Raw genomic sequence first — 57,671 nt, forward strand, 5'->3', positions numbered from 1 at the left:
AAAAAGGCTATTACGCAGGGTGGCGCCTTGGGAGTGATGTCCTCGTACAACGACTACGACGGAATTCCGGTCCAAGCGAGCAAGCTCTTCCTACAGGATATTTTAAGAGATGAATGGGGCTTCGAGGGCTATGTGGTCTCGGACAGCGGAGCGGTAGAGTTCCTCTATGAAAAGCACAGAGTGGCGGCCACTCCGAAGGAAGCGATACGTCTTTCGGTCGAAGCTGGATTGAACATCCGCACTCACTTCACGCAACCGGAAGAGTATGCGGAGCCATTGGCTGAGCTGGTGGAAGAAGGTCGCCTCTCTATGGATACGATCGATTCGCGAGTGTCCGATATTCTTCGGGTGAAGTTCCGATTGGGATTGTTTGACGATCCATATGAAACCAAGTCGATCGATACCGACTTGGTGGTGCGTTCTGAGGAGAATCTAGCGATTTCCCATCAGGCTTCCCGTGAATCGATTATTCTTTTGAAGAACGAGGGCGAGCTGCTGCCGCTGGAAGGTGACTATCAGAAGATTCTCGTTACTGGTCCGATGGCGGACGATCAGCGGGCGTGGTGGAGCCGCTACGGCGCTCAGCGTCTCGACTACGTCACTCCATTGGAGGGCATTCGCTCCGCGTTGGATGGCAAAGTGGAGATCGTATATGTCAAAGGCGTAGAAGCGGCGGATGAGAATTGGCCCCTGAGCGATATCTATAAAGAGGCTGCCTCCGCTGAGGTACAAGCCGGCATCGACGCTGCCGTGGCAGCTGCAAAGGATGTGGACGTGATCATCGCTTGCGTTGGGGAAACGGATGCTCAATGCCGCGAGTCGCAAAGCCGCATCAGCCTTGATTTGCCGGGTTACCAGAACGAGCTCTTGCAGGCCCTGAAGGCAGCAGGCAAGCCGATCGTTCTCGTTTTTTCCAATGGTCGTCCTCTCAGCGCTCAATACGCTATCCGTAACTTCCCATCTATCGTTGAAATGTGGTTCCCAGGGGAAGATGGGGGAGAGGCCCTGGCTGACGTATTGTTTGGCAACTACAATCCGGCGGGACGTTTACCAGTCACTGTCGCTCAATCCGTGGGGCAGCTGCCGTTGAATTTTCCGAGCAAACCCGGTTCTCAAGATGTGGACTACGGGCAGGTCAACGGATCGCTGTTCTCTTTTGGACATGGCCTGAGCTACACGAAGTTCAAATACGAAGGTTTGTCTTTAAGCGATGATGAGATCACCGCTGGCGATGAAGTCACCGTCGAACTAAGCGTCAAGAACGTTGGCGATCGCGATGGAGACGAGGTTGTGCAGCTGTATTTGAGAGACGATTACAGCAGCGCTACAACCTATGACCAACGTCTCGTCGGCTTTAAGCGAGTACATATCCGAAAGGGCGAAACGGCTAAGGTCGAGTTTACCCTCTCGAAGGAGCACATGGAATTTTACAAGACCGGAGAGGGCTGGCTGATCGAGCCAGGTGGGTTCACGGTTTGGGTGGGCGCTTCGTCGTCCGATCTGCGACTTCGCAGTCATTTTTCTGTGACCGACGAAAATGGAGAGGTGCCCGAGGAGCATGAGATCCAGGAGGAATGGGTCGATCCTATCTAATTTGGGTTATATTAGTGTGTTAATCACTACTTGATGCCAGCGGTGGGGTAGCCGCTGGCATCTCACATTTAGGAAGCTGGTTAGGAGTGTTGAAGATGATGGTTAGAAAAGGGGCGAGTACGAACGAGTGCGGGGTTGAATTAGCGTTGATTGGCAAAACCAGACCGATTTTAGGGAGGGGCTGGGTTGTTCTTCTTTTTGCAGTATTCTGTTCATGTTTGGTATCTGCGAATCAACGCCAAGTTTTGAATTTCAATTCCAATTGGCTTCTAGGGGTTGGAGATTTTGAAGGGGCGCAGGAAGAAGGTTTCGACGATTCCAACTTCGAGGCAGTGACTCTGCCGCACGCTTGGAATGAAGACGATGCCTTCCGATTGGATATCCATAATCATCGTACTGGAATTGCATGGTATAGGAAACAGTTCGTGCTCCCGGAGCAATCCGAGGAAGGGAAGGTATACATCGAGTTTGAAGGAGCGCGCCAGTTGGCTGAGGTCTGGATCAACGGAAACCGAGTCGGGGGCCATGAGAACGGAGTCATGGCGTTTGGTTTCGATATCACACGTTTCGTCCGGTCCTATCCGGAGACAAATGTGATCTCAGTTCGCACCGATAACGCTTGGGATACCAAGGAGTTCGTTTCTGGGCAGGGGTTTCAGTGGTCGGATCAGAATTTCAATGCTAACTATGGCGGACTTCCTAAGAACGTTAAGCTTCACCTGACTGGAATTCTGCATCAGACATTACCTCTGTATTCGAGTCTAGGGTACACTGGTGTCTATGTTTACCCGAGCGACATCAAATTGGAGCAGGGGACTGCGGTTATAAATGTCGAGTCGGAGGTCGTTTTCGAACCAAGGCGCAATCAAGCGTTTGAGTTCGAGGTGGAAATCTTTGACCGCGATGGCAAGTCGGTTTCAGTCTTTTCAGGGGGAGAATTTGTTGCCCCGCAGCGTGGTCGAGTTGTAGCTAAGGCCTCGTCTCGCGTAGATGGGCTGAACTTTTGGAGTTGGGGCTATGGATATCTTTATAATGTCGTGACTCGGCTCAAAGTCGATGGTGAAGTAGTTGACGAAGTCAGGACTAAAACCGGATTCCGGAAAATGGAGTTTCGCGACGGAATGGTCCTCTTGAACGAACGGCCGATCCATGTGAAAGGTTACGCTCAGCGAAGCTCGAATGAGTGGCCAGCGCTTGGCTTGTCTGTTCCCCCTTGGCTTAGCGATTACTCCAATGGTCTGATGGTTGAGAGCGGAGCAAACATGGTTCGCTGGATGCACGTCACGCCGTGGAAGCAAGATGTGGAATCCTGTGACCGCGTTGGCTTGATGCAGATGTTGCCTGCTGGAGATTCGGAGCGTGATGCGGTAGGTAGAAAGTGGTTACAACGTCTCGAGCTGATGCGTGACGCGATCGTCTATAATCGCAATAACCCGAGCGTTGCGGTTTACGAAGGTGGAAACAACGATATCAGCGAAGAGCATATGCGTGAGCTTCGTCTCATAAAGGACCAGTTCGATCCGCATGGAGGTAGAGCGATCGGTAGTCGAAACATGTTAGGTTCCGAAGAGGCCGAATATGGGGGGGAGATGCTCTATATCAACAAGAGTGCCGGCATTCCGTATTGGCAAACCGAGTACTCGCGAGATGAAGGGCTGCGCAAATATTGGGATGAACTTTCGCCTCCGTACCACAAAGATGGAGACGGACCTCTGTACAAGGGAAGTTCTACTGCTTCATACAACAGGAATCAGGATTCGCACGCTATTGAAAACGTCGTCCGTTGGTACGACTACTGGAAAGAGCGTCCGGGAACAGGGAATCGTGTCAATGGCGGTGGCCTCAATATCGTCTTCTCCGACACCAATACCCACTATCGAGGCGCGGAGAATTATCGCAGAAGCGGCGAGGTCGATCCTATGCGGATCCCGAAGGATGGCTTTTATGCCCACCAAGTCATGTGGAATGGTTGGGTCGATCCCGCCACTCCGAAGGCTCACATCATTGGGCACTGGAATTACGAAAAGGGAACCGTTAAGGATGTTTATGTGGTTTCCAACTCCGACCAGGTCGAGCTTATGGTAAATGGTAAGTCGCTCGGAGAGGGAGAACAAAGTAGCAGGTTTTTGTTTACCTTTAAGGATGTCGCATGGGAAAGCGGAACGATCGAAGCCCTGGGGAAGGATTCTCAAGGAGCGGTTGTTTGCCGAGCAAAACACGAAACCGCAGGAAAGCCGTACGCCTTGCGTCTGTCTCAAATTGGTCCCGCTGAGCTGAAGGCGGACGGTGCGGATGTGTTGCTTGCCGAGGTAGAGGTAGTTGATAAGCAAGGACGTCGAAACCCGATTGCCTTGAACGAAGTCGATTTTTCTCTCGATGGACCGGCTGAGTGGAAGGGTGGCATCGCTCAAGGGCCGGATAATTATATCCTTTCTAAGAAATTGCCGGTCGAGTGCGGTGTGAATCGGGTGCTTGTTCGAACTTTGACCGAAGCTGGCGAGATCAAGCTTACCGCGAAGTCTAAGGGGCTGAAGTCAGCGTCGATCACTGTGGATTCCTTACCATTCGAAAGCGCTAATGGATACAGCGATCGTTTTCCTGACGAGAACCTTAAAGGTAGTCTCGCTCACGGCCCAACTCCAAGTGGAGCTTCGATCACCATGACTCGGGTTCCTGCAGAAGTGGTGAAATCCAGCTCTGATTCCGAATCTGATTCTGCCTTCGCTCATGACGACAACGAAGCGACGGCCTGGATAGGAAACGACGCCATCGAGTTTACCTTTGGCCGCGAGGTAACCTTGACTGAGCTTACTATGAAGGTCGGTGGTTTCCGCGCTCGTAGCTATCCTATTAGGATTATGGTCGATGAGACGGAGGTCTTTTTCGGAGCGACCGAACGAAGCCTCGGTTACATAACTCTGGATTTAAAGCCCATTAAGGGTTGGACTTTGAAGATCGTTCCTCTCGCGGGTGGGGAAGCTCGAGATGCTTTCGGAGACATCACGGAGCTCGTCGACCAGGGAAATGCGACTACGGGTGAAGAGAACGTAGGCGATCGGGAGCTTTCGATCATCGAAATCGAGTTTTACGAATCAATGCCCAATGAGCAGGCGTTTGACCTCTACCTCCTGATGGGGCAATCCAATATGGCGGGGCGGGACCTGACAGGCTTGCCCAACCAGACCACAAGTGGGCAAGTTCTAGCCTATGGATATGACGGAGAGTGGCTTGTCGCCAAGGATCCAATACATAAGCAGACAGGCAGGATTAAGCCTGGAGTAGGTCCCGGAATCGCTTTCGCTCAAGCGATGCAGGCAGCCCATGCGGATACGACGATAGGTGTCGTGCCTTGTGCTGTAGGTGGATCTCCCTTGAGGCGTTGGGTAAAAGGTGGCGATCTTTACGAGGAAACCCTGTTGCGTGCTCGGGAAGCGATGGCCTATGGCAATCTCAAGGGTGTGATTTGGCACCAAGGAGAGTCGGATTCTGATTCTCAGAAGGAAGCGGAAACTTATGAAACGCGGCTAAGGCAAATGATCGCAGACTTGCGAGAGGATCTTCAGGCTCCGGATTTGCCGGTAGTGGTCGGTCAACTTGGTGGCTTCTTGTTACCTGAGAAGCAACCATTCTCCGGAGCCGTTAATCAAGCGATACGCAATATCGACCTAAGTGTATCGCATGTTGGATACGCCTCATCGGTCGGACTGAGCCACAAAGGGGACGATTTGCATTTTGATGCGGCTTCTTCCCGAAAGCTCGGGGAGCGGTTCGCGGTCGCCATGCAAGAGCTTCAAGCTCAAGCCGACGACCCTGATGTTTCGGTCCGTCAGGTTGATGCGGACCGCGTCGTTCCTCTCTGGCCAGAAGGGCAGATGCCGGGCGTTTCGCCCGAAGGCGATGAAGAGGATTTACCTTGGCGAGGCGATCGGGTGCAACGGATTACCAATACAGGTGTTCCAGCTATTTCGCTCTATTTGGCTTCTTCCGGAGATTCAACTGCACCTACTTTTATCGTATGCCCAGGAGGTGGGTACAGTTACCTTGCTTACAACAAGGAAGGAGTAGAAACTGCCGCCTGGTTGAACAGTTTGGGCTTAAATGCTGCGATCTTGAAATATCGCACTCCAAATAATCGGGAAGGGGCCTTTCAAGATGTGCAGCGGGCGGTGAGGCTTCTGCGATCAAATGCAGATGCTTTGGGACTTGATGAAGCGAGTATTGGCGTAATTGGATTTTCCGCAGGAGGTCATTTGAGCGCGCGAGCTAGCGCTCTTCATGGAAGGAATTCCTATGAGGCGATAGATGAGGTAGACGAGTTTAGTTCTCGCCCGGATTTTACTATCCTAGTGTATCCGGCATATTTAGACAATCGGGACGGAGCGATTTCGGAAGACTTTACTCAGCTGGATGACGTCCCGCCAACTTTGATTGTTCATTCTGAGGACGATGAGAGCTTTGTTTTGGGTTCAAAGCTCTATGATGCTGAACTCACAAAAGCTGGGTCGGCGCACGAATATATTCTGTATCAAACGGGTGGACACGGGTTCGGGCTTCGCAGCGATCGACAAGCCAAGGTATGGCCTCAAGACGCTGAGGATTGGATGCGCAAAATTGGAATTCTGCAGAATTCCGAGACCGAATAGAATTTGTATGAAGTTAATAACGATCAAGAAAAAGCACGTCTTGGCATTGTTGGCGTTTGGCGTTTTGGGAACTCTTACGCGCAGCGATGATCTTTACTCTGCGGAGGCAGAGGTTGAATGGCTGGAAGGGGTGCCCGAGGAAGGCATCTCTGGTGGTACTTGGGGAGTGCCGTGGCCAATTGGAACGCTTTCATCCGCCAGTGCTTTGGGAGTCTTAGACGAGAAGGGTAACTCGGTATCTAGCCAGACCTGGCCACTCGCTTATTGGCCAGATGGCTCGTTGAAGTGGACCGCCCATGCCATTGCGGCAAGTGATAACGTGGCTCAGTCTTACAAGGTTGTATCGGGGAAGGCCCACGCTCCTGAAAAGGTAGTCTTGGTGCGCGAAGATAGTGAAACGGTTTCCGTCGAAACCGAATTAGCCAAGTTCACTTTTAATCGAACCGGCGAGTCTCTGATTCGTAGCATTGAACGTTCAGGAAAAGTGGTTGCCCATAATGGGCGTTTGATCGCCCTTAGCCGTGATTCTGCGGAGATGCGCGGGACGTGGGCGGAAACTAGCTACGCTTCCAAAATTGAGGCAGTTGTTGTCGAACAGTCTGGACCGATTCGAGCTGTCATCAAAGTCGAAGGCAGCCATGCAAATGACGCTCGAGAATGGCTGCCTTTTGTTGTCCGGTTCTATGTCTATGCTGGATCCGATACGATGCGTATTATGCATAGTTTTATCTATGATGGGGATGAATACGCCGACTTTGTTAGTGGAATGGGGCTACGATTCGAAGTCCCCATGGGCGATCCCCTGTATGATCGCCATGTTCGTTTCGTTGGCGAGGGTGATGGACTGTTTGCTGAAGCGATCAAGGGGATCACTGGCCTGAGGCGGGATCCTGGCGATGCTGCACGTGAAGCTCAGATAGCAGGTCGCTCGACTCCACCATTGGAAACTTGGGACCAGCGGGTTGTGAACGGCTTGCCGTACGTACCAGCTTGGGGCGACTATTCCCTGAGCCAACTGTCCTCGGAAGGATTCCGTATCCAGAAAAGAACACAGGAAGGGCACGCTTGGATTGATTCCGCGACCGGACATCGTTCCGGCGGCGTTGGTTACGTTGGCGGAGCTTTACAAGGCGGGGTTTCCTTCGGTATGCGGGACTTTTGGCAGAGCCATCCAAGCCAGATGGATGTGCGAAATGCTGAGAGCGATACGGCTGAGGTGACACTTTGGATATGGTCGCCAGTAGCTCAGCCGATGGACTTTCGATTTTTCCACGACGGAATGGGGATGGATACCTACCCAAAGCAAATCGATGGATTGAACATCACCTATGAGGATTACGAGGATGGATACGCGACTCCTTACGGGATCGCTCGAACTTCAGAATTTTATCTGAAAGCGGAGGACGTCACTCCAAGTCGAGAGTCTTTAGTTAGCTTTGCCGACCAGGTGCGTCTTCCAGCGCAATTGACCGTAGGTCCGGAACACATTTTGGCGAGCGGTGTTTTTGGCGCTCAGTGGAGTTTGCCAAAGCGAGACACCAAAATCACGCAATGGTTGGAAGATCGTTTGGAGTTCAAGCTCGATGCTTATGTGGCTGAAGTTGACAAGCGAGATTGGTATGGGTTCTGGCATTACGGAGATGTTATGCACACCTACGATACCGACCGCCATGTCTGGCGTTATGACGTAGGTGGCTTCGGTTGGGATAATGCTGAACTGTCTCCTCCTATTTGGCTTTGGCTGAGCTATTTTCGTACTGGAAGAGCGGATGTCTTCCGATTTGCCGAAGCCATGTGTCGTCATAATTGCGACGTGGATACTTATCACCTAGGGAGATTTAGGGGGCTAGGCACGCGTCATGGAGTCCAGCATTGGGGAGATAGTTCCAAGCAGACACGGATTAGTACCGCTAGCTATTTCCGGCACTACTATTATCTGACGGCGGACGAGCGTACGGGAGATCTCCTTAGAGATTCTCTCTTTGGAATCGAAGCGGAGAAGAAAATTAACGTGGGCCGGAAGGTCGGAGGGAAGACGGAGTTGCAGCCGCTACCACCAATCGAAGCTCCGGAGCCCGGTGGCGAAGTCGTCATCAGCGGCTTGGGAATCGGAAACTTCATGGCTTCATGGATAACTGAAGCTGAACGCACGAATGATCCAGTATGGCATGATCGAATCTTGAAGGTTATGAAGGGTCTTTCGGAGCATCCATACGGATTTTTTGGTACCAGTGTTCTCAATATTGATACTGGAGAGATCTCTCCGCTCGAGGGTGGTAAGCCTGTGCAGAGTCATCTGCGCTCTTGCTTTGGGCTCCCCGAGATCAGTCTGGAGCTAATCCGAACTTATGGAGAAAAGGTTCCAGAATACGCCGATAGATGGGCGGAATATGGCCGACTCTATAATGGTACTGCAGAAGAGCAGAAGGAAGTTCTCGGTATTTCGTTCCGCAATGCGAACTTGCGTGATTCCCATAGTCGACATACGGCTTATGCCGCTTTGCACCTTAAGGATCCGAGTCTCGCGAAAAGGGCATGGAAAGAGCTCTTGAAACGTTATGATGAGGAATCTCAAGCAGTGCCTGACGCTCTAAGCCTGAAAGGTCCTGAGGTCTTGAATCCAATCGATGAATACGTATTAGGAACAAATGGCTCGCAATGGGAAATTGCGGCTCTGGAGTGTCTCGCTTTTCTGCGTGAATGGACGCCGGAAAATTGGGACGATGTAAAGTAGTTCTCAAAGGTTGGAAGCAAGCTGAGCTCTTCCTCAGCAAAATACGGGCCCCGCATCAAGCGGGGCCTCTTTTTTTGCTCTAAGTATGTAGGTTGAACGGGCTGAAGCCAGCGAGCCGTTTGATTGGCTTCCATAAGTGCTCGAAGATTAATTTCCGCTCTCGTTTTCCCGCTCCACTATATCCTTGAAGCGGATTCTATCGCCTAACCGTGATGTAATTTGGAGTGCCGCTTCATGCCATGCGGTTAGAAACCACTCGTTTGTAGGCTGATCTTGGGGATCGCTCTGTCGAGATCTTTGGACTGCGCTACCCGTTTTAAAAAACTGAGCCTCCATCTTTCGATGGAGGCTGTTTTTGAGTTAATCTATTCGGCGAATTCTTAGAACTCGAAAGTGGTGGTGAAGAAGAATTCTCTTGAGTCTACTATTCGATAAGCGCTGGCAGACCCGTCTGGGTTGACGCCAACTGCTTGGAGGCCGCCATCTTCGAATAGGTCTCGAACATTGAACTGGAATTTGACGTCCACTTTATCGCTGAATGCTTTCATGCGATAGGATGCCCAAAAATCCACATGGTATTGGGAGTCGTCATACACCGGGCTGTCAGCATCTAGCTGACGTACTATCCCATCGCTGTCTGGCTCACCTCCGAGGTATCCGATTGCCGCTTCATCTTCCCAGCGGAGGCTGCCACCGATACCGAAGTTCTTAAGTGGACCATCTTCGAAGGCGTAGTTGGTTATCACGTTCCAGCGCCATTCGCGTTGCGATGGCGACACTTTACCTTCTAGTTTCTTTTGCAGTGCCATATTCGCATCTACGTTGATATTAAACCACAGTTCTGGAGTACGGGTAGATGCTCCGCCAATTCCTGCGATACGGCGGATCTGGTCTGGCGCGGTGAGGTTGTCGTAAGTCCAGAAGTCTTGGTAGCCTTCTGGCATGGCGTCTGAGTGTGCAGCCATCCAGATAGGCAGGCGGACGGCCTTCCAGCGATCGTATTGTTCTGCTATGTTGTCATAGACGGTTTCCTGCTGGGCGACGTTGAACTTGATATTCCAGTTGTTGCGGGGGTTGTAGGCTAGGTTTAGCTCCATCCCTTTGGCTTTGACGTCTGAAGTTCCCACTACATTGGAGCGGTAGTCGTTAAAGTTGTCTGGTAGCTGAGTTATTTCTTTAACGCGGGCGTCTGCTGCGGCTCCGGTTAGGCCTTCGTAGCGAGCTGCCAACACGGCCCAATCGTAGAAGGCGTCGTTGTCGTAGTAACCCATGCGCCAGATGAATGTGCCAGTCGGACCTGCGCGTGAGTCGCGCTGGGTCGTCTCAAACCAATTCAGGCGGGCGTAGAGTTTGCCATCTGGAGATTCGAAAGATACTCCGTAGTCTTTGCCTTCACCGGTTGGCAGTGGAAGAAAGCTTCCGTCGTTGATATCGTATGCGACACCGGCTGGCTGGAAATTGTCTGACTTGTTATAGTGGAGAAACATCCAATCGAGGGGTTTGGCGACTATCCCTACGGAGCTGGTGTTACCCGATACTTCTTGCCAATCTCCCCATGAGGTACCGAGGTCGCTTGGGTTTGCTCTGCCTGTGGCGGGATCGACGCTTAAGCCAGAGGTTGACCGACCTCTGTTCGTGTCCTTACGCCATCCAAGGGTTGTTATTATCTTATCCTCTAGGAGATAGTTTTGCATGACAATGGCTTCCGAATCTATCTCACGTTGTCCGATAGAGGAAACGAAATGAAGCTCTCGTGTCGTATCCACCGGTTCGTTACTCCAAGTCCAATCGGTGTACGGGCTTTCGTCTGTCGCTCCGCTGGCCGCGACTCCGCGGTAAAGAGGGTATGAGAGACTCCCATTGCGGACTACACCTGGGTCGTACTGGATGGTGGATCCGCTATCGCTAAGGTAGAAACGACGGTAGATTGCTCCTCCCGTGCCTTGGGATAGGTTGGAGTCGTTGACCCACTCGTTGTCTGAGGTGACCATGCTGCGCCAGCGGTAGTAGCCATCTTCCACCTTTCGACTGGATGCGAGTCCGAGGAGGCGGTGGTGGCCCAGCCACTTCAACTTGTCGTCTCGATGGGTGAAATCGAGCTCGTAGGCAAGGGTCGCTCTGAGGTTCTCGTTTGTTTCCCACTGGTCCATGTCGTCCGGTTCACGTATTTCGATGAATGTCCGTCCAAAGTAGGGGTTGATTGATCCATCAAGACGATGGGTGTTCGGATCCACTTGTATAGTGGCCCCGGTTTGCTGGGATATGTACTTTGAGTTGTCGGAGGTGAAATCTTCGAAGTAGTATCCGGCATTAAAGTACAGATTTGGGAGGATTGTTTGGTCAAACTCTATGCCATAGGTGTCTGCAGCATCTTCGCCGACGTTTCCTGATATGACATTGATCGATTCCCAATCGTAGATGGAATTGTCGGTTATCCCTGGCGCGACCCAGAGTGGCCCCTCTTGGTCGAAACCGCTTACTAGCGTCCGGTACGGGGTTGATCCTCCGTCAACGCGGCTCGGATCCGTCGTAAGCCTACGCATGGTGAAGGCTTCAAGGTTTCCTTGGTTGTAGAGATAGATGGGACCGTTTGCATATTCGTCCCAAAGAACGGAGGGGAGACCCTCGTTTGTGTCGTATGGACCAGAAGTTGTACCGTCGACCGTAACTGTTCTTTCTACAGGATTCCAAGCTGGAGATCCTGCCTCTAGCCATGGTGTTACCAAATCTCTTGGGGTTACGTTATTGGGCCTTCGGTTTTCGTTTTCGTAGCGTTCGTAGAAGGCTTTGATGTTAGTCTTTTCTAAAGGGCGATAACTGAGGTTTAAATAGTATCGATCAGTACGGTCGTAGGAAGGTTTGCGTTCGAAACCCTTCTCGTCGTGTACGCCTGCTATGAATACAGCGAGCTTGTTGTCGACCAGATTACGATTTGCGTTGAAGCTAGCTCGGATGGCTCCGTGATTTCCGACTCTGATTTGAGCTTGGTTTGAATTCCCTCCAATGTTTGCGTATGCAAGCGATTGGTTCATTATGCCAGCCGCGTTTCCTAGGCCGAAAAGGATGGAGTTAGGGCCTCGGTTGATTTCGAAGGTAGCGGTGTTGTAGGCATCGAATGGGATTCTGGAGATGCTTGGAAAGTAGTTCCTCGCGGTTTCCGCTGGGCCGATGCCTCGTACGCGGTTGGCGGTCTGAGGGGAATTTGCTGCCGTGTCTTGCACGCCGCCATTCTTGTCCAGTGAATAGTCGGTGTAGTTTCCTGTTCCTTCGGTGTTGGCCTCGTAGAGGAATACATCGTTGATGTCTACGGATGCGGTATCTTCGAGCTGTTGTGCTCCTACGATTGAGATCGAGGCAGCTAGGTCTGAGACTTTGCTGTTTAAGCGACTACCAGCGAGTGTGTTTTCCGAATGGTAGCCGACATCGTTTTCAGAGGCTTGTACTTCGAAGGGGGAAAGTTCGAAGACTTGATCCTCATCGGTGGACGGTGCCGTTTGGGCGGCGGCGTTTTGGGAAACCCCAAGGATGCCCATCATAATGGAGACGAACATCCGGGATTTCTTGTTCTTATTGGGGGATTGAGTATTCATGTTAGGACTATTTTCAGGTTTGGTTGCGACTCCATTGCCTAGACTGTTATCCGGGTTGACCGCCCGGATCGCGAAGATGCGGTTCCGGTGGGTCTGTATGGTTTCCAGTCCAGTGTTCTCTAACATGGCCTCCAGCGCTTCTAGGGTAGTGAATCTACCTTCGATTGCGTTGGTTTTTGTTCCTTGTACCGCCTCGTCTGAATACATGATTTGAGCGTCCCCTTGGGCTGCAAGCATCCGAAGGGTCTTTATCGCGTCTCCCGACGGGAGTCGCCAATCTTGCTTCTCGCTAGCGTTAGCGAGTTGTATTCGCGGAGCTAGGACGCAGCAAAGCGTAACGATCACAGTGATCGCTACACTGCGTAGTTGCGAATGCCATAGCATCAGAGGGGTATAAGGAATTTGGTGGTAACGTCATGAGTGCAATGGGTCGCACTCTTACACGAACGGTGGTGGGGAAATACTCAAAATTAACTCAAAAATTGCTCACTTTCTAGAGATGATTATCAGTCCATTTATGTCGCTTTCGATACTCACGTTTGCTGTCAGTTCTAGTAAGTTTAGGAACTCTTGCTGGTTTTCTGGGCTTACGGTGACTGACATACGCATATCTTGTAATGAATTGTCGGATATACGTATTTTTTGATCATTCCGTAGGTTGAATTGGCGGATTATTTCGGAAAGTGGAGCGGAGACGAGGTCGATGATCTCGTCTTTCCAGGTAGTTTTTTGAGAGTATTCTGCGTCAGTGAAGGGAATCGGTTCTATGGCGCTGATTGGTGAAGAAACGTCTACTGTCGCTTTGTGCCCGGCTTTAAGTTCTGGAATTAAGTTCCTCTTTTTATTCTCACCACTTTCTTGGCTCGTGTTTGAATCGAGCCTGACACGGCCTTCGGCGACGTACACTTCACATAGCTCGCTATCGGTATTGACTGAGAAAATCGTACCCAGGGCGATGACTTGGGCCTTGGTTGTCGTGACTTTGAATGGGCGGGCTTTATCGTGGGCAACTTCGAAAATAGCTTCGCCTTGCGCAAGGAACAGGTTCCTCGAATCTGAACCGAAATCTACTTCGATCCGGCTGTTATCTTTCAGGTAGAATGAAGAACCGTCAGGAAGGAAATGTCGTTTTCCGCCTGCAAAGTCACTGTTATGGTATTCAACGTCATAGCTCGAAGTAGAGTCCGAGCTAGGTGTGTAGAGGTAGCCAAACAGTAGCGCTAGGCAGGCTGCGAGCGCGGTGTATGGTAGCCATCTCCAAAAGATTCGTCTTTCATTTCCGATGAAGAGGTTGGGGTCTGGATCCTCGCTGGCTTGAGGTGTCCAGAATTGCATGAAGTCTAGGCCGGTCCAGCTCGACTGGCATTCTATGAAGCATGCTTCGTGGGTAGGATCTTTTGCTATCCATTCGTCGAAAGCTTTTTTCTGTTCCGCTTCCAGTCCGTTCTCGTGGGCTAGTACCCAACGACTCGCTTCATCGACTGTCTTTTTGTCGAAAGAATTCTTCATTGTTTCGGATCCCTTGTTTCCGCGTGGAGCTCGTTTTCCAGCTTCTGATAATACTCGCGGCATTTCTTAACTCCGATCAGCAATTGGTTCTCTACTGTGCGACTCGATAGGCCAAGTTTCTGTGCAATCTGTTTGGCGGAAAGTCCGTAAACTTTTCGCAGGGTGACGACCTGTCGGCACTTTTTCGGCAGGGAGCGAATTGCGTCGGTAAGAATTTGGAAGTGTTCCTTTTCGATCAGAATCTCTTGTGTTGATGGGCTGGATACTGGCATTTGCTCTTCATCGACTGGAGTAAGTGGACGAAAGCTTACAATATTGTCCCTTCTGAGGGCGTCGACGCACAAGTTTCTAGCGATTGAAAAGAGGTACGGTTTGGGTTCCTCGACAGGGCGGACGCGGTTTACCTTTATGATTCGGACGAAGGTCTCTTGAACTATTTCCTCTGGACTTGGAATGGATGGGTATCGTTTACGTATCCAGCATCTTAGCTGGTCTTTGTGCGGATATGCGTTTTGGAGAAACCACTCGGATTCTAGAGGTTTGGCTTGAGTGATATGCAAGGGGGATTTGGACATAGGATCTAGCTCCGTTGTTTGTGGAGGCTGACGAGTGGTCCTTACCAATGTCCTAGACGGTTGGCTCGGCGATTCTACTCAAGTGCTGCAGATAACAATTTCAGAAGGGGTAGGTTACCTCTAAGTTCACTGGAAACGAGCTGCAGATTCACTTCAACTGAAATTAATCGCTGACGCAAAATGGCACTTAGTGCTACGTGAAAAAGCACCGGAAAATGATTGCTTCCTCCAAGAAGAGTTGTGCAGCCCATCGAGATTTCGTCGTGCCCAAGCCTGAGTGCCACATCACTCTTGGCGGAGATAAGTCCAACTCGTGGCTAGCGGCTTTGCCTTGTTTCGCTAGCTTTTGGGGGTGGGGAGAAGCCTTAGGGTGTGATATCCTGCTTGTAACTCAATTTTGTTGTCGTTGGGTTCTATTATAGTTGCAGCTGAGTTAGGTGGTACGGTGACTTCAAGGATGATGCTGCCGTCGGCTCGCTTTTGCCAAGAGCTGCTGGCTTTGCCGTAGGGAGTTTCGAGTTCGGCCGCAGCGGAGTCGAGGGGCACGCTTGTGAGGGGTCGAATGAAGAAATGCTTGTAGCCGGGGTGCTCGGGATCGGGAGACAGGCCGGCGAGGCGTTCGTACATCCATTGGCCGATGGCTCCGTAGGCGTAGTGGTTAAATGAATTCATGCCAGCGTCGCCGAATCCGTCTTCATGGCTGTAGCTATTCCATCGCTCCCACATGGTGGTGGCTCCTTGGTTGATGGAATAGAACCAAGATGGATAGGTCTCTTTGATGAGGATAGAGTAGGCGAGTTCGCTGTGGCCGATTTTGTCTAGGGCGGGGATGAGGTGTGGCGTGCCCAAAAAACCGGTACGCAAGTGGCCGTCGGCTTCAAGGACGAGGCGGGCGAGGTGGTTGCCGGCTTTTTTCTGAAGATCTTCGGGCAATAAGTCGAAGGATATGGCTAGGGCGTAGGCCGTCTGGGTTTCGACCGGGAGCTTTAGAGACCCGTCGCTAGCGAAGTAAAGTTCTTGGAAGGACCTTTTTAGCGAGTCAGCCTCAATGCTAAGCTGTAATGCCTCATCCTCGAGTCCTAGTATGTTCGCGGTATTTGCTAGGATTTGGGAGCTTCGGGTGTAGAACGCATTCCCAAGGTAATTAAGGTCAGTGTCGCCTTTTCTGTCGCTTTCTCTGTCTTTCGGATCCGGCGGCGTGATTTGAAATGGTTGGAGCCAATCGCCATATCCCTTTCTTAGATCGGTTAACATACCATCTGCGGACGCTTGGTTTTGATACCAGGATACGAGACGCTTCATCATTTTGTAGTTGTCTTTCAATACGCTTAAGTCACCCGTTCTTAGGTAGGATTCCCAAGGAATGATGGTTGCGGCGTCCATCCATCCTGGCGCTCGATTGCGCCACTTTTTCCGAGCTGTGGGAATGATGTCGGGGATCACTCCGGTACTATCTTGCTCCAGTCTCATCGACTCGAGCCAGCTTTTCCAGAAGGCGAGAGAGTGAGTTAGAAATAGTGAGGTCGGGGCGAATACTTGGGCGTCGCCTGTCCAACCGGCTCGCTCGTCGCGTTGGGGACAGTCGGTGGGGATGTCGAGCGAGTTGCCCTTCCATCCCCAGAGGATATTGCTCTGCAGCTGGTTGAGCTTCGGGTTTGATGATTCGAAATCTCCCTTGAGGTCCATAGACGACTGGAGTACTACTCCAGTCACCCAATCGCTTTGTGGTGCGCTTCCATTGGGGAGCCCACTTATCTCGACGTAGCGAAATCCGTGGAAGGTAAAGCTGGGCTCCCACTCCATTATCCCGTCTGAGGCGGGAGTGATTGAGTCGGTCGATTTCGCGGTGCGATAGTTTTCCGTGTAGAGGTTTCCGTCTTTTTGTAAAAGCTCAGCAAATCGAAGTGTGATGGTCTTTCCTTTTTCCGCGGGTACTTTTATCCGTGCCCAGCCAACCATGTTTTGTCCAAGATCGAAGCTGAATTTTCCCGGATCTAGTTCCGTAATGGAAATAGGACTACGAAGGCTTTCCTTCCGGATGGGTTCGAAGGGCTTTGGTTTTAGCATCGCGGCTCCCAGGTTGCTAACGCTCTGAACGTTCTCCCAGTCGCCAGTTGCTCGCTCAGCATCGTAGATTTCTCCGTCGTAGAAACTAGACGATTTGATGGGGCCCTGGTAGGTGCCTTGCCAGTCACCGTCGCTGATGATGGTGGTGGTCGAATCGTCACTGTATTCGATTTCCAGCTGCAAAAGGAGTTCGGGGACGACTCCGTAGGGTCCGCGAACTTGCGTTTCAAACGGGAGGCGTCCCGCGTACCAGCCAGTTCCTAGAGCAGCTTGGATCAGGTTTTCTCCTTGCTGGAGCAAGTCAGTAACGTCGTAGGTCAGCGTATCGATTCTCTGGTCGTAAGGAGTCCAGCCATTGGCGAAGTGGTCCTGTCCCACGCGTTTGTTGTTTAATTTTAGTTTAAAGACGCCGCGTGCGGTTGCGTATAGTCTCGCTTCACGGATAGCTTTATTAAGCTTGAAGGCTCGGCGGAGGTAGGCGACCGGTTCTGAATGGAGGTCGATCTCTTGGTGAGGATGTATCCAATGGGCGTGCCAATCCTTTTTGGAAAGGAGCCCGATTTCCAAAGACGCTTCTTCGCTCCATTCGGATTCGGTACCATCTTGGTCTTTGACCTTCACTCGCCAATTAAATGATTGGCGGGATTCGAGGGGGGCGAATGGAAAGGGGATGAAGAGGGATTGGTTGCTCTCTATCCACCCTGTATTGAGGTCTGTGCCGTCTGTACGTGCTTCGATCTTGTAGGCGGACTGAGCTGTGAACTCTTCTGGAAGTTTCCATGACAAATCAGGCGATTGATCGTGAAAACCTATCGGGTCCGAAAGGAAGGGGCCCACCGTAAGCGAGTGGGCTTGTTGCGAATAGGAGGAAAGGGAGAGGCAGAGGTAAAGTGAACCGAAGGCGAGCTTCTTCATCTATGGATTCCTTATTCTTGTGGAGTTACTTTTAGAAAGGCGACTCCGTGTGGACTTATCAGGGCCGAGAAGGTGTCAGTCAGTTCGCTAAGGTTCTCCTGGCGCCAGAGGTCGCGTATTGTTCCTCGGATACCGAGTTGTTCTGCGGTTAAGGATAGTGTTGCTTCCTTGTCAGATAGGTTGAAGAGGGCAACCGCTTTGGAGCCATCAATGAGGTCTTTTGCCCATATTTCCCAACTGCCTGCTTCGCTAGCAATACGGTATCCTTGGGAGCAGAGTGGGTCTTGATTGACTGCGAGTACTTCGTCGTTGGTGACTAGGTTCAAATCGAAGTCATCCATGGTCGATATGTCGCAGGAGAGGAGAAGTGGTTGAGTTAGGATGCTCCAAAGCGTTACTTGAAAGTACTGCTCGTTGGCGGTTAGTGGTGAAGGTTTGAATACAACTTCTGCTCTGTTTGGCTTTCCAAGCGGTCCGATTTGCAACATGTCTAAGTCTCCATATGCTCCGGGGCGGGTTAGGGCGAGGCGGTCTTCCATTTCGAAGGGAGCGATGATTCGATGCCATTCCGCTTCTATGTCTCCTGTGAGGCGCCAGAGGTTGCTGTACTCGGGCATGAAGGTGTCTTCATGCTCGTCGTGGTTGGGCGATAGGCTAATTACGATATCTCTGTCGAGAGATTGAAAATCGTTGTAGAAGCGCTGGATGATACCTGACTCTTTTGTCTTATGCTGTGGCTTGTCGTCGCTTGGCCAATACCCTTTTTCAGTCTTTTCAAGCGTCCATTCTTTCCAGTCATACTTGACATAGTCTATTCCCCAATCCGCGAATTGCTGAGCATCGCGATCCACGAACCAGGCCGGCCCAACTTTTGCTAGGTTTTTCCGGATACCATTCGGGTAGCGGCCAAAAACTTGATGCGGATTTTCTCTTTCCTCCTCGGGCAAAAAGAACTCCGAGTAGTCACCTTCTTCATTTGGAGCGGATCCGCCGACGTATCCAGCGTAAGTAGACATCCACGTGGTGGAATAGATGCCAAGCTTGAACCCCTGATCGTTAACGTACTCTGCGAGTCCCTTCATGTCGGGAAATTTTGAATTTGGCTCGATCGTCTTTGTTTCCGTATTTCGCAGACCACTCCAACAGTCGTCGATGTTTACGTAAGTCCAACCATGGTCGCCGAGACCTTTTTCGTTCATCGCCAGTGAAATCTCGCGGATGGCGGTATCGCTAACCCCCTCGGATTGGACGTACCAGCTATTCCATCCCATGGGAGGGGTCAGGCAAATGGTATCGCCGATTCGCAGCTCAAGTTGGCGAGTCGATTGCCCAGACTCATTTGAGGCTCTCAGATCGATGAGGTAGGATCCTTTCTTTTGCGGAGCTCGTCCTGTTATCCAGCCGCTAGCAGCGTCTATTGACAACCCATCTGGTAGGCCGTGGGCCGTGAAAGTGATCGGCTTTTTTCCCGTAGAGGTGACTCTGAAGTAGACTGGTTTTCTGGGGCGAACACCGAAAATCGATGCTCCGGTGATTTGCGGCGATTCGCCAGGAGTCGGGGTCAATATTTCTTTGCCGCGGATTCTAAAATCGTATCCAGAAACAGGAACAATGTCGGTTGTCATCAGTTGATTGTCGGGACTCGCTGAGAGTAGAGTCATTAGCGCTGTAGAAGTAGCAATCGAGAGGATTGGTAACTTTATCATTTTATCTGTGAGGGAGAAACATCGTAAATGTAAAGGCGGGCTCAGGGAGTCCGCCTTTTGGTTCGCCTAAGCGACTTTGCGAATTGGAATGCCTAAGTTATGCCGCGTCTTCGCTGATTTTTGTACGATACTTTGTAGGGGTCATGTTCAATTCTCGGGCGAAGGTTCTAATGAAGTGGTGCCGGTTTGAGAAACCGCAATCGTAAGCGATGGAATCGATTTTTTCATCAGTAGCTTCCAACAGGAACTTGGCATGGTTGATTCGGAGGCGGACGAGCTCGTCTGACATAGTGAAACCAAGGCTGTCCCGGAAAGAGATCTGCAGCCTCCTAGAGGAGAGGCCAACCATTTCGGCAACTTCCCTTATCTTCAGATTTTCGCGGAACCTTTGGCGGATAAGAACGAGGGTTTTTCGAGCGATCTCATCTTGAACTCCGAGCGTGTCGGTAGAGGCCCTGGCTGAGACGCCTTTTGTGCTTACCTTTATGTGGCTTTGGTGAATTGGATTGTTGCACAGCAGTGAGTCGAGTATCTCGGCAGCCCGGTAGCCCTGTTCTTCAAAGTTGCATCGCACGCTGGTGAGTGGGACTTCGGCGTGTTCGCAATAGATCTTTGTGTCATCCGCTCCGACTATCGCAACTTCATTAGGTATGGAGAGCCCCATCTCGGAGCAGATCCGCATGACTTCGATCGCGTTTGTGTCGTTGGTTGCCATAAGCCCGATGGGCTTTTCAAGTGTCAGAAGGACATTTCTGAGAGACTCTACGTTTATTTCGAGGGAGCTTAGTCCGGCCTCCGCTGCTGCTTTCCTAAAGCCTTCGCATCTTGCTTTTTCCAGATGGTTTTCTGCGCACTTTACAAATGCGAGTGTACGAAATTCTCTGGAAATCAAATGACGGGCTCCCTCGCGACCCACCGCTTCGTGGTCGACCACTACTTTTGCTAAGCTCTCGTATTCGCCGAACGCTTGCAGCCCTACGGTAGGGATTCTCGACTCCTTTATGCGGGACACCAAGGATTTTAGAGGCGCTGTGAATCCGGGGTTGGCGATGATTCCATCTCCTCGCCAGTTCGCCAGATACTCCTCGGAGTGGTTCCACCGCATTCGGCTATCAATGATCCAATCGCGTTCGGCCGCATAGCGTGCGACGCCATCGAAGACGCGCTCTTCCCACCAGTACATGGCGAGGAGGATTCGCGGGCGTTTTTGTTGGGGATGGTTGGGTTTTGAGTTTTTGCTAGGGGGTAGTTTATCTAGGGTATCGATCATAGCGAGGGGGGATGAGGCTGCTATTTTCAGTAGTGAAAGTCGGACTTCTTGAGCTGTCTGACATAAGTACTCATGTCGATTTGCTTGGTGAGAAGCGATCATTTGGTGGTTTAACCCGTTAAATAATGTTGTGGTTCGTTTGTCGTTATCCGTTCTGGGGGAGTAGCATTCGTTGCCGGTAATGAATAGAGAAATTGGATACGGTTGTTGTTCTTCGGTCCCGTTCGGTTGGTCTCTGCACGTATTCTCCGATTGGTGGCTTTTGTTGAATGCTATTATTATATTATCCTGTCCGTCCTCTGCAGCCTATATATAGCGGCAGATTTAGTTGATGACGTTTCGCCAAAAATCACCCGATGGACGTCAAAACACACTTGGATATTGTGGAACAAGTAGTCTGGTGGCGTAGCGTTCGATCATCCCCCTTGTTTCGACTCTACCCACTAGGTCCCCATTTCTTTCTGATATTGGCTATAGGCTCTTTGGGAAGTGTATCGGATATCGGGATACTAGTTTATGCTTCTCCTTGTTTCATATAATCCCGAATTTTCTATTTCTGTTAGGTGGGTAGTATTTGATGTCCTAGCAGATTTCTCACTGGCGGCCTTTCGTTGGGTAGCGAAAGGCCGCTTTGGGTTAGCGTTGTGGAAACGTCGGGAGCGTATCGAGAACCAGAAACGGCTCTTTCTTTCAACCTGCTAATACAAATAGAGATACAATGAAAAAACTGAAAATACCCCACAAGATAATCGCGTATTCCGCGTTGTCTTGTTTCGTCGCCTCTGGCCTGTACGGCCAAGAGGAGTCGGAAGAGGAAGACGTATTCGAGCTTTCTCCTTTCGAAGTAAAATCCTCAGAAGATGACTTCGGCTATCGTGCGACTAACACACTTGCCGGTTCTCGTCTCAATACAAACTTGGCTGACATCGGTGCTTCGATCACGGTCGTCACGAAATCGCAGATGGATGACACTGCATCGACCGACCTGAATGACTTGTTCAGATATGAAGCGAGTACGGAGGGATCATCTACCTACACCCCAGGGGTTATGTCCATGCGTGGTGATGGTGTGGTAGACGTAAATGCCGGATTCGCAAATGGTGGCACCGGCATTCCGCAAACCAACGCCACCGCTAATACGGTTCGTGGTCTCGGTGCTCCTGATTCGTCGATTAACTTCTATCGCTCCATCTCCCAGATCCCTCTCGATACGTATAACGTTCAGTCGGTCGAGATTAGCCGTGGGCCAAACTCGATGCTGTTCGGAATCGGTACCCCAGCGGGTGTCGTTAATCAGAGTCGCTCAAGTGCAGCACTCTCCGAAGACGCGTATGGCGTAAAGATGAAGATCGACGATCTTGGATCGACCCGTTTCAGCCTTTCGGCAAACAAGGTTTTGATCGATGATAAGCTCGGCTTCTTTGTAGCGGCTCTCCAAGAGAACAAGGAGTTTGCTCGGAAGCCATCCTATGATGATGCGGAACGTTACTACGGCACGTTCACCTACAAGCCTTACAAGGGTGCGAAGTTGACGGCGAGTATGGAAAATATGAGCCGTGCCGCGAGCCGTCCGAATTCACTCACTCCACGAGACGTGGTCACAGAGTGGCGCGACGCTGGGATGCCGATGTACAACCCTGTCGATCGCACGATCACCAGTCTGACTACAGGTAAGGTCGTTGGGCCTATCACACGTAGCACGCAGTCTATCAATATGGATGCTGCACGTGACTTCGTCATGAGCCAGCCAGGCTACGATGCGAGTCTCTGGAATGATGATCAAACGTCCTACGATGGCGTTCGCATATACGGTGATCCTTACCGTGATGACGAATCTCCTTTCTACATGCCGGGGATCAACCGTTCCAACAGCCGTCCAACGATGCAATTCGCTGATGGTCAGATCGTGAACTGGTTCCAAGCTCAGCCAGGGCGTTACCGTTTCGGTTGGGGCACCGAAGAGGATCCAACTGCCAACCAGAACCTAGGCCAACAGAATGCTGATCTTCGCGGCGATCCGATCACAGCTCCAGTCTACGATCAGATCTGGACCTCATCGGCTTTGTGGTCCGGCAACGGCAACGGTATCGGTGGATACGCGTATCCAGGTGTTACTGACAGATCGATCTATGATTGGGAAAACCTGAACTTGCTCGAGATGAACTGGGGTGAGGAAGACGCCCAGACTTACAACATTGAGTTCGAGCAAAAGTTGACCGAGAACCTCCACTTCTCCGCAGGTTGGTTCCGTCAGGAGTTTGACTCCTACTCAAGTTTTACGGTTTCACAGCTGAACGTGGCGACTCTCTACGTTGACACAAATTCTCATCTGCCTGATGGAACTGTAAACCCGTATGCCGGTGCAGTTTACATGGAGGACCAAGATCCGGACCGTTTCTATCGTGATATAACAAATGACCAATATCGCGGAATACTCGCCTATACACCGGATTTCACAGGTAACGACAACTGGACGAAGTGGCTCGGTAAGCACCAGTTTGTAGCTTATGGATCGCGCGAGTTTGAAGTGCGTAAGACTGTCCGCATGCGTACACACTTTGACTACGAGAGTGAAGAGCCTCAGTCAGGTATGATCCGTTTCCTCCCAAACCCAAATGACAACGCGGATGGAACTCCAACTGGTTTCCGTAACCGTGGATCGTTCTCCCGTCGCTCGTTTTACCTATCGCCTCCAAACTTGGACGTAGCTGACTACGGCCGCGCTCTGGTTAGCAGTGGTCAAGACCGTAGTGACAAGTTCTCTGCTCCGATGTCAGTCTATAACTGGGAAGCGAAGGAGTGGCAGGACGTAAATTACGTTGGCCGATTTAAGGCGTATGAAGCAGGTACAGGCGCATCTGAAACCGAAATCGACTCGTGGAACTTCGGTGGCACAAGCCATCTTTGGGACGGACGCATTGTTGCGACATATGGTGTCCGTAGTGACCAAGCAGGTAACAGGTCGGCGACGAAAGGTGCCATCCTTGATTTCGAAGGTAACGTGATCGAGCCTGCATTAGAGACGGTCGATTATTATAGCGGCGGAGACTTTCTCCCTGAAATGGCTCAGACCCGTTTCCGCCCTTGGACCAATATATCTGACGAAACCACAACCACAGGTGTAGTTTTCCGTCCATTCAGCAATTGGGACGGCATCAAAAGTAGGGCTAAGGAAGGCAGTTTGTTTCATCAGTTTCTCGATGATCTTGGGTTTACTTATAATGTATCCGAAACATTCGATCCCCAGAGCTCAGTGAACGTCGATTTCTTCGGTCGTCTGTTGCCGAAGCCAGGCGGAGACGGTAAGGATATCGGAGTACAGTTTTCTCTTTTCGACCGAAAGTTGTTTGCTCGCGTAAACTATTATCAATCGAGCAACGCTAATCAGCATGTAAGTGCTGGAGCGGCTGGGTCCCGCTTCATCGGGCAAATCGATCAGAACCAGTTCCGTGCTTGGGCTAACGTGATTACGAAGATCAATTGGGGGCTTGATCCTCGCATTAACGACGAGTTTAATGCGGAGTTGACTACAGAGCAAGAGGAACGTCTCGAACGGGAATCTGAATTGATCTGGGGGCTTCCTTATGATTACTACGCCGATCTCCCAGGTAGTATCATGGGTACGCGTAGTGTTTCAGCGGAAGGAACTGAACTGCAGCTAACCTACAATCCGATGAAGAATTGGACGATCAAGGTTACCGGTTCGAAGCAGGAAACGATATACGACGATGTTCTTAACGAATATTTAGAGTGGAAGGAAGTTCGTATGCCTCAGTTCCTCAATGCTAAGGCTTCAGACTATCTGTTGCCTGAGTATCAGGACCTCGCAACTTACGTTACCGAGGGTGGCACCGAAGTTAATCTCACTAACTTCTGGAACAGTTATGGTTACACTAGTGCGGCTCGTATTACTGACGAAAACGGAAATACATCAATTGAAGGTTACTTCAACAACATCGTGACGCCACAGGAGGCGGTTGCCCTTGACCTGTCTGGTCAAGTAATCACAAACCAGCCAAAGTACCAAGCGTCTCTAATATCCAACTACAAGGTTGTTGATGGTAAGTTTGGTGGTACCTCCTTTGGTGGAAGCCTTCGTTGGATTGATAAAAAATCCATTGGCTACTATGGTAAGTCCAGTGGTGATCCATCGCGTGACGAGGGATACCTCGACCTGACGGATACTACTCGACCGATCTTCACTCCGGCGCAAACGTACTACGACTTCTGGGCAGCCTATGCGTTCCCAATCTGGGACGGAAAGGCCGACATGAAGGTTCAGTTGAATGTGGTAAATGCCTTCGAAGGTGGCGGTTTGCAAACTGTCGGTGTTAATAAGGATGGTTCGCCTCACGCTTTCCGTATTATTGAGCCAAGACGATTTGTGCTCTCTCTTTCACTCAATATGTAGAGATATATTAATCCTACCTGATATACGCGTCCCAGCTTCACCGCTGGGGCGCTCTTTTCGTATTACGAATCTCGGTTTATTTATGTTAAAAAAGGTGCTCGTCCTTCCCGCCATGCTTGTCGTTTGGTTATCGCTGGTTATACCGCTTCAAGGTGATGGTTTTTATGCTGTTCCCGAAGGAGGAGATATTCACCTGCTAAATGGGCATTGGAACTTTGCCGTCATCGAAGCTCTCGAGGCGGAATGGGATGGTGATTTTTTTGAGGCGGAGTTCGATGATTCGAGCTGGTCGCAAATCAAGGTGCCAGCCAACTGGGAGATGGAAGGCTTTGTGGAGCCGCACTATGGCAAAAATCCTCCCGACCGGACGGGCTATTACCGGAAAACGCTTCGACTGCCGCAGAACTGGAAAAATGAGGGCCGCACCTTGATCCGATTCGATGGAGTGGCGTTTGGCTTCGATCTTTATGTAAACGGACAGAAAATCGGCTCTTCTACTTCTGGAGCTTATACCCCGCACACTTTCGATATCTCTGACGCTCTCGCGAGCCGCCCAAATGGCGAGCATCTGATCGCGATGAAGGTGGAAACCAAGCCGTTGGCTTGGGAATTTGATAACAATGATGATTGGTGGCTTTCCGGGATTTTTCGGGAAGTATCTATTTTTACGATACCAGAAACGCACCTGACGGACTTCACCTTTGTTTCAAAGCTTTGGGATGACGGATCGGTCGGTGTCTCGGTTAGTGTTGAGGTGAACCGGGCCGGAGCGGAAATAAGCGGTGAGCTTTTTACGCCGCAGGGTGATGTGGCGGCGGTCTTTGGATTTGGGGAGAGTGGAGAAGAAGAAGGAGATGAAGATGAGGGTGTTCGGTATCATCGATCCATCGTAGTAGAGGACCCGATGCTTTGGACCGCCGAGACTCCGTCGCTTTATAAATTGAGACTGCGTTTGAGGGACGAATCGGGGGCGATTCTGCAAACCTTTGAAAAACGGGTGGGGCTGAGGGAGGTCTCGATCGAAAATAAGATTCTGCTCGTGAACGGGAAGCCGGTGGAGCTGCGAGGAGCCAACCGTCACGACCTTGAGCCGACGACTGGGCGTGCGGTAACGGAAGAGGGTATGCGTAAGGACCTCGAGATAATGAAGGCTGCCAACATGAACTTTGTCCGCACCTCCCACTATCCACCGCACCCTCGCTTTATCGAACTTTGCGATGAGCTAGGTTTTTATGTGATGGACGAGGTCGCGATTGGAAGAGGTGAGGAGCATCAAGCGGATCCGGCCTATCTCGATTCGATGATGGCAAGAGCGGAGGCGTTGCTGCGCCGCGATAAGAATCACGCATCCGTCATTATCTGGGCGGTCGGTAATGAGAATCTGGTTACCGATCTCTTGCTGCAAACAGGTGAGCGAGTAAAGGAGATAGATCCAACGCGTCCGATCTGTTTCCCTATGTCGCCTTATCAATTTGACGATGATTGGGAGAAGTTGCCGGAGTTCGTCGACATTTACGCGACCCATTATCCGCTAAACTCTCGCTTGCTGGAGTATGTGGATTTGTTGAAGCGGCCGGTCATATTGACCGAGTACGCTCACGCCCTTGGGTTGGCGACGGGACGCATTCAGTATCAGTGGGATGTTATCCGTCGCACGCCACATTTTGCTGGCGGAGCGATTTGGCACCTGATGGACCAAGGCATTTTGCGGAAGAGTGATACGCCGGTGGACCGCAGCAAGCCGACCCGCGAAGCCTGGCTCGATGCGAACCATTATTACGATAATCATGATTCTTTCGGGCAAGACGGCATCGTTTACACGGATCGATCGCCGCAGACCGATTTTTGGCAGACGCGAAGCGTTTATGCGCCGGTGCAGATATTGGAGGAGTCGCTCGAGCTGGATACTGGTAAGCATGGTCTAGAGCTGACTGTCGAGAACCGCTTCGATTTCCGATCTTTGCGTGGCATCGAGATGATTTGGTCGCTGATGGCCAACGGTGCCGCGGTGGAGGAAGGTGTGGTCGACCTAAGCGCGAAAGCACGGGAGCGCGAGACAGTGGCGATTCCTGTTGAGGCGCTCAGTGAGACTGAGAACCGTGTTGCCTACTTGAAAGTACGTTTCGTCGACGATAGTCGTTGGCAGATTTCCGAGCGTTCGTTGCGTATCGGAAAATCCGTTACGGGTTTTGATCCAAAATCTGTTCTTCCTTCAGCAGCTTCAATTGAGGTCTCGGAAACAGAGCAGGAAATTGCGATCGTTCATCCCGACTGGAAGCTTGTGGCTGATCGTACGAGTGGAGCGGTGCAGATCTATGGAGTAGACGGCGAGGTCCTCGTCGACGGGATTTATCCGCACGTCGGGCGTCGCTTAACGCTCTCCGAACATTTCAACGCGAGGGAAACCGAAACTTGGCGAGAGACTATCCTGACCGATTCTAGTGATACTGAGGTGACACTGAAGCGAACCGACTCGCAAATCGAATTGTCGGTAGGTGGACGCTTCGAACGCCCCGGTTCCCCGGAGCAAGCGATTCGTGGAGGCTTTGTTCTCACGGTTCCCGACTCGGGTCCAATGTCGTTGGGATATGAATACACTTTCGAGGGCGCTAAAGGTCCCTTGAGCGAAGTCGGCCTGTCGTTTGTCGCCCCTGAAGAGCTCGACGAGTTCAATTGGATCGGTCAAGGGCCATACGCAGGTTACCCTGGCAAAGATCGACTTAATGGATTCGGGATTTTTCAGCTCAATCTGGCTGATCTTTGGTTTCAAGGGAATCGTCGTGCGACGGAGCTAGCTGTCTTGGCAAACGAGAAAGGGGAGGGCATTGCTCTTGTCCCGGAAACCGCTAGCGACATCGCAGTTGAAATCACCGGCGAGCAGACGTTGCTAAAGCACAACGCCATGATCTCCGGTTTGGGCAATAAGATCGGTCGAGCAGAGACGCTTCTCGAATCAGCAGAGATCAAGTCGTTTTCCGGTGTGTTCAGTCTTTCACTATTCAGCGAAGCGTGGCCGAGAGCTTTGATCGAACTAATCGGCGAGCCGGGACGCTCCGAATCAATCTACCAACCCTTTTATCATAGCTACGACCAATGATGTTAGTCTGGTCCTCGAGAATTATTCGTAGGCTGTTCGGGACGACGGCTGGCTTGTCGGTTCTGGTATCCGCTGTTGCGTACGGTGATGGTGCTCCGTCATCTGATGCCCCAGCTCCGACCCCGACGTTGAGCGATGTGCCTTATGGCGATCATCCAAGGCAGGTTATGGATTTTTATCAGGCGGAGAGCGAAGGGGCCGCTCCAGTCGTGTTTTACCTCCATGGCGGAGGCTGGATGGATGGCGATAAGTCGAAGGTCAACAAATGGGATACCAATCGCATCCTCGAAGCCGGGATATCGATCGTGTCCATAAATTATCGATACGTTTCCCATGCGAAGGAAGCTAGCGTCTTCCCTCCGGTAAAGTGGCCGATGGATGATACGGTTCGCGCTTTGCAATTTCTCCGTTCGAAGGCGGATGAGTGGAATATCAACCCAGACCGCATTGCGGGAATGGGAGGTTCGGCTGGAGCCTGTTCACTGCTTTGGGTCGGCTTGCAGGATGATTTAGCCGATCACGATGCAGAGGATCGAATCGAGCATTACTCCACGAACTTGTATTGTTTAGCCTTGGACGGGGTGCAGACCACGCTCGATCCGGTAGTCACTCGAGAAATGAGTCCGAACGCTTGGTACGGCGGGCACGCCTTTGGATTCGACTATTCGCTGGAAAAAGGAGAACGGGATGAGTTGTTCGCGGTCTTCTACGAGCGCAGAGATGAAGTAGATGAGTGGATACAAAAATATTCTCCAATTGAATACGCCTCCGCCGGTGATCCGCCTATCTACCTCTACTACAAGTACGAGCCAGGTTTTGGCGCGAGGCAGAAGGATCCTACGCATTCTGCGAACTTCGGTGTGCTACTTTATGAGAAGCTGCGAGTGGTAGGTGTGGAGTGCGACTTCTATTACCCAAACTCAAAGCTCACCACCTACGATAGTATGGAGAATTACGTGATCGATAAATTGCTAGAAAAATAAGCGATCAGTTTCGGAGAGAATATTTATGTTTAAGTTGAATAGTAAGAGAATCTCTTTTGCCGCGTTGATATTTGTCAGTGCTCTTTCTGCGAAAGAGAAGCGGCTTGAGATAACGGAATTCGGCGCAGTCGGAGACGGGGTGACGATGAACACTACTTCCATCCAGTCTTTGATCGACGATCTGGCTGCGGAAGAAGGCGGCACGATTATTGTGCCGGAAGGTATCTTCATGAGCGGGGCTTTGGACTTTCGTCCAGGAGTTGATCTTTACCTAGACGAGGGTGCCGTTCTGAAAGCGTCGACTGATATGCAGCATTTCCCTGAACGTCGTACGCGGATCGAGGGCCACTTCGAAGAATCGTTTAATCCTGCGCTTATCAATGCCGACGGGTGTGATGGGTTTTCAATTACGGGCACTGGTACGATTGATGGTAACGGACGCGCGGTGTGGGATATCTTCTGGGCCCGGTTTAACGCTTCCGAGGACAAGAAAGGATTTAAGAATCTGAGTGTGCCGCGAGCCCGTTTGGCTATCATCGAGAATTCGCGAGACGTGCTTGTTGAAGGCGTTACCTTCAAGGATTCGCAGTATTGGAATCTCCACCTGTACAATTGCCAAGACGTCTTAATTAAAGACGCACGTTTCGTGGTGCCCGATGACTACCGGCAAGCGCCGAGCTCGGATGGTGTAGATGTCGATAGTTGCCAGGATGTCGAAATTGTCGGCTGCTACTTTTCGGTCACCGATGACTGTGTGGCGATGAAAGGGAGCAAGGGGCCTTATGCTCTTGGCGATGAAGCCAGTCCGGCGGTGGAGCGAGTGACAATTCGCGACTGTAACTTTAGGCGCGGGCATGGCGCGGTTGTCTTCGGTAGCGAAGCAACGGTAGTTCGCGACGTGCGGGTCGAGAATTGCGAAGTCAATGGAGCAATGCCGCTGGTTCGACTCAAGCTGCGCCCGGATACTCCTCAGCTTTACGAAAATGTAGTCTTCGACTCAATACGGATGAATTCGGACGGAGCCGAAATCTTCGAGATAAAGAAGTGGACCCAGTACTTCGATCTGAAGGGCGAGGGCGAGCCCATCTCTTACGTGGGAAATATCGAAGTGAGCAACGTGACTGGATCGATTGAGAATCTTGGAATCATCGAAGGTAATACCATGACCCGCTTCGGTCCGATCTCATTGAGTCAGGTTGATGTGGAAGCGAAAAAAGACTTTTTCAAGGTTTCGGATAGGGTCCTGAGTTTGGAGCTGCAGGATGTTGTCGTGAATGGAGTTGAGATTGGTGTGCTGTGACGAAAGCTATCATCCGATGGAATACTCGTCGCCTACATTTCCAAGGAAGCAGAAAAAGAAATGTTTCTAGAGTACGAAATGGGGCTCCGTAGTCGACATCAGTTTTTTGAAGATCAACGAGGATAGGCTTCTCATTATCTGTGTGGATTGATCGACGGAAAAGTTAGACTGAGACTTATGTCCTTTCGAAACTCTTTTTTCGCGTATTGGCACATTTTTTCCGGAAAAAGACACTTGTAATTGATCGCCTCTGAAGGGCAGCGGTAACTTGATTCGAAGCGTTCTGTACTATCCAGCGTGTTCTGGATCGAAACTTCTCACCCCACCCCACTATGAACTCCTATTTGCCAAGGAATCGGGCCATTGTAGTTATGGCCTCGTTACTGTTTACCCTATTCATACCGTTCCTACAGGGACAGCGATTGATGGAGAACCTCGGAAGGGGGGTTGTAGCATTGCCCACCGACAGCGACACTGTATTCGTCAGTTGGCGACTGTTGGGGTATGAACCACAGGATCTAGCCTTTAACGTTTACCGTTCGACGGGAGGAGCAGCTCCAGTAAAGCTGAATCCTGATCCTCTCACTGAAGGTACTAACTTTATCGACACAGGGGTAGACCTCACTTCTGAAAATAGTTACACCGTCAGCTCGGTAGTGGATGGAGTGGAGCTCACGCCTAGCGAACCTTTTGTCGTCGCGGCGAATTCGGGAGTGCAGCCTTACTTGTCTTTGCCATTGCAAGACGCCGGAGATCGCCACGTACATGTGGTCTGGGTCGGCGATCTGGATGGAAATGGCGAATACGACTACATCGTTAGCCGTATGCAAAATAAGGCTTCTGACAGTTCACTTCTGGAAGCCTACCTTGCGGACGGAACTTTCCTCTGGCGAATGGACTTTGGAGAAAATTCTAAAGACCGAACCAACATCGAGCCCGGTTCGGCTGCCGTCAACGTCGGTCACGCTGACGGAATCACCGTTTTCGATATGGATGGCGACGGTAAGTCGGAAGTCATCACCATCGGAGCCGATGGTGTGATCTTTGCCGATGGCGAAATGATCACTGAAGCCGACGACGACCGCCAATTTGTCTCGGTACTTGATGGTATGACAGGTGACGAGCTCGCGCGTGCCCCGGTGCCTGACGACTATCTTGTCGACGGTTCGCTGACGATGCACTTCGGTATTGCCTACTTGGATGGAGTGAATCCGAGCTTCGTCTTAAAAGGTAAGAACCGTATCGGAAGCGGCGACTTTAATCTGCTCGTGGCTGCTTACGATTACGACGGTACCAATTTCACCGAGCGCTGGAGCTTCATCCCTGGACCACGGGAAGACGTGTATCCAAATTTCCACCAAATCCGAATAGTGGACGTTGATGGCGATGGTCGTGATGAGATCTGCGATGGTGGTTACGTTCTAGACGACGATGGTTCTGTGCTCTACACACTTTCTGAGCAAGGTGTCGTGCACGGCGACCGCTTTCACATCGGTGACCTCGATCCGGATAGACCAGGTCTAGAAGGATTCGGTATCCAGCAAAACAATTCATCCGGCCTCTTGTACTATTACTACGACGCGGGGACCGGCGAGATCCTGCGAGGTCATTATGGTGGAATCGAAGACGCTGGTCGTGGTGTCGCTGCTGACGTTTATCCCGATGCTCGCGGCTATGAGTACTGGTCCTTTCATGGTATCCACAATGTTCAGACAGGTGATGTGTTGTCGCCCGAACCTTACCGTCCATGGCCTAACATGCGTGTTTGGTGGGATGGCGACGTTCTCGGCGAGAACATGAATAAAGAGGTGGTGAACAAATGGAATCCAGAGACCGGCGGAGAAGACCGACTGCTTACCGCCTATCGTCAAGGCGCGGTTTACACTACTCGCGACGTTCCTACGTTTTACGGGGACATCCTCGGTGATTGGCGTGAAGAGATTATTTTTGAGATGAACGACCAATCTCGTTTGATGATATACACCTCGACGATCCCATCCGATACTCGCCTCTACACCTTGGCTCATAATCCCGAGTATCGCCAGTGTTTCACGGTTAAGGGATACCAGCAGTCCCATATGGTGGACTACTATTTGGGAGAAGGAATGGCGACACCTCCGATGCCGAACATCCTGCCAATCGTAACTGCGGAATCTGATGCTCCGGCGATCGCATCCATCATGGATGATAATGGGTTTTTAGATACAGACCGCATCACCAACGACGCGACTCCATCTCTGATCGGTATTGCTCCGCCAAATGTATCCGTGATCGTATCACGTGTGGGCATAGGCGACGACGCAACCGTTAGCTCGGACGCTGATGGATTCTGGTCGTACGACTATCCAACGGATTTGGCAGATGGAGTTTACCACTTCGTTGCCCGAATCGATGATGGTAACAATATCTATTCGTATCCATGCAAGCTGACAATCTCTACGGTAGCTCCGCTTGATCCAGCTCTTGGAGCAATCGTTAGCAACGCTGAAGGTGGATACACCGCATTTGGAAACGCGACTCCAGGACTTTGGGTCGAAGTTGAAATCGACGGAGTCGGTTCAGTAGGTGTGGCAGAGGTCGGAGGAGACGGCGTCTGGTCTATCACGTCAGACGCTTCGTTGCCTGACGGTGTTGTTGGTTTTTCCGTTACTGCGATGGATATCGCTGGCAACCTGAGCAACCCAGTAAGCCGCAATGTCGATGCGTCGGTCGCCGCTCCAAGCCTAGTATCAATTGATGTAGATACCGGAGCATCGTCTTCCGATTTCGTAACAAACGATAATAGCATCAGCTTCCAAGGCACTGCGAGTGCGGGGGAAACAGTACAAGTTTTCAAAATTGGACAAGGTTCGCTCGGATCCGCGACCGCTGATGCGAGCGGCAATTGGTCCTTTGACTACTCCGCGGTCGAGCTCGCCGACGGTGAGCATAATTTTACCGCTTACATCGGAAGCAGCCTCGGAGCTGAACCTCTAAAGGTCACTGTTGATACGGCAGCTCCAGAGGTGGTTTCGATCGTACAAACTGACCCAGAAGTGGATACCTCTCCAGCAGTGCGTGTTACCTTCCAAGTCACTTATGACGGCGAAGTAAGCGGCGTAGATTCGGCAGATTTCGAACTCGAATTTACGGGGGGGCTGACCGGGGCGATCTCGAATGTCTCAACTGTCGATGGACTTGTCTACGACGTTCAGTTGGAAGGATTGGCCGGACCCGGGACTGTCATGCTCAAACAGATCGCTTCCGGAACTGGAATCGAAGATGTCTCTGGCAATGTACTAGATTCTGGATACGACGGTCCGGTATTCACCCGAGTCCTCCTCGGGGACGGCCAGTGGTCAAATCTCTCCACGCTTGGTCGTTGGGAGAATAACAGCAACTGGGTCGACGGTATCGTGGCCGAAGGCGAAAGCGCCGTGGCTGACTTCGCGAGCCTCGATCTCCTCGCAGACAACACGGTGGTGATGGACCAGGATCAGACGGTCGTTGAACTACTGTTTGGCGATACCGATCCAGCGACTCCCGCGAGCTGGACTCTGAGTGGGGAAGGTAGTTTGTCACTTGTCGGAGAGCTTGGCGAAACTTCGAAAATCGTCAGCGACCTACCTGCCGGCGAGCGTGCTAACATCGAAGTTCCGATGAGCAGCGGTTTCGTAGTGGAAAAGAAAGGACCAGGCGAGGTTGCGATCTCGGCTCCAGTCACGATCAGCGATCGTTTCTACGTACGCGACGGTACGCTCCGATTCTTAGAAGGTGCGGTCACCGATACTAAGGACATGGACGTTTCATCTGCTACTAGCGGAGTGCGCGGTACTCTCGCAGTCGACGGAGGTGAAGTTAACGCCAGCGGAGCGACCGATATCTACAGTGGCGCAAAGATCGAAATCAACGGCGGTATCGCAAACTTCCAGTGGATTCGACTGATGAATAACACTGGTGGTCTCGTCCAAGTGAATGGAGGTGTATTCAACACTGAAAGCATCCAGATGAGCCGAAGTGGCGGTTCGGGAATCAACTTCAACAACAACGGGTTTATAACAACTGGTGGTGTATCCAACCTTAGCTACATGTTGCTAGGTACTGCGAACTCGACTGGAAATATGTCTGTCGAAGGTGGGGAAGTAAATCTATCCCGTCATATCGTGCTCGGTCAGCAGAACACCAGCGGCCGCGGTGGTAATCTTCGTGTTATTAATGATGGACTTCTAACTATTCTGGATACAGATGACGAAGGAGGACTGATCCTCAACGGAAAGTCTAAGAATGCTGCGACCGCTAGCTTCTACGATGGAACTTCATACATCGAAGAAGTTACCTTTGGTAAAAGTGATCAGATCACCAGCGGCATCGGAACCTTCCTTATCTCAGGTGGCGACGTTTACCTTGGGGCTGGGGGAATCCAACGCCGAGGCGTCGACGAATACGTATCCGAAGTGATTCTTGAGTCCGGTTTGTTGGGCGCGACCGCGAGCTGGTCGACGGAGTTGGCCATTGATCTACCGGAGGGTGGGAACATTACGATCGCCCCAGATGCGATCGAGGAGGCTCCTGTTGTTATCGGGCTTGCCGGTGAAATATCCGGACTAGGCGGCTTCACAAAGTCAGGTGCCGGTACGTTGGTTCTCTCTGGCGACAATACTTTCAGTGGAGCAGTGGTCATTGAAGGAGGTATGCTGCAGGTTGACGGCAGCCTTGGAGCTGGCGAGCCAATCTTGCTACGCAACGGAAGCGTTTCGGGCGAGGGTACGATTGAGAGAGCGATTGCGCTAGATACTGAGGTACTAGTGGGGGATGACTACTCTGGTGTGGTCGGTATCCATTCTTTGACTTGGAACTCCGGCCAAACTTTATCCATCTCTTATGGTGATGGAGTTTCCGATACGCTTACTCTAGCCGGAGCTCTCCTCAAGTCGGGAGAAGGACCTTTCGAAGTAGCTTTGAATGGCAGCGGTGCGGGCACGTTTACGATAGCTGAATTTGGAAGCACCGATTTTGAGGCGACTGACTTCGTGGCCACCGGGTTGCCTGCTAATACCTTCGCATCATTTGCTATGGTCGAAAGTTCGCTGACGGTAACGATCGAAGTCGTTGAGGTCACAATCGAGATATCGAACTTGTCATTCAACTACGATGGGCTTCCCAAGCAAGCCGAAGTCACTGTCGATCCCGCTGAACTGACAGTGGTAGTTACGTACGACGGCTCCACTGAATTGCCGACTTACCCAGGAACCTACGAAGTGGTGGCAACCGTTGACGGCGGAGGTTATTACGCTCAAGAAACTGCGGAACTCACTATCGGAATAACAGCTCTGGTAAAGTATCCACCAAGCCTTGAGGGCGAAATCGATGGATCAATGCAGGTTCTCGAAGCGCAAGATGTCTTGTTCGAGCGAGGTTCTGGAGTCTACGGAGATCTTCTTGTTCCCGGTACGCCAATTGTCAGCGTTGACAGAAAGGCAGTCTTTGGGGGCCTTCTTGATGGGGATGGCTCTATCGAGCCAAGCGACCATGAAGTCGTACTGGAAAGGTATAGTGTACTGCGTTACCTGATACAGCATGTAGACCCTATCGAAATGCCTGAGCTTGATCCTGTCAGCGAACCTGAGGGCACTCGCGACCTAAGCCTGCGTTTTGGACGCCGCCATCGTCGTGGGATTAATTGGAGCGAAGTGCGTGACTTGAGTCTTAACTACTACCTCACTCCCGTTTTGGTTCCAGCTGGAGTTTATGGGGACTTCGAAGTTAATGGCTTGGGAACACTTGTACTAGGAGTTTCCGACTCGAGCGAGCCAAGCGTTTATGAATTCCAGAGTTTAGAGCTTCACGGTCTTGCTTCGGTTCGGCTCGAAGGTCCGGTGATTATACGAGTCGCAGGTGATGTGGAAACTGACTATGTATTTGGTACTCCATCACAGCCTGAGTGGCTGCATCTCGAGATTGTAGAGGGCGACCTGGAAATGGAGCATCTTGCCCAGCTTTCAGGAACGGTGATCGTACCTTCCGGTGAGGTTGAGCTTGGAGGTCGCTCCCGCCTCGTGGGACGTCTTATTTCAAATGAGCTCTCGATCGATAAACACTCCGAACTTGTTGACCCGGTTAACTTCACGCCAGATGTAGTGCGCCACTGGATGCGGGTTTACTTCGGTCATTGAAGCCTCGCGGATTAACGAGCAGAAATAGTCATGAAGATAAGTTCGATTCAGCTTAAGTTGTTCTTGGTTTTCGTTACAGCTCTCGCGGTGTACGAGTCCGCGAGAGCCCACGATCTACTGCAAGTGAGCGTGGATGTTTGGAAAACCGAAGAGGGTATCAAGCTGCAAGTCGTCCAGGCTAGCCGGAGCGCCCTTTGGGGGTGCTTAGAAGAGACTGGCGGCCGCACAGTTCTTGGACCTCGACAGTTCGACAAGGTAAAGGCTCCGTTTGAAGAGTGTTTCAGCGAGTACTTTCAGGTTTTGGATTCTGGAGGCGATGAACTATCCGCTAAGACTGTATCGGCACGGCTTACACGAGAAGGTCATGTGGAAGTTATCCTAGATTATGAAACGTCGAATTCTCCATGTGTTTTAGAAGCTGTGTTCTTTGACCGATTTAAGGAGGGAATAGAAACGAGGGCGATTGTTTCTATTTGGGATGGCCAGAAGATTGTCTCCAGAAAATGGTTACTGAGGGACGATGCCTCGTTCGCGATCGATTAGTTAGCATTTCTGAAACCCTGTGCCTTTGGCTCCGTTTTAGCGGATCTGAGATCAAATTATCGAAACGCCCCTTTCCCGAGGGGCGTTTTTTTCGGGAGACTTGTGATGTCTATTCTTCTCCGACCTGCCAGGTCGGTTCCAGAAGTGTGGTATGTGGGTTTTCGGGACTCCCAGTCATGTTGAGTTGGATCCGGCTTATAACTGTGTCAGCAGCGACGGCACCGACTGCGAGTCCAGGTTCTTTCACTCCGGTGAGATCGGAACGATTTTCGACGTTGAGACTAACGAAATTGAAATGCTCCTTCTCTGAGAGACCTGCATCGTTGAGCCACATGAGTACAAGGTTGGTTGCCAGAACAGTGCAACCGGGGTGAGCGGCGACCCACTCGACAGCTTCGTTTGGATCTTGGGTTATAATGGGCGATTTGTAGTTCCTTTTCCTAAAACTTTCATAGAGGTAATAGGCGCTCCACGCATGTTGCACATTGCGGTCATGCTTTTCAGGTAAGATGAGTCTCACTGGTGGATGTGGATCGGATTTGATCTTCTCCATAGCAAGGTGGATGGAGGCGTGGAAGTTGGTTAGGACCCGATCGAGTCGAGGACTGTGGAAAGATTGGCTAATCATAACCACGGAGAGTTCCTCAAGTGGGAGTTCAGGAAAATTGAGGGCGTCCTCTTTGGGGCCCACTATTATCCCTGGGATCTTGCGGGATTTTATGATTTTTGCGAACCGCGCGTCGTTCATGCCTGGTTCTCGTATCCACAATGGCTCGAGTCGATAACCATGCCTTGCCGCCTGTTTGGTCGCTCCGATTAGGTTTAGGTGCGGAGTGCTGCCAGTTGGCCAGGGGAGGGGGCGCGTTCCCGATACGAGATAGAGTAAGCCAGTGTGTAGGGGCGGCTCCTTTGTTTGGCGAAGGTGTGTCATCAAGGTGGATACAAGGGGATTGGGTCTGTATCCCAGCTCGCGAGCTGCTGCTTGTATATCTTCGCGTCGAGCGGCCGAAATCTTGGGATCATTTCGCAGGGCCATCGACACTGTAGCTCGAGTAACGCCCACTTTATCGGCTATGGTTTGGAGAGTAATGGCCACTGACTAACTTGTTGAAGCAAGGAGGTTTAACGAGTTAAGGAAAAACTCTTTCCCGCTGCTGTCAAAGTCAGATGGGGCCCTCGTATTTCCTCAGTGCGTGATCTGCGGAAAAAGTCACCAGATTTTCGCAAAAGGTAACTTCAAAATTTTCGAGATCTGGGGATTATATACTACACCTCATCCGCTAAGAGCTAGTTAGCGACTCTAGTGTTTTGCTTACAATGAATCGAGGACTTATAGTGGATTATGAGTGTAAGCTGATGAATTCCTTGAACGGAATCGTCGGTTCAGCCGAGTTGTTGAAAGTCAGTGGGGAGAGCTCTCCATTGACGCGACAGCTGCTCGAAATCAACGGAGATTGTTCTCTTCAGCTATCGAAAGATCTAGCCGACTTTTTGACGTTTTTAAATAACGAATGTTGCGGCTGACATCGTTCCCGATGCAAGTGCCGCCCTCGTTTTAGGCTTTTTAGAGTCTGGCTGAGGGCTGCTTGCGGCTTGTCACGAGCCGAGAGAATTCAAGCATCCTGTCGCGGATATTGTACCCAAATTCCTAAAGGTAACGTCGTAGTCGATCTGGATTTGGATCCTTGCTTGTTCGCCTCCATTATCAGGTAGGTCTCGTATTTCTCATTTTTTCTTCGGAACTCACTTAGCCTAGGAAGAACTGGTCGATGGGCTCCTGAATTTCCTCTACGCTTCTCATCCCGATCTATTTGATGTGAAAACGTGGTCCGCGTAGTCGCCGCGGTATCAGGGAAGAGGACGGCGGCATGCAATCGCCTTTATCGCGAGAAGTTAGTTGGCTGTCGCCACGAATATCTTGAGACCTGGAATTTAGATCGAGAGCTTGCGTTTGCCTTTCGCTGGACCGGGCGAGGGGAACTGCCGCACATTGCGGTTCATGCAGTTATGTTGGAGGTCTCTTGCGGCTTTTGCAGCGAGTTGTTTTACTGCATCGTTTGAACTAACGACGCCATCGACGTCTCGGGTCGTAGGCTAGGAGTATGGCCGTTCTATCGTAAAGGCTTCGAGTAGTGAGCTCTTGTCTAGTCGTTTCACAATATTACTTATCGTAATTATTAAAAGGCTGTTTGTTGAGTCCCGAAATTCTCAGTTGTACAGTATCGGGATGAGGATGTAGCTGATCGAAAAAAGGGAGACTTGGATCGAAATTTTAGGGCAAAATATTGCCAAGTATTGCCAAAGAATTGAGTGAAATCCATGCGTATTCTTGCTATGTCTTTCAGTTCAGTGCAGAGTAAATAGATATAAGTAATTGAATATAAGTAAAATAAGAATGCGTCGATGAGTTTTTAATAAGTGAAAAAACTTATATGATCTGGGTTCGATTCCCGGTGGCCCTAAGCTGATGAGCTTGTGCTGATATGCTTCGGGTGGCGGATTCCGTCTTTGCCCGGTTGGCTTACTGTCAGAGACTAGGGCATTTTCGGCAGATCTCTTTATTTGATTCGCTACTGTAATGATAGGGAATGGACAGGCTGTCCCCCCTCGATCTGACCCTACTCGTATTTACACCCCATGAAGATACCCTCTTTTTTGCGCCTTGGATCTTGCTCTCTCGGAGTAGGGTTGGCCCTGACTCTATATGCGGACTCGACGATTTATCTGCCCGCCTTCCAAGTGGTGGGTCAAGAGACGTCGCTTCATGGAGAGGCTGTGAGCGCTTCGCAGGGCTATGTCGGATCGGATGATTTGGCCCTTCTCATGGCGGAGGGGGCGGGCGGCTTGCTTGAGTCGGTTCCGGGGATGATCGCCACTCAGCATAGCGGTACAGGTAAGGCCAATCAGTATTTTCTGCGTGGATTCAATCTCGACCATGGTACTGACTTTTTGGTGACGGTCGACGGAATGCCGATCAACATGGCCTCTCATGGACATGGACAAGGGTATGCTGACATGAATTTTCTGATACCTGAAATGGTATCTATGGTTTCCTACCTGAAGGGCCCTTATTACGCCATGGTCGGAGATTTTTCTTCTGCCGGTTCGGCGAGTATGAGTTTACGCAACGTTTTCGCTCAGGATTTCGCGGAGCTTGCTTTGGATGAATACGGTCAACAACGATTTGTCGCTGGAGTGTCGCGAGAGTTGGAAGCGGGGAATACTCTCTTCGCCATGGAGTTGGAAGACAACGACGGCCCTTGGGACCTTGACGAAAACTTGCAGAAGCGAAATGGAGTCTTTCGTTTTTCGAAGGAAGGGGCTGGGCAGCGCTTTTCACTGACTGCCATGGCCTACGATGCAAGTTGGGACGCAACGGATCAAATACCTGATAGGCTCGTTGAATCTGGAGAGATATCGGAATTTGGATACATAGATCCGACTGTAGGCGGTCGCTCCACGCGATACAGTCTTTCGGCGAATTGGCGTCTGGACGACAAGGATCAGCGAACCTTCGCATCCGTGTACGCGATTCACTATGACATGAACTTGTGGTCGAATTTTACCTACTTCCTAGAGGATCAGGAAAATGGAGACCAATTTGAGCAGGCGGACCGACGTCAGCTTTACGGATTCAATTTTGGAAAATCCTATTATCACGTAGAGCTCCTAGGAAAGCAGACGACCCACACGCTGAGCGTTTCCGGCCGTTGGGACGACATTGACCGTCTAGGTCTCTACGCAACTCGCGAGCGTGAACGTTTGTCGACAGTGCGTGAAGATGAGGTGGATGTTAAAATGGTTTCCGGAGCCTACGAAATGCGTGTCAATTGGACTCCTCGATTGCGTTCCCAGGTTGGTATCCGGTTTGATAATACGGATATATCCGTGCTTGGCGATCAGGTAGAAAACTCCGGAGACGCTGGCGATTCTATTGCCAGTCCTAAGGCAAATCTAGTCTACACCATGAACGACAATATGGAGTGGTACCTCAGCGCCGGCGAATCGTTTCACAGCAACGACGCTCGGGGCGCGGTGGTTGGGGTTGATCCTTTGGTGGCATCCCGCGGCCATGAGTTCGGATTTCGTTACCAGCTAGCCGGCAAGTTTAATTCGTCCGTGGCCTTCTGGAGTATGAATTTGGACTCCGAACTTCTGTATGTCGGGGACGCGGGCGGCACGGAGGCGTCGCTATCAAGTGAACGGAGCGGGGTGGATTGGACGACGTTTTTTGCTATCAGCGAACGTCTGAATGCGGATCTGGATTTTGCATGGAGCGATGGCTCTTTTGCGGAGGGACCTGCCGATCAGCGTTTCATTCCAGGCGTTGTTAAGAAGAAATGGGGTGGGGGCCTGTCTTATCGTTTGTCCGATGCGATGAGTCTTGGGCTAAGGTATCGCTTTTTTGGAGAACGGCCTCTGATCGAAGATGGTAGCGTCATGTCGGAGGCTTCGGAAAGCGTCTCCTTAAGGATTTCTGGCAAGCATGGGGACTGGGAGTGGATGGCCCAAGTATCCAATCTTTTCGACTCTCGTGATCCGGATATCAGCTATTATTACGAATCGCGTCTGCTTGGCGAGTTAGCCGAGGGAGTAGCGGATATCCATTCGCACGTGATGAAGCCCCGTCGCTTACAGGTGAGTTTGAAGCGTTTGTTTTAAGACGCTGGGGAGCCTTGGCTCTCTACTCTCAGATGGCGGGAAGGGGCGCCTGTTGAGAATCTAGGAACAAGACGAAGGGCGGGTACCATTTGCCTGCCTTGTCTCGGAAGGTGACTAGGACTCCAAAGCCCATATCTGGGAAACGATTGAGCATCGGGGCTTGGATTTCCAATGGCAAGTCCTCTGCGGATTCGTAGCTATAAAGGATTAAAACGTCGTCCTCACGCGAGAGCTTGCTAGAGGTGGATTTCAGTGGGAGAGCTCCGTTGTTGTCGACGAGGTGGATCAGCTCGGGCGCTGCTGCTAGGAATTTCTCTTCCCATTCCGAGAATTCTGCGGGTTCGAATAGAACTCCGTTTGAGGGTTCGGGATCGGTGGCAGCGGTGGCGGTTGAGCAGGCCATTTCCATTCTCACCTCTATCGTCTTTCGTTTCTGCTGGATCTCGAGAGTAATCTCAAACGAGTCATGGGCGATCAGAGAGGGAGCAGCAAAGAGCATCGCGGCGAGGCTGAGGGCTTTTTTCATGATGGGTAAAATGGGGTGTTTCTCTTCGGATTGTGGCTGGCTCTTGACCTTTAGTTCATCTGATGATCCTAGAGTCCAGTCTCGAGATTTCTTGCAGGATTGGGAGTCTTCGGGCGGCAAATGTCAGGCCTTTATGCTGCATTGAGAAAAAAATCACTTGTTTAAGTGATACCGTTAGCTGGCTTGTTGGATTATACTCCTCTGGTAGCTCGCCCCCACTTCTTCTAGTATCTTTACCCCTTACTGCTCTATGTTAGACTTATCCCCGAGATTCCCCCGATCTCCTTCCTCACCACGTATCTTGCTGGGTTTGCGAGCCTGGGATGAAAGAATTTACGAAGGCGTCAAGCGATTTGGATCCGACCACGGCTGGGTTCTCGATTGCCGCACTCGACATGCCGGCTGGTCGCGCGGCTTGAGTAGCTGGAACGGTGGAGGAGCTATAATCGATTTTGATTTGGAGCTCCTGAATGGCGGCTTCCGGAATTCGAGCAGTTTGAGCGCATTGCCTTGCGTGAACTTGAGAAGCGAGCGCAAGCGTGTGGGAATACCGGTAGTCGGTGCTGATCTTTGGCGGGTAGGGCAACTGGCAGCAGAGCACCTACTTTCCAAGGGGTACACATCGCTTGCCGCCTTGGGCGGAGCTAAAGGAGTTGGTTTCGAGGAGCTCTTCAGTGGATTTCGCGAAGCGGGAACGAACTCCGGGGTGCAAGTGCGGGAGGTCTCTTTGCAGAACTTGCCAGGTTTAGCAGAACGTTTGGGTGGCCCTTTGGGCCTTTTGGCTCCCGATGATCTGACTGCCTTGGCGGCCATGCAGGTTTGCCGTGAAAACGACCTGATTGTTCCGGACCAGGTTGGCGTCTTGGGAGTGGGGGATCGGGCTGCCTTTTGCGAATTCGCAGAAACGCCGGTGTCGAGCATCGACTGCGGAGCGGAGTCGATCGGTTACAAGGCAGCTGAGCGCCTTCACACGCTCATGAGTGGTGAGGCAGGGGAGCTTCAGGTCAAGATGGCTCCTCAGGGAATATCGGAGCGGAGCTCTACCCAGTTGGATCACGGCGGTTTTCGTGGGCTGGATCGATTTTCTTGCAACCGGTCTTCTATTTCTGAACGGGCCGCCTGCTAAGTCTCGATTTCACTCCTTATTACTCGACTCGGTAAGGCTGGATCGAGGAACAGGTTGACGTTTTTACTTGAGGGCCACGCCCTAGCTCGGGCAACATTTCCCGTTGCAGCGCAGCAGCGTGGCACTACGTCTGATGAGTTCTGACTTCCGAGACAATACCCCTAGTAAAAGCAAGTCGCCCAAGAAGGCCACCATCGCGGATTTAGTTGAGAAGACTGGTCTTTCGCTGGGCACTGTTAGTCGTGTTCTAAATAACAGAAGCAACGTTTCTGAAAAGACCCGTGAGATAGTGCTGAAGGCTGCTCGGGAGCTAAATTTGCGGCCTCAAGGTTCAGCGCGATCCAAGCAGATCGCTGTTTTGACCGATCCTCACAATCCGGATCGGATCGAGGGCTATACGGCCACCTTGACCTCTCATCTTGCTTATTTGTTAACCCGAAGGGGCCTCGGTATCGCTTTTCCCGCCAATCCGATCGATGAGCTGCCCCGCATGTTTTTGGACGGAGTGATTGCGATAAACTGCGTGTCCCATTTCAGCAGTTTTTTGTCAGAGCTGGAGAGTCGAATGCCAGTTGTCTACATCGACAAATTCGATGTAAACGACCGTCAGTATTGCGTACGTTCCGACCACTACGCGGCTGGTAAGATCGCAGCCGAGCATTTCTTTTCCCGGGGGAAGCGGAAACTGGCCTTCCTTGCCCAGGAAAGCCTGACTCAGCGGGAACGGCTGCGCGGCTTCGCAGATGCGGCTAGGGAGCAGGGCGTGTCTCTGGATCCAGATTGTGTAGCGGTATGTTCTTCCGATGGTCGTATGTCCGCCCTTGCCCGCATCGTGCGCTCAGGAGCGGAGGCCTTGTATGTGCCCGGGGCGAGCTTTGAAGTAATCGAAGCTCTCCACACTTTGACTTATCTGATGAGAGTGAAAGTGCCGGAGGATATTTCTGTCTTAGGAGGCGAAAACGAGGGGCTTTCCGAACTAATGAATCCTCCATTGAGCACAGTGGAGGAGCCTCTCTTAGATATGGCAGACGCCGCCGTTTCCCTGGTGGAGCAGTTGGTTAATGGACGGGACGTTGAAAATCGGATACAGAGTTTTCCGGTTCGCTTGATCGAACGGAATTCCGTCCGTAGCGGTTAGTGGTAAAGAGAGCCGAGCTGACAAGTAAATTGGATTAGGACTTACCCATGAAGTAGCGGGAAATGGCTTCCGCTCGGGAGTGAACTTCAAGTTTGCTGAAAATCCGTTTCAGGTGGGTATTTACTGTTGGGAGGCTGATGTGAAGGGTAGCGCCGATCTGCTTGTCGCTTTTTCCGAGCGCGACTTGCTCCATTACTTCTCTCTCTCGGGCGGACAGGTTTGCGGCGTAGCGTGGCTTTTCTCGGTTGAGATGGATGTTGTTGATGACTTTTCGCGCCACGGCACCGCTGAGTGGAGACTCTCCGGCGTGGGCGGCGTGGATCGCTTGGGTTATTTCGGAACGGGAAGAATCTTTGGTGAGGTATCCAATGGCTCCGGAGGACAAGGCGTCCAAGACGTTTTTGCTATCTTTGTAGAGGGAGAGCATGACAAATTGAGCATGTGGCAGCTTTGGCTGGAGCGTTTCTACGAGTTCTATGCCGCTTCCGTCGGGAAGGCGTATATCCATAAGCACTACGTCAGGATTTGCTTTGGGCAAGTCCTCCAAGGCACTTTGGACATTGCATGAAACTGAGATACAATTGAGCGCGGGATCGGAATCGATCGTTTGGCTCAGCTCTTCGCAAAGGTCGGAATTGTCTTCGACGATACTTACTTTAATCGACATGATTTGGATCTGAAATTTGATAGGTAATGGTAATTTGGGTACCGGTCTGAGGGTCGCTGTGGAAGTCTATTTTACCACCTATTTCTCTCATGCGTATTTGCATGTTGATTAGACCGTTCCTGCGTCTTTGTTGGTCTGCTGGAGCTGGAAGGCCGATTCCATCGTCCTTGAGTATACAGTTTAGAGTGGAGTCCTTATAGCTAAGCTCGACGGATATTTTCGTAGCGTTGGCGTGTTTGAGGGAATTGGTGAGCGCTTCTTTGGCTGCGAAAAATAGGTTGTGCTGGGCTTCTGGGGTGAGGGGGACCGAGGGGAGCGTCCCCGGGTCGCTAAGACGGCAATCGATGGTACTGCCCTTGAAGATCTCGGCGGCATATTGCTCGATGAGTTCGGCGAGCTCTTGAAGCGTACCTTCGCCGGGTTTAAAAAGCCAGACGATGGAGTGCACGTCGGCGTTTAGGCGGCGGGCTCGCTCGGCTAATTGGGCGAGGGATTTGGAGCGTTTGCTCTCCGGCTCTTCGGCGAGTCTGGAAGCAAAGAGCTGAAGGGCGCTGAGTCCGCCGCCGAGGTCGTCATGGAGGTCTCGAGCGATGCGGGCTCGCTCGCGTTCGAGGGCTTGGTCTTGCTCTAGTTTGGCAAGCTGGGCCTGCATGCGTCGCTGGGTCCATATCCAAATGAAAATCGCGACGAAGGCGATGGCGCCGGTAAGCCCTAGGACACGGAACCAGATCGTTTGCCACCATGGGGGGAGGACTTCAAAGGCAAGAGTTGTGGCGGGAGTTTTCCACCCGGCAGGGCTACCGGCTTGAAGCTCGAGACGGTATTCGCCCGGAGCTAGGCCTGAGTAGTGGAGGGTGTCTGTATAGCTGGCATCCTCCCACTCTTTTCCGGCTCCCAACAGTCGCTGGCGTATGTAGCTTCTAGAGAGGTTTGAAAGGTTTGGTGACGAAAACTCTATCCTGATACTATGCGGGCCGGCTGGAATCGTGTGCGCGTGAATGTCGGTAGCCACTGTATCTCCGTTTATGGATACAGAGTCTATCAGGACAACGGGGGACTCTGCTCTTTCGGGAAGTGCTTTCGGATCAAGGATTAGGACGCCTTTGGAGGTGGTGAACCAGAGCCGTCCATCGCGGTCCATTTGAGAGAATGGATGCGAGTTGACCAAAATAGAAAGGTCTAGATCCCGCGTAATACGGTTGAAGTTTTCAGGTATGGGAGCGGGCTGACCGGTAAGGACTTTTTCTCTTAGTTGCTCCAAGCGGAAGCGGTTGAGTCCCAGCCATATGTTTCCGTCTTGGTCGTCCAAGATCGATGGCACGCCCTTGTCTCGGTAGTTTGAATTATTTTGGAGCGAATGAACTGTGCCGTTCTCGAGAATCAGTGTATCGGTTATGGATGCGATCCATAGTCTTGATTCGCTGTCGAAATGCAGGTCGGGAATAGAGCTCTGCTGATGGATCAATTCTACCCGATCGTTCGTTACTCTGAATAGGAAACCGGTGTAGGTCCCAGCCCACATCTCGCCATCGTAGCTTTCCGCGAGGGATTGGATGGGTTTGCCGTCGTATCCGGCCCCATCGTCGAAGAATACAATTTCCCCGCCTTCTATATGTCCAAATGTGGCTGGTGTGTTTGAGTGTCCGAATCTTCCGAAGTTCGTAGCGAACCAGATTTTATTGTCGGACGATACGTGAAGGATATGGACGTTTTTAGGGACATCTTGGATTTTCTCAGCCACTTTGTATGGAAACGCTGATACGAATAGCCCCTGTTCGTTTCCTATCCAAAGCTGTTTCTCATGATCGATGGATACGGTGTTGGCGGCGAGTAGGCTATCCTGAAAAAGCGTATTGGTGCTTACTGGCTTGTCGTTCTGGATCCGATAAACTCCGCCGTCCCCGTTCGCTATCCATATGTTTTGGTCTGAGTCCTGATAGATGGAGGAGCTAATTTCCGAGCGAAGTCCCGAACTTCGATTTAGTAGCGTTGTGGAGCGCTTGGTCACCTTGCCCAATCCATTACCGTAGGATGCGGCCCAGATGTTGCCCGATTTGTCGAGCGTGAGATCGTTCACGAATGGGAAGTTTTCGGGTGCAGGCAGAAAGCGACCCTCTTCCCAATGGATCAGGCCGAGCTTGCCGGCTGCAATCCATATAGTGCCCCATTTGTCAGTGATGGCTTCATACAATTCTCCCGGGTTATCTTGCCACGGTACTTGATTGGAGAGCATCCGTAAGCGGGCGTCTTGGTAGGTGTAGAGGGCGTCCTCCGCGAAAAGCAGAATCTCTCCATTGGTTCCCTGCCCAATGAGAATCGGCTTCCCAAGGTCGATTTCCGGAGTCGACCATCTGTCATCTTTATAGATTCCGAAGCAGGAGGAAGTGTTGATCCAGCTGCCTCCGGAGGAGTCTTGAGCGAAGCTGGCGTTGATCTTTCTCTTCGGTGTCGTATCCGTCCCGAACCACTGGGAGTTTTGCGGTGTCCAGCGTAGGATGGACCCGCTTTCGGTGCTAATCCATAGTGACTCGTCAGCCGCATAGAACATTTCTCGTGGCTGCTCCGGTATGATTGTAGCAGAGGAAGCGTGTTCCTCAATCTGACCATCCTCCCTAAAGAGGATTCTCCCGCTGGTTGGTTGAAGCAAGAGCTTCCCTTGAGGGCTGGATACTAGAGTGCGGATGTTGTATCCGCGAGGCTGGTGCTGGGGCGGTATCTTGAATTCGCGATAATTTGTTCCGTCGAAACGGATCAATCCGCCCATGGTCGCGAGCCAAAGGTATCCGTCCGCATCTTGGCCGATCTGGTTGATTATCCTATTGGAAAGGCCATCTTTACCGCTCCAGGTTTGAAGCAGGTAGCTTTCACTCAGGGGCGTTGTCTCGGTAGCTAGGGATGGGGGGACGGATAAGGAGAACGCCAGGAAGCTGGTTAGAACGCACTTGAGGGCGAACGAAGCAAGTTTGGAGCGGCGGGGAGTCGTGATTCTTTCTCGTTTTGGATACACCTTGGAGTATAGGCTGCGGGTTGTTTCGAGAATGTTGGCAGCTTGGCTTTTGCCAAGCTACGAATGCTGCCGCTTCCACATTGTCCTATGATGAAGGAGGAGGCGTTGGCTTGAGACAAAAAAAGAGGCACCTCTTCGGAGGCGCCTCTTGAAATCGGTAAGTTTAGTTCGGGTCCTACATGTCGAAAGACATGGAGAGCATGAACTTTCTTGGATCGATGATACGGTAGCCGTATGGAGTTCCGTCGAAGTTCACTCCTACTACCTGTAGACCGCCGCCTTCGAAGGCGTTAACCACGTTGAGCTGAACCTTCATGTCGACCTTGCCGTCCATGATTGGGCGCTTGTGGGAGAGCCAGAAATCGTAGTAGGTCTGAGCAGGGGTGTAGATGGGACGAGTTGTATCGGAAATGTCGATATAGTCTGGTCCGTTGTTTCCACTAGCCTTGCCGTAGTAGCCGATGGATTTCTTGTCGAGCCAACGCATGCTGCCGCCAACGCTCCATCCCTTGTACTTGCCGTCGGAGAAACGGTAGTTGGTGGTGAGTGCGGCTTGGTACTTGCTTTGGTTGGTGATGACCTGCCCCTCTAGATCGGTAGCGAGTCGAACTTGTGGGACTAGGATGCTGTTGTAGTAAGCTTCCACAGTAGTGTTCACAGGGTTGGTCTCCCGGACTTGGGAGACGTAACCGAAGCTGCTCCAGAAGTTGGTCAGATCAACGTTTGTACCACCGTCAGTGGTGTAGGTTGCCAGTCCTTGATATTCTGGAAGAAGGTAGTCCGACGCGCTAGCGGATAGCCAGTTAGGCATGCGTGTGTCTGCCCACTCGGAGTATTCCTTCATGACGTTTGCGTAGACGGTTTCCTGCTCGGATCCGGTTAGCTTGAGCGTCCAGTTTGGAGTCGGATTGTATACGATTTCGACTTCGGTGCCCTTTGCGAAAACGGAGCGAGTCGCGCCAGTAGTGCCGAGGTCGCTGTAGTAGTCGTAAGGGAGTCCCCAGATTGCTTCGATGTCAGCTTCGAGCTGCTCTTCTTGAGCAGTCGAGAGGTTTGCTCCGAAGGTTTCAGTGTTTGTTGGGTCCTGGCCCCAGTTGATAAGAGCAATGGTGCGTGCCCAGTTGCGGTAGGTGCTCTGGTCGAGGTTGCTTGTGAAGCGAGAGAACACTGTTCCACCGCTGATTTGCTCGTTTTCGTTGGTCGATTCGTACTTGCTGATCTTGGCGAAGAGCTTGTTTTCGAACAGCGAGAATTGGATACCGTAGTCTTCACCTTCACCGCTTGGCTTTGGAAGCGCATTGCCGAATAGGTCTACGCGAGCCGATGTTGGCGGGTTGAAGGTTTCTGACTTGTTGTAGGTGAATCCGACTGTGTCTAGGAACTCGGCGAAGAGGTTACCACCCTTGGCGCGGGACTCGATGCCATCCCAACCTTGGAAGGGGCGAAGAACGATACCACCGGTGCTCGTTTGTTCGGAGATCGTTGTCCATGGGCGGTAACGATCCATGATGGCGTCTAGGTTTAGCAGCCCGTCAGTGTATTGTTCAGGACGGGTCAAGGCTTCCGCGAGTACGTTTCCGTCTGCGTCGGTGATTGTTCCTGAAGTAGTGCCACGATTCGAAACTTCGTCTTCGCGGATGCCGTAGGTGGCCACGATACGGTCTTCCCAGAAGTGGCTGGTGCCGCCGATGTTCCAAGTGCTGATCTTGGTTTGCTTGCTGCCGGTGTGCGCGGAGTGCGGGTTGAAGCTAGCGGTGTAGGACACTTCTTGCCAGGATTCCGCATCCCAGTTGTACACGTCCATGTCGCCGGTGAACTCGCGGTAGTTCCACTCGCCGCTACCAGTGTTGATCATGCCGTATTGGCTAGGATCGAGGTTTGGCGTGGTCAGGTAGAACGCGCGACGCGTAGTTGCTCCTTCATTACGGTAACCAGTTGGGTTCCCGTCAGCATCGTTGTTTGGATTCGCTAGGTAGCGAATCATGCCAGCTTCTTCTTCGCCGCTATCGATGTAGTTGAAGCGGAGGCGGTAGAAGTCTTGGGTTTCCTTTTCTTCGGAAACGAATCCGATGAATTGGTGACTTCCGAGCCAGCGGGTCCAGCCATCGTTTCCGGTGAAATCAGGCGTGTAGGCCAGGATCGCGCGGTACTGATCGTTGGTGAGCTCGTTCTGGAAGGCATCTGGGTCGAGATCTTGTACGTAGACGCCGCCTGCGTATGGGTTTACTTCCCCAGTTGGCAGATAGGAGTTGGTGTCGACGTAGAGAGTCGTAGCGTTTAGCTGAGAAACGGTATAGCTCGAGTAGGATTCGAACTCTTGACGGAACCAGCCTGCGGAGAAGAAGAGGTCTTCATTGATCTTTTGCTCGAACTCCAAATTCAGGGTGCGGGCATCCTCTTCACCGTAGTTCATCTGAAGGATATTCAGATTTTCCCAATCGTAGATGGATTGGTCGGTGACTCCTGGATACTTCCAGCTAGCGATATTTCCGCCGCGTGCAGAGTAGTCTGCTGAAGAGCTCCACTGCTGCTCGTAGACTGGGTAGTTGTTCGCGTTTGCGTAGATTTCATCGGAGGAAGGACCCCATGCCGCGTTAGCCGCTGGGTTTTCGTCGGTGCCGTATACAGTGCGGTAGCCTCCGGGTCTGGCCTGCACCCAATTTACTGTTTCTCCGTTAGCAATCTGCATCGTTGGGCGACTGTTGGTCCAACGCATGCCTGGTACCTGAAGAGCGGAACCGTTTTCGGCGAGTGCAGTCCAGCCGACGATCGAGCGACCGTTATAGGATGTTTGGCTGTCGTTCCAGAGGGACGCGTCGTAGTCGGACAAGCCCATGATGTAGGAGCGGACATCGTCGATGAGTGGACTGCCTGTTCTGGTGATGAATGGGCCTACCTGCTCGCCAGTTGTTGTATACGTCACCATCTGATCGATGGGGTTGTACATCGGCATACCTGCTTCGATCCACGGCGTAACGTAGTCGACTGGGGTAAGCGTATTAGGACGGCGATTGTCGTTGCTGTAGTCCTCAAAGCTGAAGTTGAACTTGGAGTCCTCGAACGGCTTGTAGGTGATAGATGCATACAAGCGCTTTGTGTCGTCGTAGGACGGCTTACGCTCGAACTCCTTGTCGTCCATTAGGAAGGCTGCCGCGAAGGCGAGCTTGTCCTCGACGAGTGACTTGTTGATCGAGTAGCTGACGCGTTTTGATCCGCGGTCGTCTAGTTTGATCTTAACCGATTGAGCATTTTCGTTCAGGATCGCAGAGGTGCGGCTCTGGTTGACAACGCCTGCTGGGCTTCCGGTACCGAACAACATCGAATTCGGTCCACGGCTGATTTCCACCGACTGAACATTGTAGGAGTCCAGAGGGATTTGGGCGATAGCGCGGTAGAAGTTGATAGACGCGGAAGGAGCGCCGAGGCCACGAACGGTGTTCGCAGTCGCGTTGGTCATGGCGATGCCGTTTGCGCCGCTGGCGAAACCAGCGTTCACGTCCGCTATACCGTCGCCACGAAGAACGCCGACTCCGGGAGTGTAGGTTGAAGAGCCTTCGGTACTGGCCTCGTAGCGGAAGATGTCGTTGAGGTCGGTTGAAGCGGTGTCTTCCATCTGTTGTTTGGTAACGATGGAGATTGATGCCGCGAGATCGCCTACGCTGGTGTTGAGTCGAGAACCTGCGAGGGTGTTGGTGGCGCGGTAGCCGATGTCGTCGTCTGAGGATTTAACCTCGAACGGGGATAGTTCGAAAACTTCCTCCTCCGAGTCCTCGCTCTGGGCGTAGATCGAGCTGCAGGAGCCGGCTATTGCGGCAGTGAGCAGCCATCGAACTATTTTGTATCTATTTCGATTCGATTTCATAGGTTTGATGTAGGTAGGGTTAGGCGTCCGCTGGGTGCGGCGCCTTATTTGGGTATGAGAAAATGGGTGTGGGTAGAGTAGGGTGCGGGTATTAAGACGCGGGTAGAAAAAGGGTGTGGGTAGTTGGGTGCGGGTAGAAGCGGCCAGGGTGGGGCCTAAGTCTTCCAGCAGCGGTCGAGTAAATGTTTACAACACCTGTAATTGGAAAATTTCCACAAAAAAATCTGATTAGATACAAAATAGTGGATGAATCAGATTTTATTGTACCTTATTAAAGGTAAATGTCGGTCTTTAGGGCTGAAAACGGTTGTGTTTTGCCGATCGCTTTGCATCAGATTTCGAAAATTTCCAATCTATGGAAGTTTTCATTTTGTTTCTCTAACTTGCCCCGATCGACTCAAGCCCTTGTGGCCTGACCGGTCTTAACTCCCCACAAACAACCCCGAATGACGATACCCAGATCTTTTTCGTTTAGTTGTGCTATCGGCTGGAAAATGGCGCTCAGCCTACTTTTTTCCGTCTTGATATTCGCGCACACAACTCGCTCCGCTCCACATCAGCTGGAGCTCCTTGACCGTGGCTTGGTCGCTCTTAAAGCTAATGAGAATCAGGTGTACCTGAGCTGGCGTTTGCTTGCCAGCGACTCTGAAGGCACTGCGTTTAACGTCTACCGCTCCGCGGATGGAGGCCCTGCAGTCAAGCTGACCATGGAAGCTGTTTCGCTAACGACTGACTTTGTGGATAATGCTGCAGATTTGTCATTGGCCAATGAATACTACGTGCGTGCGGTTGTAGACGGCGTGGAACTCGCCGCGAGCGATACGGTATCGATAGACGCAGACGCGGAGGTGCGCCAGTACCTCAGCCTGCCGCTTCAGGTTCCCGAGGGGGGAGAGACTGCGAGCGGAAATTTTGAATACTCCGCCAATGACCTTTCTGTGGGGGATCTCGATGGAGATGGCGCCTACGAAGTCGTGGTCAAGTGGTACCCTTCCAATGCGAAGGACAACTCGCAGAGTGGTTTCACAGGCAACACGCTCCTCGATGCCTACACTTTAAGTGGCGAGTTGCTTTGGAGAATCGATTTGGGCGTCAACATTCGCTCCGGTTCCCATTACACGCAGTTCATGGTCTACGACCTGGATGGAGATGGCAAAGCGGAGATTGCCTGCCGCACTGCGGAAGGCTCTATGGACGCCAGTGGAGCTTACATCGCGCAGCCTGAAAATTGGCAGGGCGATGTCGCTCTATCGGAAATTCCAGTCGACCATGAGGCGGACAGACGTAACAGCGGCGGCTACATTTTGGAAGGTCCTGAGTTTTTGACGATCTTCGATGGCCTTACTGGCATGGAGCTTGTCTCGACCCTTTACGAACCGCAAAGAGTGCCTGGTACTTATTTTCCAACTACAGCGGAGATCAATCAGTACTGGGGAGATAGCTATGGAAATCGAATAGACCGTTTCAATGCTGCTGTCGCTTACCTCGACGGTACTCGCCCTAGTTTGGTTATGTGCCGCGGTTACTATACTCGCACAGCATTGGTGGCTTACGATTGGAGAGGCGGCGTACTCTCTAAGCGTTGGATGTTTGATACTCTCGATGAAGCTGTCTCGGATACTTATCGTGGACAAGGAGCTCACAGCATCACTGTAGGCGACGTCGACCTAGATGGTAAGGACGAGATCGTGTACGGAGCTTCGACGATCGACGATGATGGTACTGGACTCTACAATACCAATCTCGGCCACGGCGACGCTTTGCATCTTTCGGATATGGATCCGGACCGCTCAGGTCTGGAGGTTTGGATGCCTCACGAGTCTCCTAGCTCTTATGGAGCTAACGGTTCTGAACTTCATGATGCGGCCACGGGCGAAATCATCTTCGGTGTCGGAGGCGGCGGAGCAGACGTGGGTCGTGGAGTTGCGGCTGACATTGACCCGCGCTACCGTGGTTTCGAAACGTGGGCTTCACGCGGAGGCATGCATTCTGTCTCGGGTGAAGCCATCGAGACTGTCAGCCTTCCCTCTATGAATTTCTTGGTTTGGTGGGACGCTGATCCGTTGCGTGAGATGCTTAACAACACTACTATATCCAAGTGGAACTGGAGTGTTGGTTCGCAAGAGGCGATTTTCACGGATGATGGTATCCTCTCCAACAATAGCACCAAAGCGACTCCTAACCTCAGCGGCGACATTCTCGGAGATTGGCGTGAGGAAGTCATCTGGCGCAACGTAGATAGCACAGAGCTGCGTATTTACTCGACGGTCATCCCAGCGAATAACCGTTTGGTCACTCTTATGCACGACCGCCAGTACCGCTTGGCTATCGCGTGGCAGAATGTTGGATACAACCAGCCACCTCACACCGGCTTTTACTTGGGGGATGGAATGTTGCCACCTGCCCGCCCTGACTTCTACTACGCAAGAACCAGTGTGGACCCTGAAGTTTCACTCGTATCTCCTGTTGATGGAGAGGTGTACAAGATCGGCGACGAGGTTGCCATGGTTGCTGAAGCGAGCGATACAGACGGCGCGGTTAGCTCGGTTGAGTTCTACGAAGATGCTAAGTTTTATGGAATGGATTTGACTGATCCATATACGGCGATCTGGGACGCTACGGAGGGTGGCTCGTTTGAGCTGCGAGCTGTGGCAACCGATGACGAAGGTTTGCAGGGCGTATCTGCTCCCCTCGTTGTCACGGTTACTCATAACGATGTTTACGACGATGCGATCGCTTGGTCGCCATGGACCCCGAGAGGGACTCGCGTGGATGGATACCAAGGCGATGGCTACGCCATCCTAGGTCGCCCTTGGCATTTTCTGCTGTATGAAAACGTGGACGGGGGACTTGATGGAGGCCACAAGACGCTTCGCATTCGTTACAGCACCAAGTCTCGCGGCAAGGAGAAACTCTATGTTTGCGTGAATGGGCGCTTCGTACGGCTTCGCCTGAATGAGTCGCACTCCCGCTCACGCTCACGCTCTCATTCTCATTCTCGTTCTCGCTCGCACTCTCAGGATGCGTGGCAGTACGCAGAGACAACAATAGAGCTACTTCCAGGAACTGAGAATACCATCTTCATGTTCGCTCGAGGTGGTACCATTTTGGTCGATGGTATCGAAGTGGAGGGAGTGCTACGTAATCAGGATCCCGAGATACAGCTGATCAATCCAGTCGACGGATACACAAATTTAGAGGGCACGGATCTGTTTCTTTCCGCTCTTGCCAAAGACGTGGGAGGAGCGGTCGCACAGGTCGATTTCCTTGTTAACGATTCTGTGCTCACCACTGATCTTTCAGATCCTTACGAGTACATTTGGAATGATATCCCAGAGGGAGACTATGCTATTAAGGCTACTGCGACCGACGATTTGGGCGCGGTTGTCGAGAGCGATACTGTTAACGTTCTGATCAATAATCCGCCGAGTGTGGAAATCGTTAATCCGAGTACGGGAGCCTATACATTGGTCTCCGAGGCTTTGCCGGTGGACGTTGAGGCATCGGATGGTGTGGGTAGCGTCGAACAGGTTGAGCTTCTCCAGGACGGAGAGTCCCTCGGAGTCTCCGCGGGACCTGAGTTTGGCTTTGAGTGGACGCCGAGCGAGGTCGGACAAATAAGTTTGCAAGCGGTGGCTACAGATAATCGCGGCACAACCGCGAGCTCTTCAGACGTCGCAGTCACTGTATTGCCGGCCGGATACGAAGCTGATTACCAGCTCGAGGATGGCGGACTTGTAGGTGGCTCGGGCGCTGCAGCCGACACCGCAGGCTTCAACGGAACTGGTTACGCCACGCTCCCGAGTGGAGATGCCCAAATTCAGCTGAAGCAAGTCGATGGAGGATCCGGATCGATGGCACTCCTTCGTATCAGATTTGCAAATCCAGAGGCTACTAGCCGAGTGGGGGCTGTACTGGTCAACGGAAACTCGTTCGCGGTTGAATACGATTCTACGGACTCTGCCTTTTCAACGCTGGTCGTACCTGCCCCGTTGGATGCTGGGAAGTCGAACACTATTCTGTTCACTGCGGCAGGCGAAGGTGAACTCTACATCGACGAGCTCACGGTTCGTGGCCTGCAAAGTGAGGCGGATCATACCTACCACGCCGAGAATGGTGTTAGAACCGGATCCATGGTTCTTGAATCCTCCAATACTGGATTCAATGGAATCGGTTACATGAACTTCCCAGGTTCTGAAGGTATCTTAGAGTTCCCAACCGTGGATGGTGGTCTAGGGGGAACCAAGACCCTAAGTGTGCGCTACGCTCTCGGTTCAGGCTCAAGAGCCGGAACGCTCTCGATCAACGGTGTTTCGCAAGCAATCGACTTCGTTGCTTCTGGCAGCTGGACAGGCTACGTGACGATGGATATCGAGATCGAGCTAAATCCAGGAAACAGCAATTCGATCGTGATTGAATCCATCGGCAACGATTTGGCGAATGTCGACGAGGTCATCGTCAGGGATGTCGGAGCTCTTAGCGATGTGCCCGCTGTTACTTTGCTTACTCCTGCTGATCCTGCGATCGAATGGCGTTGGGGCGATACCATGAGCATTACCGCCTCTGCCACGGTAGCTTCCGGTTCGATTGAGAAGGTTGAATATTATGCTATGGATCCTGTAGTCAAAGTTGGCGAGGCCAGCGGCGAGCCATTCGCTTACGATTGGTTTGTATTGCCTGGTGAATACGAGATCTTTGCCCGTGCCTACAGTGACAATGGCTCTGTGGCCGAGTCGTACGGTTACTTAATGGACGTGTCTTTCGACAATGACTTGCCGGTAGCGGAAATTACATCTCCGGGTGAAGGCACTGTATTGCTCGATGGTGACGATGTTACCATCGAGGTAGCGGCCAGCGATCCGGATGGGTCGGTAGCTCTCGTAGAATTCTACGTCGATGACGTTCTGGTTGCTGCGGATACAAGTGCTCCGTACAGCCACACCTTGAGCGCTCTGGCCGCGGGCGGCTACCAAGTAAAGGTTAGAGCCCAGGACAACCTTGGCAGCTACTCTTACGTAGACGTGGTTCAGCTCGGTGTTTTCTACGCCACCGGTGGTGACCTTATCCAAGAGGCTGAAGAAGGCATCGTTGCAGGGTCTTTCGAACTAAATTACGACAGCCGACTGGCAGGACCTGTGGGTGAAGTAAATGCTGTGAAAGCGATCAGTAGCAGCAGCGATGAGGGTACCGACCTGCCAGGGACGGACTATCTGGAGATGCGTTTCAACATTCCGGTACGTGGCTACTACCGCATCAAGTCCTCTGTGGCATCGCCGGATGGCAGTAGCGACTCTATGTATGTCGCCATCGACGGGGCAGATCCCTTCCAGAACCGCTGGGTCACTGCGATTTCGTCTAGCTTCACCGAAGATTACGTGCGTTCCGATTCTCAGGATCCACTCCTGATCTTCTGGGAAGCAGGGGGGCATTTCGTACGCTTTGGCTATCGTGAACCGCTCAAGCTCGATTACTTCGAAGTAGAGTTGGTGAATGAGGCGCCACTGGCTCAGCCATTTTTCACTGAGGGTGGAGAGGCATACCAGGAAGCCGAAAATGCTGCAGAGATCGGCGGAAACTTCACGGTCGTAGAAGACT

23 protein-coding genes and 2 pseudogenes (1 of these 25 running past the window's edge) are annotated in these 57,671 nt (G+C 51.7%); 14 read left to right on the forward strand and 11 right to left on the reverse strand.

The window, feature by feature from the left end:
- The 4 genes and pseudogenes from H5P27_RS08615 to H5P27_RS08625 form a co-directional block, all read left to right on the forward strand.
- Window positions 1–1,593, forward strand: a 1,593-nt coding sequence (locus H5P27_RS08615; protein WP_185659999.1) for a glycoside hydrolase family 3 C-terminal domain-containing protein, incomplete at its 5' end; no start/stop codon positions are given.
- Window positions 1,594–1,691: 98 nt separating this feature from the next.
- A pseudogene (locus H5P27_RS20210) lies at window positions 1,692–4,331 on the forward strand (glycoside hydrolase family 2 protein); the annotation flags it as partial.
- A 387-nt stretch (window positions 4,332–4,718) separates the two neighbouring features.
- A pseudogene (locus H5P27_RS20215) lies at window positions 4,719–6,236 on the forward strand (sialate O-acetylesterase); the annotation flags it as partial.
- Window positions 6,237–6,243: 7 nt separating this feature from the next.
- Window positions 6,244–8,970, forward strand: a complete 2,727-nt coding sequence (locus tag H5P27_RS08625) for an exo-rhamnogalacturonan lyase family protein (protein WP_185660001.1) — start codon at window positions 6,244–6,246, stop codon at window positions 8,968–8,970.
- A 380-nt stretch (window positions 8,971–9,350) separates the two neighbouring features.
- Here H5P27_RS08625 and H5P27_RS08630 read toward each other — a convergent pair whose 3' ends face one another.
- From H5P27_RS08630 to H5P27_RS08655, 6 genes are all read right to left on the reverse strand, one after another.
- A complete protein-coding gene (locus H5P27_RS08630) occupies window positions 9,351–12,944 on the reverse strand; it encodes a hypothetical protein (RefSeq protein ID WP_185660002.1) in 3,594 nt (1,197 codons plus the stop codon).
- 102 nt (window positions 12,945–13,046) lie between these two features.
- Window positions 13,047–14,069 carry a FecR family protein gene (locus H5P27_RS08635; protein ID WP_185660003.1) on the reverse strand — a complete coding sequence of 341 codons (1,023 nt, stop codon included), beginning with the start codon at window positions 14,067–14,069 and terminating at the stop codon, window positions 13,047–13,049.
- Complete coding sequence (locus H5P27_RS08640; protein ID WP_185660004.1) at window positions 14,066–14,644, reverse strand: RNA polymerase sigma factor; 579 nt, start codon at window positions 14,642–14,644, stop codon at window positions 14,066–14,068. The genes H5P27_RS08635 and H5P27_RS08640 overlap by 4 nt, the downstream gene beginning before the upstream one ends.
- A 339-nt stretch (window positions 14,645–14,983) precedes the next feature.
- On the reverse strand, window positions 14,984–17,626 hold the full coding sequence (locus H5P27_RS08645) for an alpha-L-rhamnosidase (protein WP_185660005.1): 2,643 nt from the start codon (window positions 17,624–17,626) through the stop codon (window positions 14,984–14,986).
- A gap of 11 nt (window positions 17,627–17,637) precedes the next feature.
- Complete coding sequence (locus tag H5P27_RS08650; protein ID WP_185660006.1) at window positions 17,638–19,332, reverse strand: putative Ig domain-containing protein; 1,695 nt, start codon at window positions 19,330–19,332, stop codon at window positions 17,638–17,640.
- A 97-nt stretch (window positions 19,333–19,429) separates the two neighbouring features.
- A complete protein-coding gene (locus H5P27_RS08655; protein ID WP_185660007.1) occupies window positions 19,430–20,602 on the reverse strand; it encodes a substrate-binding domain-containing protein in 1,173 nt (390 codons plus the stop codon).
- A gap of 718 nt (window positions 20,603–21,320) precedes the next feature.
- On the opposite strand from H5P27_RS08655, the gene H5P27_RS08660 reads away from it, so the two are divergent.
- The 6 genes from H5P27_RS08660 (at window position 21,321) to H5P27_RS08685 (ending at window position 37,088) form a co-directional block, all read left to right on the forward strand.
- Window positions 21,321–25,013, forward strand: a complete 3,693-nt coding sequence (locus tag H5P27_RS08660) for a TonB-dependent receptor plug domain-containing protein (RefSeq protein WP_185660008.1) — start codon at window positions 21,321–21,323, stop codon at window positions 25,011–25,013.
- A gap of 82 nt (window positions 25,014–25,095) precedes the next feature.
- Complete coding sequence (locus H5P27_RS08665) at window positions 25,096–28,110, forward strand: glycoside hydrolase family 2 TIM barrel-domain containing protein (RefSeq protein WP_185660009.1); 3,015 nt, start codon at window positions 25,096–25,098, stop codon at window positions 28,108–28,110.
- A 167-nt stretch (window positions 28,111–28,277) separates the two neighbouring features.
- Window positions 28,278–29,093, forward strand: coding sequence for an alpha/beta hydrolase (locus H5P27_RS08670; protein WP_185660010.1), 816 nt, complete (start codon window positions 28,278–28,280; stop codon window positions 29,091–29,093).
- 25 nt (window positions 29,094–29,118) lie between these two features.
- Window positions 29,119–30,393, forward strand: a complete 1,275-nt coding sequence (locus tag H5P27_RS08675; protein ID WP_185660011.1) for a glycoside hydrolase family 28 protein — start codon at window positions 29,119–29,121, stop codon at window positions 30,391–30,393.
- A gap of 332 nt (window positions 30,394–30,725) precedes the next feature.
- The gene (locus tag H5P27_RS08680) at window positions 30,726–36,545 is read left to right on the forward strand and encodes a rhamnogalacturonan lyase family protein (protein ID WP_185660012.1); all 5,820 of its coding nucleotides are present in this window, start codon (window positions 30,726–30,728) and stop codon (window positions 36,543–36,545) included.
- Window positions 36,546–36,575: 30 nt separating this feature from the next.
- Complete coding sequence (locus H5P27_RS08685) at window positions 36,576–37,088, forward strand: hypothetical protein (protein ID WP_185660013.1); 513 nt, start codon at window positions 36,576–36,578, stop codon at window positions 37,086–37,088.
- A gap of 109 nt (window positions 37,089–37,197) precedes the next feature.
- Here H5P27_RS08685 and H5P27_RS08690 read toward each other — a convergent pair whose 3' ends face one another.
- Window positions 37,198–38,184, reverse strand: coding sequence for a LacI family DNA-binding transcriptional regulator (locus H5P27_RS08690; protein WP_185660014.1), 987 nt, complete (start codon window positions 38,182–38,184; stop codon window positions 37,198–37,200).
- A 1,541-nt stretch (window positions 38,185–39,725) separates the two neighbouring features.
- On the opposite strand from H5P27_RS08690, the gene H5P27_RS08695 reads away from it, so the two are divergent.
- Window positions 39,726–41,750: a TonB-dependent receptor gene (locus H5P27_RS08695; protein ID WP_185660015.1), complete on the forward strand. Its 2,025-nt coding sequence runs from the start codon at window positions 39,726–39,728 to the stop codon at window positions 41,748–41,750.
- Between the two features lie 28 nt (window positions 41,751–41,778).
- Here the strand turns inward: H5P27_RS08695 and H5P27_RS08700 are convergent, their stop codons facing one another.
- Complete coding sequence (locus H5P27_RS08700) at window positions 41,779–42,276, reverse strand: hypothetical protein (protein ID WP_185660016.1); 498 nt, start codon at window positions 42,274–42,276, stop codon at window positions 41,779–41,781.
- A 250-nt stretch (window positions 42,277–42,526) separates the two neighbouring features.
- On the opposite strand from H5P27_RS08700, the gene H5P27_RS08705 reads away from it, so the two are divergent.
- Window positions 42,527–43,402 carry a substrate-binding domain-containing protein gene (locus H5P27_RS08705; RefSeq protein WP_185660017.1) on the forward strand — a complete coding sequence of 292 codons (876 nt, stop codon included), beginning with the start codon at window positions 42,527–42,529 and terminating at the stop codon, window positions 43,400–43,402.
- 133 nt (window positions 43,403–43,535) lie between these two features.
- The gene (locus tag H5P27_RS08710; RefSeq protein WP_185660018.1) at window positions 43,536–44,540 is read left to right on the forward strand and encodes a LacI family DNA-binding transcriptional regulator; all 1,005 of its coding nucleotides are present in this window, start codon (window positions 43,536–43,538) and stop codon (window positions 44,538–44,540) included.
- 34 nt (window positions 44,541–44,574) lie between these two features.
- Here H5P27_RS08710 and H5P27_RS08715 read toward each other — a convergent pair whose 3' ends face one another.
- The 3 genes from H5P27_RS08715 to H5P27_RS08725 all read right to left on the reverse strand — a co-directional run bounded on the left by H5P27_RS08715 (window position 44,575) and on the right by H5P27_RS08725 (window position 52,076).
- Window positions 44,575–45,207: a response regulator gene (locus H5P27_RS08715; protein WP_185660019.1), complete on the reverse strand. Its 633-nt coding sequence runs from the start codon at window positions 45,205–45,207 to the stop codon at window positions 44,575–44,577.
- Entirely contained in the window at window positions 45,197–48,214 is a 3,018-nt protein-coding gene (locus H5P27_RS08720) for a histidine kinase (RefSeq protein WP_185660020.1), read from the reverse strand. Before H5P27_RS08720 ends, H5P27_RS08715 begins: the two co-directional genes overlap by 11 nt.
- 175 nt (window positions 48,215–48,389) lie before the next feature.
- Entirely contained in the window at window positions 48,390–52,076 is a 3,687-nt protein-coding gene (locus H5P27_RS08725) for a TonB-dependent receptor plug domain-containing protein (RefSeq protein WP_185660021.1), read from the reverse strand.
- 494 nt (window positions 52,077–52,570) lie between these two features.
- Here H5P27_RS08725 and H5P27_RS08730 point away from each other — a divergent pair, with 494 nt between their 5' ends.
- A protein-coding gene (locus H5P27_RS08730) for a rhamnogalacturonan lyase family protein (protein ID WP_221774655.1) crosses the window boundary here: on the forward strand, window positions 52,571–57,671 show its 5' portion. The gene runs 368 nt beyond the window's last position; 5,101 of the gene's 5,469 nt are visible here — the first part of the coding sequence; it begins with the start codon at window positions 52,571–52,573; its stop codon lies off the right edge, out of view.

The sequence above is a fragment of the Pelagicoccus albus genome (assembly GCF_014230145.1).
Lineage (GTDB): Bacteria > Verrucomicrobiota > Verrucomicrobiia > Opitutales > Opitutaceae > Pelagicoccus > Pelagicoccus albus.

Bases quoted from the DNA above. Each gene is read 5' to 3' on its own strand.
- H5P27_RS08715 (WP_185660019.1), bottom strand. From the start codon at position 45,207: ATGTCGATTAAAGTAAGTATCGTCGAAGACAATTCCGACCTTTGCGAA.
- H5P27_RS08725 (WP_185660021.1), bottom strand. From the start codon at position 52,076: ATGAAATCGAATCGAAATAGATACAAAATAGTTCGATGGCTGCTCACT.
- H5P27_RS08625 (WP_185660001.1), top strand. From the start codon at position 6,244: ATGAAGTTAATAACGATCAAGAAAAAGCACGTCTTGGCATTGTTGGCG.
- H5P27_RS08705 (WP_185660017.1), top strand. From the start codon at position 42,527: ATGTTAGACTTATCCCCGAGATTCCCCCGATCTCCTTCCTCACCACGT.
- H5P27_RS08635 (WP_185660003.1), bottom strand. From the start codon at position 14,069: ATGAAGAATTCTTTCGACAAAAAGACAGTCGATGAAGCGAGTCGTTGG.
- H5P27_RS08655 (WP_185660007.1), bottom strand. From the start codon at position 20,602: ATGATCGATACCCTAGATAAACTACCCCCTAGCAAAAACTCAAAACCC.
- H5P27_RS08675 (WP_185660011.1), top strand. From the start codon at position 29,119: ATGTTTAAGTTGAATAGTAAGAGAATCTCTTTTGCCGCGTTGATATTT.
- H5P27_RS08640 (WP_185660004.1), bottom strand. From the start codon at position 14,644: ATGTCCAAATCCCCCTTGCATATCACTCAAGCCAAACCTCTAGAATCC.
- H5P27_RS08630 (WP_185660002.1), bottom strand. From the start codon at position 12,944: ATGCTATGGCATTCGCAACTACGCAGTGTAGCGATCACTGTGATCGTT.
- H5P27_RS08660 (WP_185660008.1), top strand. From the start codon at position 21,321: ATGAAAAAACTGAAAATACCCCACAAGATAATCGCGTATTCCGCGTTG.
- H5P27_RS08710 (WP_185660018.1), top strand. From the start codon at position 43,536: ATGAGTTCTGACTTCCGAGACAATACCCCTAGTAAAAGCAAGTCGCCC.
- H5P27_RS08650 (WP_185660006.1), bottom strand. From the start codon at position 19,332: ATGATAAAGTTACCAATCCTCTCGATTGCTACTTCTACAGCGCTAATG.
- H5P27_RS08700 (WP_185660016.1), bottom strand. From the start codon at position 42,276: ATGAAAAAAGCCCTCAGCCTCGCCGCGATGCTCTTTGCTGCTCCCTCT.
- H5P27_RS08670 (WP_185660010.1), top strand. From the start codon at position 28,278: ATGGATTTTTATCAGGCGGAGAGCGAAGGGGCCGCTCCAGTCGTGTTT.
- H5P27_RS08645 (WP_185660005.1), bottom strand. From the start codon at position 17,626: ATGAAGAAGCTCGCCTTCGGTTCACTTTACCTCTGCCTCTCCCTTTCC.
- H5P27_RS08665 (WP_185660009.1), top strand. From the start codon at position 25,096: ATGTTAAAAAAGGTGCTCGTCCTTCCCGCCATGCTTGTCGTTTGGTTA.
- H5P27_RS08680 (WP_185660012.1), top strand. From the start codon at position 30,726: ATGAACTCCTATTTGCCAAGGAATCGGGCCATTGTAGTTATGGCCTCG.
- H5P27_RS08685 (WP_185660013.1), top strand. From the start codon at position 36,576: ATGAAGATAAGTTCGATTCAGCTTAAGTTGTTCTTGGTTTTCGTTACA.
- H5P27_RS08695 (WP_185660015.1), top strand. From the start codon at position 39,726: ATGAAGATACCCTCTTTTTTGCGCCTTGGATCTTGCTCTCTCGGAGTA.